The sequence below is a fragment of the Nocardia salmonicida NBRC 13393 genome (assembly GCF_001613085.1).
GTDB lineage: Bacteria > Actinomycetota > Actinomycetes > Mycobacteriales > Mycobacteriaceae > Nocardia > Nocardia salmonicida.
This window is the reverse complement of record NZ_BDBR01000016.1, coordinates 1-54,339: the sequence shown is the minus strand read 5'-3', so window position 1 is coordinate 54,339 and position 54,339 is coordinate 1. Positions and strand designations below refer to the sequence as shown.

Here is a 54,339-nt window from a genome sequence, read left to right as displayed (position 1 = left end):
ACGAGACCGGGCCGTTGGGTCGCAGCACCCAAACGCTGCTGCTGGCACCGCGCTAGCGGCAGCCGGATCTCGCGGGGTCGCGGGACTCAGTGACGCGGCTTCACCAGGTCGGTGTTGCCATGCTTGAGTAGTTCGGAATCGAAGGTGCTGTCGGTACGGAACGGGTCACCGGTGCCGGTGGTGATCAGCTCGTACAGGCTCTTGGTGATATAGCCGCCCCAGGCATTGGCGCACACTTCGTAGCATTCGTCGGCGGGCCGCAAACCCACATGGGTGAAGCGGATCTCGGTGGCACCGTCACGGTCGATGAGGTCGAAAACCACGTCGGTGCCCTCCCATTCGGCGGTGTCCGCGATGAAAGACATGTGGGCGTCGGTGACGTGCCAGACCAGGCGCTCGCCGGGGATCGACTCGGTGGTGGTCATCGTGCAGCGGTGGGCGCCGGGGACCTCGAAGCGGTAGCTGTCGCCGACGGTGCCGGTGGCTCCTTCGATGGTTTCGTTCCACCAGCCGCGGACGTTGTTGATCGCCGCGAACGCTTCCTCGCGACTCGCGTGGACGGTGGTGGTCGCGGTGAAGTTGTTGTCGCTCATAGTTTTTCCTTCGGTTCAGCCGTCCAAGTACTTCCGGAGGGCGTCGAATGGCCTGTCCCAGTCGCGGGCCATGGCGGCCAGGAATTGTTGTGCCACTTGCATCGGGGCGGAATCGAGGCGGTAGCGCACGCGCCGCCGCTCCCCTGGTTCCGCGATCACCAGGCCCGCGTCCGCAAGCAGGGCAAGGTGTTTCGCGATCGCCTGCCGGGTGATGGGCAGCCGATCGGCGAGGTCGGTCGCGGTGGCCGGACCGTGCGCGGCGAGTGCGGCCAGTACCGACCGCCTGCTCGGATCGGCCAGCGCGACGAAGACCCGTTCGGCGGTGGCCTCCAGCTCAGGCCGCATCGAGGTACTCGACGAGCTCGCCCAGCTCGCTCTTCCAGCCCCCGACATTGCCCTCGAAGGCCTCCTTGTGCGCCTCGTCGGGCAGCTGGGCGAAGCCGGTCTCGGTGACGGTCAGCCGGGTGCCGTCGCCGACCGGCTCGAGGCTGAATTCGACATAGGTGCGTCGCGGGTCGTCGTCGGGCAGTCCGTTGATCGGCCAGGTGTAGCCGAACACCGAGGGCTCCTCGACCCGCTCCACCCGTATGTCGGCGGCGAACCCTTCCTTCCAGGTCATTCGCATGTCGCCACCCGGCCGCAGGTCGATCTCGGCGGTATTGCCGAACCAGCTCCCCAGCCCTTCCGCGGTGGTGATGGCCGCCCATACCTTGGCGGGCGGATGCGCGAGCTCGACGGTCCGGACGATCTGATCAGGGAATCCCATGATGCCTCCTCATATATTGCAACTGACTGGTTGCAACTCAGAGTATTGCAACCTTTGGGTTGCGTCAAGGGTGCGGCCTCAGTGGTCGCCGGTGACGCGGAAGCCTTTCGGGACCAGCCAGACCGTGCCGACAGCCACCACCGCGACGACGGCGGCCGAGATGTAGGACGTGGTGGTGAGGGCGACGTCGAAGGCATGGCCGGCGGCATGGGCGAGTTCGCTGCGGGCGGGTTCGGGGAGGTCGGTGGCCACCTCGGCCGCCCCGCCGATCGAACCGCTCGCCTGGTCCAGTTTGTCGGCGGTGACGGGAAGGCCCGTCATGTGCTGACTGAAGATCCTGGCGTGCAGACTGCCGAGCAGGGCGACGCCGAAACCGACGCCGACCTCGTAGTTGGTCTCCTCCACCGCACCCGCCTGGCCCGCCCGGTCCGCGGGCACGGCGCCGACCAGGACGGCGGCCGCCGCCGTCACGGCCATGCCGTCGCCGAGACCGAACGACACCAGCACCAGCGCCACCACCGGATAGGTGGTGGGTTCCGGACTCACCGCCAACAGCAGGAAGCCCAGCGCAACAGCGCCGAGACCGAAAGCGAGCACCGCGCGGACACCGAACTTCTCCATCAGAAACGGCGTGAGCAGGGACGCGGTGAGCAGCGTGAGCGCGGCGGGCAACATCCGGATGCCCGCCTGCGACGGGCTGTAGCCGTGGACGTATTGCAGCCACATCGAGATCAGGAACATGGCCGCGCCGATCGCCATCATGGCCAGCAGCGTCGCGACGGCCGCCGCGGTGAACGCGCCGTTGCGGAACAGCCGCACGTCGAGGAGCGGGTCGGTGGCGGTGAGCTGACGGCGGGTGAACCAGGCCAGCGCGGCGATGCCGATGACCAGGATCGTCCAGTCCACCTCACTCGCTTCACCTTTCGCGAGGTGCTTGATGCCCCACGCCAGACAGACGATGCCCGCCACCGACAGCGCCGCGGCGAACCAGTCCAGGCTGCCCGCCTGCGGCGCACGGTATTCCGGCAACACCCACAGCCCCACCACCACCGTCACGACCACCACCGGCACATTGAGCCAGAACGCCGACGCCCACCCGAAGTGCTCGACGAGGAACCCACCGACGATGGGCCCGACCGTGGCGCCGACACCGGCGACCGCCGCCCAGATCCCGATGGCCATGGTGCGTTCGCGCACGTCGGTGAAGATGTTGCGGATCAGCGACAGCGTCGACGGCATCACCATCGCACCGCCGATCCCGAGCAATACCCGCCCGCCGATCAACTGGGCCGAGCTCCCGGCGGTGGCCGCGACCACCGAAGCGATGCCGAACAGCACGAACCCGCTGATGAACAACAGCTTTCGCCCCACCCGGTCACCGAGCGCACCGGTGGTGATGAGCAGTCCGCCGAGCACGAGCCCGTAGATATCGATGATCCACAGCTGTTCCAGCGGCCCGACCTGCAAATCCTCGATCAGCGACGGCAACGCGACATTGAGAATCGTGGCATCCATCGCCACCAGCAACAGGCTGGCGCACAACACCCCGAGCATCACCCAGCGCACCGACCCGTAGGACTCGTCCCGCGCTTCGCTCACCCTGGCCACCTCACCGACCGCTCGGCCCTCGACTCCGTTGACGACAAGCTACCCACAACAGTGGTGCCCGCCCCGCAACGCTCGCGGCAGGTCCGGCCGCGATCCGAGCACGCGAAGGCCGACTCTGGCCGATCACCGACGGGTGCTCAGCCGGGCAGGACCGCCTCGATGAGGGTGCGCGCGGCGCGGCCCGTGCGTTCCCGGTCGCCCGTGATCACACGGTCCTGGATGATGCCGCGTAATCCCGAGACCAGCAGCGTGGACACCACCTCGGGATCCTCGGCCAGCCCGGTCCGGCGGAGCGCGGCGGCGAGTTCGGTGACAAAGGTGGCGATCGCGGCGTTGGCGTAGTCCTGGTACGGCGAGCCGGGGGCACACGCGGCACCGAGCACCTGCAGCAGCACCCGCACGCTGTCGGCTTCGGCACCATCGGAATTCAAGTCGAAGAAGCCGATCAGCCGCTCGAGTAGCTGCGCGGGCTCCACGATGTCGGCGAACAGCGCGGCAAGGTCGGGTCGCTGTGTCGCCAAAGCCTGGACCAGTAGTTCTTCCTTGGTTCCGAAGTAGTAGATCAGCATGCGCGAGCTGGTCCCGAGCGCCGCGGCCAGCGGTCGCAGCGAGAGCTCGGCCAAGCCGTGCGACGCGATATAGGCGACGACGCCGGCCAGCATCTCGGCGCGCTTGCGGTGGTCGAGAGGACGGGCCATGGGTTGACTGTAGCGAGTGCTACAGGTATTCATGACATCATGACTGTACCGATCGCTTCAGAAACTCGGGACGGCGTCGTGGTGACTGCGTACGCGGCGACCACAGCACTGGCCGACACCATGGACGAGACCTGGTCGCGGCTGCTGCGTGGCGAGAGCGGAATCCGCGCTCTACCCGCGGAATTCCTCGCGGAACACGATCTGCCGGTGCGCATCGGCGGGCCATTGGTCACCTCGCCCGATGCCGAGCTCACGCGGATCGAGCAGCGCAGGCACTCCTATGTCGAACGGATGGCCCTCACCCTCGGCAGACAGGTCTGGCAGGCGGCGGGCACGCCGGAAGTCGACCGTGAGCGGCTGGCCGTGGCCATCGGTACCGGCCTCGGCGGCGGGGACGCGCTGATCGATGCCGTCGACGCGATGCGGGCGGGCGGCTACCGCAAGGTCTCTCCACTGGCCGTGCCGATGGTGATGCCCAATGGACCCGCCGCCACGGTCGGACTCGAAATCGGCGCGCAGGGTGGGGTTTTCGCGCCGGTTTCGGCCTGCTCGTCGGGGTCGGAGGCGATCGCGCACGCGTGGCGGCTGATCAGCACCGGCGAGGCCGATGTGGTGGTCACCGGCGGGGTCGAGGGTCACATCGACCCCGTTCCCATCGCGGGCTTCGCGATGATGCGGGCGATGAGCACCCGCAACGACGAGCCCGAGCGCGCCTCCCGTCCGTTCGACCGCGACCGCGACGGATTCGTCTTCGGTGAGGCGGGCGCGCTGCTCGTGCTCGAATCCGAGCGGCATGCGACAGCGCGTGGTGCGCGGATCCACGCCAGAGTGCTCGGCGCGGGCATCACCTCCGACGCCTTCCACATCGTGGCCTCCGACCCGGCGGGCGCCGGCGCGGCGCGCGCGATGCGCAAGGCGATCCACACAGCGGGGCTGCGGATTTCCGATATCGACCACGTGAACGCGCACGCGACGTCGACCTCGGTCGGCGATGCCTCCGAGGCCGCGGCCATCACCGCGGTCACTCCCGACGCCTCGGTGTACGCGCCGAAATCAGCGCTCGGTCATTCGATCGGCGCGGTGGGCGCGCTGGAATCGGTACTCACGATCCTGAGCCTGCGCGAGCAGATAGTGCCGCCCACTCTGAATTTCGACAACGCCGACCCGGCGATAGACCTCGATATCGTCGCGGGCACGCCGCGACCGCAGCGGATCGACTACGCGCTCAACAACTCGTTCGGATTCGGCGGCCACAACGTCGCGCTCGCGTTCGGAAAAGCGTAGCGGCGGTATTTCGGTGAGGGTTACGCCTTGTCGAAGCGGGTGTCGACGAAGGACTTGAAGTCGACCTTGCCGGGGATGGCCTTGGCCTTGGTGAAGGCGTCGGCGATCTCCTGCTCGGAGGCGATGACCTGGTCGGTCAGTTTGATCGGCTCCTTGATCGAGCGGGTCCAGGTGGTGCGGGAGGCGTCCACGCTGATCTGGGTGAGTTCTGCGTACTCGGTCGACCAGACGTCGAGGTTGTCCGAGGACCACTTGGTGGCGGCGGCGTAGCGCTGGAAGAAGTCGGCGAGAGCGGCGGACTTGCCCGCGTCGGCGACGGTCTTGTTGCCGGCTACCCAGAAGTTGTAGCCGTTGGCGGCCTGGTCGGCGGTGGCGATCGACTTGGCGCCGATCTCCTTTTCCGCGATGGCGGTGTAGGGGTCCCAGGTTGCCCAGGCGTCGACGTCACCGCGGGTGAGCGCGGTGTAGCCGTCGCCGGGGGCGAGGTAGACCGGCTCGACATCGCTCAGCGACAGGCCAGCCTTCTGCAGTTGCAGCAGCAGGTTCGCGTTGGCCGAGCTGCCCTTGTAGACGGCGACCTTCTTGCCCTTCAGCGCCGCGACGGAGGCGATCGTCGAGTCCTTGCCGACCAGGATCGCGTCGCCCTTGCCGGTCGCCGAGAGCGCGCCGACGATCTTGATGTCGGCGTCGGCGGCCGCGCCGAAGATCACCGGGGTGTTGCCGGTTTGGGCGATGTCGATGCCGCCCGCGCTCGCCGCCTCGACCAGCGGCAGACCGGCGGTGAAGGTGGAGAATTCGATCTTGTAGGGCAGGTTCTCCAGCTGTCCCGATGCCTTCAGCAGCACCTCGATCGAAATCGCCTTCTGATCACCGACTTTCAGCGTGACGGTGCTGAGGTCGACCGGACCCGAGGGTGCGCTCCCGGTCGCCGCGTCGTCACCGCAGGCGCTCAGTGTGAGCGTTGCGGCAACGGCGAGCGCGAGGGCTGCCAGACAGGACATCGGATTGCGTTTCACTGGAACAACTTTCGTGCGTCGGTGGGGAGGGGTTCAGTGCGTGACGCCGAGCAGCGCGAGCAGTTGCGTCGCGTATTCGGCGACTTCCGGCGCGGCGGCGGTGCGTGGGCGTGGCAGCTCGATGGGGACGTCGGCGGCGATGTGGCCGTCGTCGAGAACCAGGACGCGGTCGGCCAGAGTGATCGCCTCGAGCACGTCGTGGGTCACCAGTAGGACGCCGAATTCGCGCTGGGCGTGCAGGCGAAGCAGTAGGTCGTGCATCGTCAACCGAGTCAGGGCGTCGAGGGCGCCGAATGGCTCGTCGAGCAGCAGCAGGGTCGGCTCGGCCACCAATGCCCTTGCCAGCGCGGCACGTTGGGCCTCACCGCCGGACAGGGTGAGCGGCCACGCGTCGGCGCGGCCCGCGAGGCCGACTTCGGCGAGCAGGTCGCGGGCGGCTTGCTCGTCGGCACGTCGATGGCGTGGCTTCGGCCTGCCGAGGGCGACATTGCGCACCACCGGCTGCCACGGGATCAACCGTGCTTCCTGGAAGACGATCGTCGGCCTGCCCTCGACGGAAACCTCACCGCGAGTGGCGGTATCGAGTGCGCCGAGGATGCGCAACAGGGTGGACTTGCCCGAGCCGCTGCGTCCGACCAGCGCGACGATCTCGCCCGCGCCGATCTCGAGATCGATCCCGTCGAGCACGCTTCGTTCACCGAATCGCTTGCTCAGCCCGCTGATTCGCGCGGCGGGCACCCGGGCCGACCGAGCGGAGATAGGGGTGACAGTCGTGGCGGCGGCAGCGGTCATAATGGGAACCTCGTGATCGAACGGCGGCGGGTGGCGGCGGACATCAGCGGTGCACCGCCGGGCGCCAGCGCAGGGCGCGGCGTTCGAGCAGGCGCACGATCGAGTCGGTGAGCAGGCCGAGCAGGCTGTAGACCACCAGGCCGAATACGACGATGTCGGTGCGCAGGAATTCGCGAGCGTTGTTGACGACGAAGCCGAGTCCCGCACTGGCATTGATCTGTTCGGCCACGATCAGCGAGAGCCAGGCGATGCCGAGACTCTGGCGCGCGCCGACCAGGATCTGCGGCAGGGCACCGGGCAGGACGAGCAGGCGCAGACGTTCGGCGAGTCCGAGGTGCAGGGCGCTGCCGAGCTCGAGCAGTTTCGGGTCCAGTTGGCGGATGCCCGAGAAGGTATTGAGGTACAGCGGGAAGAACACGCCGAGCGCGATCAGGTAGACCTTGGGTTCCTCGCCGATGCCGAACCAGATGATGAACAGCGGGATCAGACCGAACAGCGGGATGGTGCGGATCATCTGCAACGGCGGGTCGACCGCGTATTCACCGATCTTGCTCAGGCCCGCGAGCACGCCGAGCACCAGCGCGAGCACCGCGCCGAGCGCGAAGCCGTACAAGGCCCGCTGGCCGGAGACCAGCAGAGCCTCGGTGAGCTGGCCGGAGCGGTAGGTTTCCAGACCCGCGTCGAGCACCGCGGACGGAGCGGGCAGCTTCTTGGCGGGGATCGCGCCGCTGGTACTGGCGAGCTGCCAGATGATCAACAGCGCGATCGGCGAGAGCGCGCGCAGGAACCCCGGGCGGCGGTACAGCGGGATCCGTCGCTCGTCGGTTTCGGTGGGCCTCTCCAACAGCATGCGAGCATGGTGCCCGCCGGAAGCGATATACCGACAGGGTTCGAATCAGCTCGAGGATTTATCGGCTCTGCTGGAGATCTGCTGCACTGCCCAGCCATTGCCGTCGGGGTCGCTGAAGAAGACGAAGCCGACATTGTCGAGCGGGTGTTGGACCGGCCGCGGATTCTTGCCGAGCTCCTGCACCTCGCTGACCTCGACTCCGCGCGCCACCAGCTCCGCGTGCGCCTGCTCGATATCGGGGACCACGAGCTGCAGGCCCTTGAGCGAGCCAGGCGGCATCTCCGGCACCGCGCCCTTGCCGATGACGATCGAACAGCCGGAGCCGGGCGGGGTGAGTTGCACGATGCGCGCGTCGTCGGAGATCACCGAGTCGTGGTCGACGGTGAAGCCGAGTCGGTCGGCGTAGAAATCCTTGGCCCGGTCGATATCGGAGACCGGGACGATCACAACTTCCAGAGTCCAGTTCACTACGCGCCTCCGCGTTGTAGTCCGGGGTGACGCGCCAAGTCTGCCAGCTCCGAGCCGATCAGGACTTGCGTTCCCATCGCCACGCGAATTCTCCGGGGGCGGGGGGCGGCCCGGGCAGATCACCCTCGGCGGTGAGCCCGTCCACTATCACCGCCAGTACCCGTTGACGCAGTTCGGCGGTGCGGACCGGGTCGGGCATCGTGATCGCGGCGCAGGCCTCGAGGATCAGGCCGAGATCGAGTGCGTCGATGTCGGGGCGCAGACGTCCGCTCGCGTGGGCGCGGCGAACCAGCTCCTCGCCGACCTCGCCCGAGTGCATGACGTCGGGAAGCATCGATTCGTCGGGGGTGAAGGTGCCCGCGAGGCGCGCGGTGAGCGAGTGCACGTCGGCCTCGACCACCCGTTCCAGGAATCCGACGAATCCGCGCCAACCGTCCGAATCCGCCAGTGCCGCATCGGCTTCGGCGTTGAAACGCCGCAACCCTTCGTGGCAGAGCGTGCGCAGCAGCACCTCCTTGCTCGGATACCGCCGGTAGAGCGCGCTGATCCCGACCCCCGCTCGTTCGGCGACGGCGGCGATCGGCGCGTTCGGATCGTCGAGGAACACCGCGCGGGCGGCGTCGAGGATCAGTCCGTCGTTGCGCGCGGCCTGCGCCTTGCGGCCGGGCAAGCGGGGCTGATCTGCGGTTTCGGTCTGCTTCGGCATGAATATCAGGCTACCACTTGAAACGGAACGATCCGTTCTGCTATGTTTGAAACAGAACGAAACATTCCGTTTCAATAAGAGGAGTCGACATGGCCGCCATCACCCCGTTCCGGATCGAAGTTCCGCAGGCCCAGCTCGACGATCTCGCCGGCCGCCTGCGCGGCGCGCTGTTCCCGGACGAGCTGCCCGGCGTCGGCGATGCCTACGGCGTCCCGGCCGGTCGCGTCCGCGGCCTCGCCGAGTACTGGCTCGAAGAGTTCGATTGGCGCGCGCTGGAATCCGAGCTCAACGCCTACCCGCAGTTCACCACCGAGATCGACGGGGAGGACATCCACTTCCTGCACATCCGCTCCTCGCGCCCCGATGCGACGCCGGTGGTCCTCACCCACGGCTGGCCCGGTTCGATCCTCGAATACCTCGACGTGATCGCGCCGCTCACCGAGCCGGAATCGGCCGATCAGCCCGCCTTCCACCTGGTCATCCCCTCGCTGCCCGGTTTCGGCTTCTCCGGCCCCACCCGCAGCACCGGCTGGAACCGCTACCGCACCGCTCGCGCCTGGGTCGAGCTGATGGCCCGCCTCGGCTACGAGCGCTTCGGCGCCATCGGCAACGACGGCGGCTCGATGGTCTCCCCCGAAATCGGCCGGATCGCGCCCGACAACGTGATCGGCGTGCACGTCACCCAGCTGTTCTCGTTCCCGTCCGGCGACCCGGCCGAATTCGAGGGCCTCTCCGAGGCGGATATGGCCGCGCTGCAACATCTTCAGTGGTTCCACGAGAACAAGATGGCCTTCAACACCCTGCACAGCCAGCAGCCGCAGACCCTGGCCTACGCGCTGGCCGATTCCCCGGTGGGCCTGCTCGGCTGGAACGCGCAGCTGTTCGGCGAAACGCTCGACGCGCGGTTCGTGATCGCGAACGTGGCGCTGTACTGGCTCACCGGGACTGCCGGTTCGTCGCTGCGCTTCTACTATGAGGACGCGCACGCCGCCGAGCAGCCGACCGAACCGACCACGGTCCCCACCGGGCTGGCGATGTTCGCCGGCGATTTCCAGTCGATTCGCCGGTTCGCCGAGCGTGACCACAGCAAGATCGTCAGCTGGAACTCCTACGACACCAGCGCGGGCAAGGGCGGCGCCAACGACGCAGCCGGGCACTACGCCGCGCACGAGGCGCCCGAGGTGCTGGTCAGCGACATCCGCGAGTTCTTCAACGGGCTCGCCTGATTCGATCAGGTGCCGCGGCCCACGCTCCCCTCATCGGTGCGTGGGTCGCGACCCATTCGAATCATGCACCAGCGCAGTGTGATACGCGCACCAAAGATGCCAATCAGTAATGCACGTGCAAGTCGGCCCAGGCCGGGAACGGATCCGCGTAGCCGGTCCACGCGTTCGCGCCCGCCGCGAACTCCGCCTCGGTGAGCAGCGCGGCGTCGAGTCGGCGCCGCACGTCGGGCGCGTCGAGACGCACCCCGATGAAGACGAGTTCCTGTCCCGCGGGCACTTCCAGCTCCGACCACCACGCGCCGGGCTCGAAGGTGATATTCGGTCCGGCCTGCGACCAGATCGCCGCCAGCTCCGGACGGCTCGCGATCCAGCAGAATCCCTTGCTGCGCAACATCCCCCGCATGTGCGCCAAGACGTCGGCGAGGCGCTGCGGATGGAAGGGACGATCGGCGACGAAGGTGATGCTGCTGATCCCGTATTCCTCGGTCTCCGGGGTATGTCCGCCCGCCAGTTCCGCCGCCCAGCCGTCCGATTCGGCGGCGACCTCCGGGTTGTAGCGGCCGGTGGCGAGCACCTCGGACAGGTCGACGATGCTCTTCTCGGTGCGCAGCACGTGGGCGCGAGGGTTGAGCTTGCGCACGGTCGCCTCGACGGTGGCCGCCGCGTTCGCGCTGACCAGGTCGGTTTTGTTGATCAGCAGCACATCGGCGAACTCCACCTGGTCGACCAGCAGATCCGCGATCGAGCGCCCGTCGCCCTCACCCGCCGCGAGATCGCGGTCGGCCAGCGCCTGGCCGCGAACCAGTTCGGCCAGGAAGGTGGAGGCGTCGACGACGGTGACCATGGTGTCGAGGCGGGCTATGTCACCGAGGCGGAACCCGTCGTCGAACTCCCAGTCGAAGGTGGCCGCCACCGGCATGGGCTCGGAGATACCGGTCGACTCGATCACCAGTTGGTCGAACCGACCCGCGCGCGCCAGGCGGGCGACGGCCTCGATCAGGTCCTCGCGCAGGGTGCAGCAGATGCAGCCGTTGGTGAGCTCGACCAGCTTCTCCTCGGTGCGGTCGAGGTGCCCCTGGCCCGCGACCAGCGCCGCGTCGATATTGACCTCGCTCATGTCGTTGACGATGACCGCGACCCGGCGGCCGTCGCGGTTGGCGAGGATGTGATTGAGCAGCGTGGTCTTGCCCGCGCCGAGGAAGCCGGACAGGACGGTGACGGGCAGAGGTGTCAGGGTGTTGGTCACGAGAGTTAATGATAATGGTTTTCATTTGCAGTGCGCGGGCGGGGTCTCGCGGCGGTGTGCGCGGCCGTAGGGTTGGGGCGTGAAGATGTTGCCGCTGACCCCCGATGGTCAGACCCCCGTTCGCGCGCTCACCATCGCGGGCACCGACTCCGGCGGCGGCGCCGGTATCCAGGCCGATTCGCGCACCATGGCGCTGTGCGGGGTGCACGCGTGCGTGGCGGTGGCGGCCGTGACCGTGCAGAACACGGTGGGCGTCAGCGGTTTTCACGAGATCCCGGCGCAGGTGGTGGCCGATCAGGTGCGGGTGGTCGTTCGCGATATCGGCATCGGCGCGGCCAAGACCGGCATGCTCGCCTCCACCGCGATCATCGAAGCGGTCGCCGAGGTATGTCGCGAGCTGGGAATCGGCCGTGACGGCACCATTCCGCTGGTGGTCGATCCGGTCGCGGCCTCCATGCACGGGGATCCGCTGCTGCACGCCGAAGCCCTCGAGGCAGTGCGTAATACGTTGATTCCACTCGCGACCGTCGTCACCCCGAACCTCGACGAGGTGCGCCTGATCACCGGCATCGAAGTGATCGACGACGCCACCGCGCGCAAAGCCGCCGAGGCGTTGCACGCGCTCGGCGCGCAGTGGGCGATCGTGAAGGGCGGGCACCTGCGCGCGTCGGAGTTCAGCACCGATCTGCTCTACGACGGCGACACCTTCCGCGAGTTCACCGCGCCGCGCATCGCCACCGGCAACGATCACGGCGGCGGCGATACCCTCGCCGCGGCGATCGCCAGCGCGCTGGCCAACGGCTACTCGGTGCCCGACGCGGTGGAGTTCGCCAAGGAGTGGACCTACCGCTGCCTGGCCGCCTCGTACGACCTCGGCGCAGGTCACGGGCCCGTCTCACCACTCTGGAGACTCCACACCAACGCCTAGCGTGGCGTCGCGAACTTGTCGGTGCCCAGGTTCATACTGAACCCATCGCACCCCCCGCCGACCCCAAAGGCGTGATCGGCGAGAACAACGGAGTTCGTGTCGGGCGCGATGGATCGACGCAGACAACCAACCCACAGATCTCGCAAGAACATGGGTAACTCACCGACTCGAGCTAACCCATTCCGCACGCCCCGCCGGCCGCCGACGCAAGTCCGACACTGCCTGAGTCTGGCTAGAAGTCACGGAGAGGCGGAACAGAACGCGTCGCGCAGGGGTTTCGACGGGTCGATCTTGACTCCATTGAAGCGGGCGTGCGCCTGTGCCAGCGCCGAGATGCTCTCGGCCAGATAGTCGACGAAGCGCTCGACCGGCATCGCCGATACTTCGCGTTGATTCGCCCCGAGCCACCAGTCCGTAGCCGAGGCGACCGCACCGAAAATCGAATAGTTCACCAATTCGATCCCGGTCACATCGATCGATTCCGTCGGCAGCAGGCCCGCGAAGAATTCCGCTGCCCGCCTCGCCGATTGACGGGCCGCGACCAATGCGCGTTCGGTTTCCTTGGCCTGCTGGCTGAAATGACTGTGCAGCATGAACCGGAAGACATTCGGGTGTGCCGACACCACCGCCACATACTCGGCGGCCGCGGTGTGGACGAGTTCGGCGATCGAGTCGTCGGTGAGATTCACGCTGGTGAGCACGCGCTCCCAGAGCATGTCGCGCAGGCGGTCGACGATCGCGTTGTAGAGGTCGGTCTTGTCCTCGAAATGGCGATACAGCTTCGGCTTGGCCGCACCGGCCTCCTTGGCGATATCGCCCATACTCACATCGGGCCCGACCTGATCGAGCGCCCGGAAAGCCGCGTCGACGAACTCGATGCGCACCTGCACGCGATGTTCGCGCCAACGTTCGGTCCGCGCGTCGACACGACGACGCGGCGCCTCGTCCGTCTTGGGGTAACCGCGCGTCACGTTAGTAATACTAGGGCGGGCCGTACCGCGGGTTACGCACCCCACCGAGAGCGGGAACACATTTGCTGAAACAGCAAAGTTTCTGGCGGCAATCAGGAGTGCCGATGCACTATCGGATGATCCGTTCACCCTGACTGACCAGGAGCATCGATGACCGAGACCGTGGCCGACGCCGAAGAGTTCTGGGAAGACTTCTACCGCGACCGTGAGCAGATCTGGACCGGTAACCCGAACCCCCTTCTGGTCCGTGAGGTCGCCGAGCTGACCCCCGGGACCGCCCTCGACCTGGGTTGCGGCGAAGGTGCCGACGCGATCTGGTTGGCCGAGCGCGGCTGGCAGGTCACCGCGGTCGACATCTCCGCGACCGCGATGGAGCGCGGTGCGCGGCGGGCCACCGAGGCCGGGGTGACGATCGTGTGGGATCGCCACGACCTCCAAGCGAGCTTCCCGGCGGGCACCTTCGACCTGGTGTCCGCGCAGTTCCTGCACTCGCCGGTGGAGCGCCCGGACGAGCGGGCCGGGATTCTGCGCAGTGCGGCGGCTGCCGTCACGCCGGGTGGGGTGCTGGTGATCGGCGCCCACGCGGCCGCGCCGAGCTGGGCCTCCAGCGAGATGCACGCCCATGTGTTCCCGACCATCGAGCAGGTGCTCGAGCAGCTCGAGCTCGGACCCGAGTGGCAGGTCGAGACCGCCGAGCTGGTCCACACCCCGTCGACCAGCCCCGACGGTGTGGTCGGGCAGCGCGTCGACAGCGTGCTGCGCCTGCGTCGCGGCTGATCACGATCCCCAGCAACCTCCCAGCTCGGTCCCAGCTCGATGGCAGCGCGGCCATCGAGTCTGGGTGTCATGACTCAGACCGAGGCCGAGCAGAAGGCCATGCAGAGCAGCCGCGCGCCGGTGCTCGACGTAGTGATACCCGTCTACAACGAAGAGGTCGACCTCGGCCTGTGCGTGCGCAGATTACATAGCTATCTGCGCGCCGGATTCCCCTTCACGGCTCGCATCACCATCGCCGACAATGCCAGCACCGACGCCACCCTCGCGGTGGCCGAGCTGCTGGCGGCGGAGCTCGACGGCGTCCAGGTATTGCACCTGGACGCCAAAGGGCGTGGGCGGGCGTTGCGGACCGCGTGGGAGGGGTCGGACGCGGCGGTGGTGGCGTACATGGACGTCGACCTGTCGACCGACCTGAACGCGCTGTTGCCGCTGATCGCGCCGCTGGTGTCCGGGCATTCCGACCTCGCGATCGGCACCCGGCTCGACTCGTCTTCCCGGGTGGTGCGCGGACCCAAGCGCGAAATCATCTCCCGCTGCTACAACCTGCTGCTGAAAACAACGCTGCGGGCGGGCTTTTCCGATGCGCAATGCGGATTCAAAGCCGTGCGAACCGAGGTGGCGCGCGAGCTGCTGCCGCTGGTGCGCGATGGCGAATGGTTCTTCGATACCGAACTGCTGGTGTTGGCCGAGCGCGCGGGTCTGCGGATTCACGAGGTGCCCGTCGACTGGATCGACGATCCGGACAGCCGGGTCGACCTCATCGATACGGCGCGCAAGGATCTGCGCGGGATCTGGCGGTTGACCAGGGCCCTGACCACCGGCGCGCTTCCCGTGGACGAGTTGCGGGCCGCAGTCGGGCGTGAGCCGCTGGTGGCCGGGGTGCCGCTCGGCATGGTCGGCCAGCTGGTGCGGTTCGCGATCGTCGGAGTGACCTCGACGCTCGCCTACATCGCCCTGTATCTGCTGTTGCAGCCGTTGGTCGGCAGCCAGGGCGCCAATCTGGTGTCGCTGCTGATCGCCGCGGTGGGCAATACCGCCGCCAATCGGGCGTTCACCTTCGGTGTGCGCGGACGCGGCAACGCGGTGTCGCACCAGTTCCAGGGCTTGGCCATCTTCGCGTTCGGGCTGGCGATCACCAGCGGGTCGCTGTTCGCCCTGCACCGTTGGGCTCCCGACGCGCCCGTCGCGGTGGAGCTCACCGTGCTGATCACCGCCAATCTCGTTGCGACGCTTGCTCGTTTCGTGGGTCTGCGCTGGGTGTTCCGGCACGCGGGCGTCGGCGATGCCACTGTCACCCCGGTCGTCGGGTCGGCAGAGCGCATGAGCGCGCTGGGGGTGCGCCGATGACCACGACCATCGCCCCGTCGTCACCCATCGGCATCGTGAACGACGAGCCGAACCGAAAGCGTTGGGAACGACCCGCGTTGGCGGCGCTCCTGCTCGGCACGCTGATCGCCTATCTCATCAATCTGAGCGCCAACGGGTGGGCCAACGACTTCTATGCCGCTGCGATACAGGCGGGTTCGCAATCGTGGGAGGCGTTCTTCTTCGGTTCCTCCGACGCCGCCAACTCGATCACCGTGGACAAACCGCCCGCTTCGCTGTGGGTGATGGAACTTTCGGTACGGCTGTTCGGGCTCAACAGCTGGAGCATGCTGGTACCGCAGGTCCTGCTCGGCGTGGCGAGCGTCGCGCTGTTGTGGGCGACGGTGCGCAGGTCGTTCGGACCGGCGGCGGGGTTGATCGCGGGCACTGCTCTCGCGGTGACCCCCGTTGCGGTGCTGATGTTCCGGTTCAACAACCCTGACGCGCTGCTCGTGTTTCTGATGATCGGCGCCGCGTGGGCGATGACACGTGCGGTCGCGGATGGGCGCTGGCGCTGGTTGCTGCTCACCGGCGGATTGATCGGATTCGGGTTCCTCGCCAAGCAGTTGCAGGTGCTGCTGGTGGTGCCGCCCTTGGCACTGACGTATCTGATCGCCGGGCCGCCGAAGCTGGGTAAGCGGATCGCGCAGCTGTTCGCCGCCGGTGCGGCGATGGTTGTCGCGGCGGGCTGGTGGTTGCTCGCGGTTGAGCTGTGGCCCGCGAGTTCCCGGCCGTGGATCGGTGGGTCGCAGCACAATTCGATCATCGAACTCACCCTCGGCTACAACGGGCTCGGGCGGTTGAACGGCAACGAGACCGGCAGCGTCGGGCCGGGCGGTGAACTACCCGCCGGCGGGAACGGGATGTGGGGCAGCACCGGGATCACCCGGATGTTCGAACCCGCGCAGGGCGGTCAGATCGCGTGGTTGATTCCGGCCGCTTTGCTCGCGCTGGTGGTGGGGCTCGTGTTGCGTGGTCGCGCGCCTCGTGCCGATCAACGTCGGGCCGCGCTGATCCTCTGGGGCGGTTGGCTTCTCGTCACCGGGTTGGTGTTCAGCTTCATGGCGGGGATCTTCCACCAGTACTACACGGTGGCGCTCGCGCCTGCTGTCGCGGCGCTGGTGGGGATCGGGGCCGTGCAGATCTGGGGTGCGCGTGATCGGCTGTGGGTGCGGTGCGCGGGCGCGCTTGCCATCGGGCTCAGCACGGCGACCGCGTGGATGTTGTTGTCGCGCAGCGCTTCCTTCCTACCCTGGTTGCGATGGGCGATTCTGGTCGTCGGTGTTGTCGCCACCGTTGCCTTCGTGTTCCCGCTGACGCGCAAGCAGTCGGTGATCGCCGCGCTCGCCGCCGCCTGCATCGGGCTCGCCGGGCCGATCGCCTACTCCGTCGACACCCTCGCGTCCGCGCATTCCGGCGCGATTCCGTCCGCAGGGCCGAGCGCCGGTGGGATGCACGGAATGGGTGGACCCGGTATGCGGCCCGGCGGCGACGGCCGGATGGGGATGGCGCCCGGCGCGGACGGAGGCACACGTCCCGACGGCAACGCTCCAGGTCAGATCGACGGGTCCGCTACCCCGGGCGCCATACCCGACGGAGCCCGAGGCCCTACGACCGTTCCGGACGGCGCTGTGAATGGAGGTGACCAGCAGATGGGTGGCGCCGGTGGGCTGCTCGGCGGATCACGGCCGAGCGACCAGATCGTCACCCTGCTCGAGACGAACGGGACGGACTACACCTGGGTGGCCGCCGCGGTCGGGTCGAACAGCGCCGCCGGGTACCAGCTCGCCACCGAGCTGCCCGTGATGCCGATCGGCGGATTCAACGGCAGCGACCCGTCCCCCACCCTCGAACAGTTCCAGCAGTACGTGGCCGACGGAAAGATCCACTACTTCGTCGCCGGAGGCCGCAGTGGTCCCGGCGGGAACAGTGCGTCGACCAGCTCGGCGATCACCGCCTGGGTGACGGCGAACTACACCGCCACCACGGTCGACGGGGTAACCCTCTACGACCTCACCCAACCGAAGTCGTAGCTCCCGAACACACGCCGGCCCGGCGGATCATCTCGATCCGCCGGGCCGGCGTTCGTATCTGTGTCGACCGCGCTCGGTCACGGCTGTGTCAGCGAGCGAGGGCCACCGTGGCGGCGATCCACTCGGCGAAGGACGGCCCGGCCAGGGTGGCGTGCGGGGAAGGCAGAAGGGTGCCGTTTTCGAACTGCTCGCGGTCCGGGTTGGCGGAGTCGGAGGTCTCGATGATCTGGAGGTCATCACCACGAGCCGCCACCAGCGCGGTGGCGGCACCGGCCATCGTCTCCGGCTGGGGACCCGCGATCTCGGGGAACGGAACATCCTCGGCGGCAATCGGATTCACGGCGAGGTCGACCAGCGCCTCGGCGACGGTTCGAGCGGCGACCAACTGGGTGCGCATGCCCTCGATGTAGGCGACGCCATCCTGGGTGCCCCACCCCACCATGACCTCGACGAGCTCGTGGAACTGCGCGGCACGCAGAATCTGCACCGGCAGAGCGCCTTTGAGCAGCTCCTGCTCATGGGCGAGCTTGGCGGCGTTGTACCCCGCGAGCGAACCGTCGATCCCGATGATCGACACGACGACGAGCCGCTCCACCCCCGCCCGCTCCCCCGCCGCATGCAGATTACGCGCGGAGGAGGTGAAGAACTCGGTCGCCACCTGCTGGTCCGCCGAGGACGTACTGGAGGCGTCGATGACGATATCCACCCCGTTCAGCGCCTCGTCCAGCCCCACACCGGTCTCGATATCCACCCCGTCGGCCCGCGAGAAGGCCACCACCTCGTGCCCGCGCTCGACCAGCACATCCACCACATGCTTGCCCAGCCGCCCGGTCGCCCCAGCCACCGCGATCTTCTTCTGCTCCGCCATGATCCACTCCTCCGTCGCTTCTTTCGCGTTCACAGAGTCGACGAAGTAGGCGACCGGAGTGTGACATCACCTGGTCACGATGTCTCGAGACTCCCTCGAGGGGCGACCCAGCGGTGATTGAGATCCACCACCGATGCCACAGTTTCGAAATCGGAATCGTAGTGGAACAGGACAAGGCGGTGTTCTATCGCAAGCGCCGAAGCGAGCAGGTCATGGATGCCGACCGCGCGGTGGCGGCCCGACCGCGCAAGTTCGCGTTGGATCGTGAAAGCGCTTTGCCAGTGTTCGTCGTTGGTAGGCAGGTACTCATAGGCAGCGCGGCGCCGAAAACGAATCTGTTCGTATTCAGCGGGGCTTCGGGCGCTATAGAGCGCCTCGGAATCGAGCGGTGCGCAGGTGGCGATCAATCCGGCCTCGAGCAGCGGCCCGAGTGCGGCCCCCACGTCCGGATGACGCATTCGAGCGGCCGCGCTGGTGTCGATGAGATAGCGCGCCGTTATCGCCATACGTCGTCGCGCCGATCCTTGTCGGCCATTTCGGCCATGCCACCGTTGACCAACCATTCGACTTCGCTCGCGCGCGCATGCGCCACCACGGCCGAGTTCAGCGCGGCGCGAACGGTATCGGAGACGCCAGCGGTCCCGAGCGCGTCCTGCGCGGACGCGAGTAGCTCGTCGTCGATCTCGATCAGACGTTTGGTCATCACACAGTCCCTCGATATATATTCCCCCATGCTCGAACTATATACTCCGAAACGACCAGGCCACAAGGGCTCAGTGGGTGATGTTGAGGGCGGTGTGGAGGGTAGCGGCCCACTGGTCGACGATCAGTTTGCGGCGGGCGGAGTCGTCGGTGAGGACGTCGGCGAGGCCGAGGCCGCGGGCGAGGTCGAGGGTGGCCTGAACCAGGTGGTGGGCGACCGGGTCGGAGTCGTCGACGCCGAGCGCCTCGACGGCGCGGCGGTGGGAGGTCCGGCCGAAGCGGGCCTCGAGGGGGAGGATGCGTTCGCGCAGGGCCGGATCGGCGGCGGCGTGGGTCCAGACCTGGAGGGCGGCTTTGAAGAACGGGGTGGTGTAGGACTCGACCAGCGCGGAAACGACCGCGCGCGTTCGGCCTTCGCCCTGGGCGACCGCGTTCACCGTCTCGGCTTCGGCCTTGGCCATGTCCATCCGGAACTCGAACATGAACTCGAGCGCGGCGGTGATCAGTTCCTCACGAGTGGGGAAATGGTGTTGAGCGGCGCCACGCGACACCCCGGCCCGCTCGGCGACCACCGACACGGTGGCAGCTGCCCAGCCGGTTTCGGCCAGGCAGTCGATGGTCGCCTCCAGCAGCCGCTGCCGGGTGGCCCGGCTGCGGTCCTGCTTGGGTTCGTGGGGTGTCGCCATCGGACTATTGTGCCCAGTTGGGTGGGCGCTTCTGGAAGAAGGCCGTCATGCCCTCGATCACCTCGGGGGTGCCGAAGAAGCTCGCCGACCGCTTGGCGAGTGCTTCCGCCTCGGCGTCGAAGGTCGCCAGCAGGGCCGCGTTGACCAGTTTCTTGGACTCGGCCAGTCCCTGCGGTGAACCCTTGCGCAGCTCCCCTGACAGGCGTTTCACCTCGGCGGCGGCGTCCTCGGCGGCCACGGTGACCAGGCCGATCTCCTGCGCGGTCGCGGCGTCGAACTTCTCGCCGGTCAGGAAGTAGCGGCTCGCGGCCCGCTGGTCCAGCCGCGGCACCAGGGTGAGCGAGATCATGAACGGCGCCATCCCGATGCGCACCTCGGTGAGCGCGAAACTGCTGCCAGGCCCCGCGACGACGAGGTCGCAGGCCCCGATGATGCCCATGCCACCGGCGCGGACATTGCCGTCGATCTGCGCGATCACCGGCTTGGGCGAGGCGAGGATGCCACGCAGCACGTCGATCATCACGCGGGTGCGCTCGTCGGCGGCCACCGCGGGATCGGCGGTGCTCGCCTCCTTGAGGTCGGCGCCCGCGCAGAAGGTATCGCCGGTGTGGGCCAGGACGATGCCGCGCACCGCGGGATCGGTTGCGGCGGCGTCGAATCCGGCGAGCAGCTCGCGAACGAGCTTGGACGAGAGCGCGTTCCGGTTGTGCGGCGAATCGAAGGTCAGCGTGGCGAACCCGTCGACGACCTCGTAGCGGACGAACGGTGTTTCCGTCGCGTCACTCATCGGGACTCCTGTTCATCCGGTAGAGGGTGGTCGCCTCGCCGTCGAGGCGACCACCGAGTGTCCTAGTACGAGCGCGGCAGACCGAGCGAGTGCTGGGAGACGAAGTTGAGGATCATCTCGCGGCTCACCGGGGCGATGCGCATGATGCGCGCCGCCTGGAGCATGGCCGCCAGGCCGACCTCACGGGTCAGACCCGAACCGCCGTGGGTCTGGATCGACTGATCGAGAGCCTTGATGCTGGCCTCGGCCGCCGCGTACTTGGCCATATTGGCGGCCTCGGCGGCGCCGAACTCGTCGCCCGTGTCGTAGAGGGTCGCGGCCTTCTGCATCATCAGCTTGGCCAGTTCCAGCTCGATCTTGATCTGTGCGAGGGGATGCGAAATACCCTGGTGCGCACCGATCGGGGTCTTCCAGACCGTGCGCTCCTTGGCGTATTCCACCGCACGGTCGATGGCGTAGCGGCCCAGGCCGATCGCCATGGCCGAGCCCATGATGCGCTCGGGGTTCAGCCCGGCGAACAGCTGCGCCAGCGCCGCGTCCTCGGAGCCGACCAGGGCGTCGCCGGGCAGGCGCACGTCATCGAAGAACAGCGTGTACTGGTGGTCGGGTTCGATGACGTCCATCTCCTGGACGTTCTTCACCAGGCCGGGCGCGTCGACCGGCACGATGAACAGCGCGGGCTTGAGCTTGCCGGTCTTGTGATCCTCGGTGCGCGAGACCACCAGGATGGCCTCGGCCTGATCGACACCGGAGATGAAGATCTTGCGGCCGTTGAGGATCCAGTCGTCACCGTCGCGGCGGGCCGTGGTGGTGATCTGATGCGAGTTGGAGCCCGCGTCGGGCTCGGTGATCGCGAAGACCATCTTCGAGGTGCCGTCGGCGAGCTTGGGCAGCCAGGTCTGCTTCTGCGCGTCGGTGCCGTACTTGGTGATGATGGTGCCGCAGATGGCCGGGGACACGACCATCAGCAGCAGGCCCGCACCCTGGGCCGAGAGCTCTTCCTGCACGAGCGCCAGCTCGTACATGCCCGCGCCACCGCCGCCGTACTCCTCCGGCAGGTTCACGCCGAGGAAGCCGAGCTTGCCCGCCTCGTCCCACAGTTCGGTGAGCGGCTCGTTCTTGCGCGAGAGCGGCAGCACGTAATCGCGGTAGTTGTACTTCGACGCGAGCGACGCGACCGCCGCCCGCAGCGCCTTCTGCTCTTCGGTTTCGATGAAACTCATGCCTGCTCCTGCTCTTCTTCCTCGACGACGGCGAGGACGGTTCCGACCTCGACCTGCTGGCCGACGGTCACATTGAGTGCACTGAGAATGCCGGTGGCGGGCGCGGCGATGGTGTGCTCCATCTTCATCGCCTCCAGCCACAGGATCGGCTGCCCCTGCTTGACCTGGTCACCTTCGGCGGCGCCGAGGCGGATCACGCTGCCCGGCATCGGCGCGAGCAGCGAACCGGCCGCGACCTGCTCGGACGGGTCGGTGAAGCGCGGCAGCCTGCGCACGGCCACCGGGCCGAGCGGGGAGTCGATCGCGACGAGGTCGTCGTAGCGGGCGACCTCGAATTGCCTACGCACCGAGCCACGTTCGCCGGGAACACCGAGAACAACGCGGTCGGCGGCCACCGAGATCAGCTCGAGGCCCTCGAAACCCTCGACCGCGACACCGGTGCGGGTGAAGCGGTAGCGCACCTCGTGCGTACCGGTGGTGCGGCTCTCGTAGGACTTGGTCTGCGGCTGCGAAGGCAGGTTGCGCCAGCCACTCGGGGTGAGTCCGGCCAGGCGCGAGGTGCTGCGGTTGGCAGCTGAATCAGCCAGTGCCGCGGCCACGATCGAGAGCGCCTCGTCGGCCTCCGACGCCAGCGGCGCCGAGAGCACGGCCAGATCGTGGGTGGCGAAGAAGGCGGTGTCGGTGTCACCGGCGAGGAACGCCGGGTGGCGCAGCACCCGCACGAGCAGATCACGGTTGGTGACCAGGCCGTGGAGCTTGGCGCGCTGGAGCGCGGTGGCGAGCAGATGTGCTGCCTCCGCACGGGTTTCGGCGTAGGAGATCACCTTGGCCAGCATCGGGTCGTAGTGCACGCCGACCAGCGAGTTGTCCACGACGCCGGTGTCGAGTCGCACGCCGGGCTGCTCGAGGACGGTGAATTCACCGGCGGTGAAGGGAATCTCGATCTTGTGCACCGGGCCGCTCTGTGGCTGCCAGTCGTTGGCGGGGTCCTCGGCGTAGAGGCGGACCTCGATCGAGTGACCGCGCTGCGCGGGCTGGTTCGCGGGCAGCGGCAGACCAGCGGCCACCTGCAACTGCAGGCGGACCAGGTCGAGGCCGGTGGTCTGCTCGGTGACCGGATGTTCCACCTGCAGGCGGGTATTCATCTCCAGGAAGAAGAAGTCGCCCTTCTCGTCGGCCAGGAACTCGACGGTGCCCGCACCCTCGTAACCGATCGCCTCGGCCGCCAGACGCGCCGCCTCGAACAGCCGGTCACGCATGCCGTCGATCTTCTCGACCAGCGGCGACGGGGCTTCCTCGACGACCTTCTGATGACGACGCTGGATCGAGCACTCACGCTCGCCCACCGCCCAGGTCTTGCCGAAAATGTCCGACATGATCTGGACTTCGATGTGACGGCCGGTCTCGAGGTAGCGCTCGCAGAACACCGTCGGATCGCCGAAGGCCGACTCGGCCTCACGCTGGGCGCCGGCGATCTGATCCCGCAGTTCGGCCAGGTCGCGCACGACACGCATACCGCGACCACCACCACCGGCGGACGCCTTGATCAGCACGGGCAGGTGCGCGTCGGTGACCTCGGCCGGGTCGAGCTCGGCGAGCACGGGAACACCGGCGGCGTCCATCATCTTCTTCGACTCGACCTTGGAGCCCATCTGCTCGATGGCCGCGACCGGCGGACCGATCCACACCAGACCCGCGTCGAGCACCGCCCGCGCGAATTCGGCGTTCTCGGAAAGGAATCCGTAGCCGGGGTGGATCGCGTCGGCACCGGCCGACAAGGCGGCCTCGATGATCAGCTCGCCGCGCAGGTAGGTCTCGGCGGGCGTGTTGCCGGGCAGCCGGATGGCGGCGTCGGCCTCGGACACGTGCGGCGACGCGGCATCAGCATCGGAATAGACCGCGGTGGTGCCGATGCCCATCCGCCTGCACGTGGCGAAGACACGGCGCGCGATCTCACCACGATTGGCAACGAGAACGTTAGTAATAGGCCCGCCCGTCGCCCGACCGCCGCCCCTCACCGAATCGCTTCGCGATGCAGTCATTGTTTGCCTCACATTCGGAAGACGCCGAAGCCATCGGCGCCCTTGATCGGGGCTGTGTGAATGGCCGACAGGGCCATTCCCAGCACGGTGCGGGTGTCGCGGGGGTCGATGATGCCGTCGTCGAAAAGCCTGCCCGACAAGAACATCGGCATGGCCTCGGCCTCGATCTGCGCCTCGACCATCGCGGCGAGACCGGCGGCGGCCTCCTCGTCGAACGGCAGACCCTTGGACTCGGCCGCGCCGCGCTGCACGATGGTGAGCACGCCGCCCAGCTGCGCGCCGCCCATGACAGCGGACTTCGCACTCGGCCAGGCGAACAGGAAGCGCGGGTTGAACGCGCGCCCGCACATGCCGTAGTGCCCGGCCCCGTAGGAGGCGCCGACCAGCAGCGAGATGTGCGGCACCGTCGAGTTGGCGACGGCGTTGATCATCATCGCGCCGTGCTTGATGATGCCGCCGTGCTCGTACTCCTTGCCGACCATGTAGCCGGTGGTGTTGTGCAGGAACAACAGTGGCGTATTCTTCTTGTTCGCCAGCTGGATGAACTGGGTGGCCTTCTGCGATTCCTCGGAGAACAGCACGCCGCGCGCATTGGCGAGGATGCCGATCGGGTAGCCGTTGATCTCGGCCGAGCCGGTGACCAGCGAGGAACCGTAGAGCGGCTTGAACTCGTCGAAATCGGAGCCGTCCACGACGCGGGCGATGATCTCGCGGGGGTCGAACGGGATCTTCAGGTCCGAGGGCACGATGCCGAGCAGTTCCTCGGGATCGTAGAGCGGCGAGATGACCTCGGCACGCGGCTCGGGGCCCTGCTTCTTCCAGTTCAGGCGGCGAACGATATTGCGGCCCAACCGAATCGCGTCCTGCTCGTCGGCGGCCAGATAGTCGGCCAGACCGGACGTGCGGGCGTGCATCTCGGCGCCGCCGAGGGTCTCGTCGTCGGAGTCCTCACCGGTGGCCATCTTCACCAGCGGCGGGCCCGCGAGGAAGACCTTCGCGCCCTCCTTGACCATCACGACGTAGTCGGACATGCCGGGGATGTAGGCGCCACCGGCGGTCGAGTTGCCGAAAACCAGGGAGATGGTGGGGATTCCGGCCGCCGAGGCCTGGGTGAGGTCGCGGAACATCGCGCCGCCGGGGATGAAGACTTCCTTCTGCGTCGGCAGATCCGCACCGGCGGACTCGACCAGCGAGATCACCGGCAGCCGGTTCTCCCTGATGATCTCGTTGATCCGGAACTGCTTGCGCAGCGTCCACGGATTCGAGGCGCCGCCACGCACGGTCGGGTCGGGCGCGACGATCATGCACTCGACGCCCTCGACGAGGCCGATTCCGGCGATCGTCGAGGCGCCGACCTGGAAGTCGCTGCCCCAGGCCGCGAGTGGGCACAGTTCGAGGAACGGCGAGTCCTCGTCGAGCAGCAGTTCGATGCGCTCACGCGCCGTCAGCTTGCCGCGCTTGTGGTGGCGGGCCACCTTGTCGGCGCCGCCACCGGCGATGGCCTTGGCGAACTCCGCCTCGACCTCGGTGAGCTTGACCGACATCGCCTCGGCGGCCGCGGTGTACTCGGGCGAGGTGTTGTCGAGGATGGAACGGAAGGTCGTCATGCCTGGTACCCCAATACTTTCGACGCCAGCATGGTCAGGATCTCGTTGGTGCCGCCGCCGATGCCGATGATGCGCACATCGCGGTAGATGCGCTCGACCTCGGCCTCGCGCATGTAGCCCATCCCGCCGTGCAGCTGCACGGCCTGGTTGGCCACCCATTCGGCAGTCTCGACGGCGTTGTTCTTGGCGAAGCACACCTGGGCGATCAGGTTCTCGTCACCGGCGACGTAGCGCTCCACCAGCGCCCGGGTATAGGTGCGCGAAATGTCCACGCGCTGGGCCATATCGGTGAGCGTCATCTGCACCTTCTGGCGGCTGATCAGCGGACGACCGAAGGTCTCGCGATCACGGCACCACTGCACGGTGAGATCGAGCGCGCGCTGGGCCAGCGAATACGCCTGCACCGCGAGGCCGACCCGCTCGCTGACGAACGCGGCGGCGATCTGCGCGAAGCCGCTGTTCTCGGCGCCGACCAGGTTCGACGCGGGCACCCGCACGTCCACATACGACAGCTCGGCGGTATCGGAGGCCAGCCAGCCCATCTTCTCCAGCTTGCGGCTGACGGTGAAGCCGGGCGTGTCCTTCGGCACGAGGATCAGCGAAACACCCGCCGCGCCAGGGCCTCCCGTGCGCACCGCGGTGACGACGAAGTCGGCGCGACAACCCGAGGTGATGAACGTCTTGGCGCCGTTGATGATGAAGTCCTCACCGTCGCGCACGGCGGTGGTGGTGAGGTGGCCGACATCGGAACCGCCGCCGGGCTCGGTGATGGCCAGCGAGCCGATCAGGTCACCGGTCAGCGTCGGCTTCGCCCACTGATCGATCTGCGCCTGGTTGCCCGAGGCGATCATGTGCGGCAACGCGATTCCGCAGGTCAGCAGCGAAGCCCACAGTCCACCGGACGCACCGGCGACATGGATCTCCTCGCCCACGATCAGCGAGTCGATGGCAGTGCCGCCCTCGCCACCCGCCGATTCCGGGTACTCGATGCCGAGCAGGCCCAGTTCGCCCGCCTTCTTGTGCAGTTCGCGCGGGAGCTCGCCCGCGCGCTCCCAGGCGTCGAGGTCGGGCAGGATGTCCCGCTCCACGAACCCGCGCACGGTGGCGCGCAGCTCTTTTCGCTCCGGCGTTTCCCAAACTGAAGTCATGCGAGCAGCTCCGTCGGCATATCGATGTGGCGGGAGCGCAGCCATTCGCCGAGCCCCTTGGCCTGCGGGTCGAAACGCGCCTGATAGGCGACGCCCTTGCCGAGCAGGCCGGAAATGATGAAGTTGACCGCGCGCAGATTGGGCAGCACGTGGCGGGTGACGGTCAGTTCGGCCGTCTCGGGGAGCAGTTCCCGCAGCTTTTCGACGGTGAGGGTGTGCACCAGCCAGCGCCACTGATCGTCGGTGCGCACCCACACGCCGATATTGGCGTCACCGCCCTTGTCGCCGCTGCGGGCGAGAGCGATCGTGCCGAGCGGCACGCGACGGGTCTCGGCGGCGGGCAGCGGCGCGGGTAGCTCGGGTTCGGAAACAGGTTCGAGGACCAGGGTTTCCGTGGCGGGGGCGATATCGACTCGGCTGCCGTCGGCCAGCACCGCCACGTGCGGCACCTCGTGCGCGTCGACGAAGCCGGGGGTGAAGACGCCGTAGGGGGAACCGTTTCCGGGCAGCGCGGTGAAGCTGGCGCCCGGGTAGCTGGCAAGTGCCAATTCCACCGCGACACTGGAGAACCCGCGGCCGACCTTGTTCGGATCGGAATCGCGCACCACACAGCGCAGCATCGCGCTGGCCTGCTCTTCGGTCTCGGCATCGGGGCGATCGAGGCGGGCCAGCGTCCAGGTGAGCTCGGCGGGCTTGTCCGGCAGCCAGGATTCCAGCTGCCGTTGCGCCAGTTCGGCTTTGGCTTCGATGTCGAGGCCGGTGAGAATGAACGACATCTCGTTGCGGAAACCGCCCAGGGTGTTGAGCGAGACCTTGAGCCGCGGCGGCGGCGCCTCACCGGTGACGCCGCTGATCAGTACGCGGTCCTTGCCCTCCTGGCTCAGCGCGATGCTGTCCAGGCGGGTGGTGACGTCGGGTCCGGCGTAGCGCGCGCTCTGGATTTCGTACATGAGCTGGGCTTCGACGGTGTCGACGGTGACCGCGCCGCCGGTGCCGTCGTGCTTGGTGATCACGCAAGATCCGTCGCGACGGATCTCGGCGATCGGGAAGCCGGGGCGGCCGATGTCACCGAGTTCGGTGAAGAAGGCGAAGTTGCCGCCGGTGGCCTGGGTGCTGCATTCGATCACGTGCCCGGCCACCACGGCGCCGGCCAGCGCGTCGTAATCGGTTCGGCCCCAGCCGAAGTGGGCCGCCGCCGGACCGACGATCACCGAGGCGTCGGTGACCCGGCCGGTGACGACGATGTCGGCGCCGGAATTCAGGCATTCGACGATGCCCCACGCGCCGAGGTAGGCGTTGGCCGTGAGCGGCTGACCCAAGTCGAGCTCGGCGGCGCGGGCGACCAGGTCGTCGCCCTCGACGTAGGCGATCTTGGCGTCCAGCCCGAGGTCGGCGGCGACCTTGCGCAGCCGCTCGGCCAGCCCGGCCGGATTGAGCCCGCCCGCGTTGGTGACGATCTGCACGTTCTTCTCGAGCGCGAGGGCAAGGCAGTCCTCGATCTGGCGCACGAAGGTCTTGGCGTAGCCGAGGCTGGGGTCCTTCATCCGGTCGCGGCCCAGGATCAGCATGGTGAGCTCGGCGAGGTAGTCGCCGGTCAGCACGTCGAGTTGCCCGCCCTCCAGCATCTCGCGCATGGCGCTGAGCCGGTCACCGTAGAACCCGGAACAATTCCCGATCCGGATCAGGTCCGGATCAGCGGAGAGAGCACTCATGGCACCCAGGATCGCAGCGGTTCAGAAAAAAAGCAAGCACGCGTGCTTGTTAATCTCGGGGAATCGACCAGGCAAGATGGAGCCCATGCTGTCCGTCCTCCTCTTCGCCCTCGCCGGATTCCTGCTCGGCGGTGCGTACACGACCTGGAAGAACAATCGCGCGATGTCGATCGGTTTGATCGTCGCCGCCGTCCTCGCGAGCCTCGGCGCCGTGCTCTGGCTCGAGTAGCAAGACTTTCGCAAGATCAGGGCAAGGCGAGCGCTGTTGGCTTGCCTCCATGTTCACCTGGTATGTCGGCCTGCTCGCAGTCAGCGGCCTCGCGATGATCATCATGGCCAACATCGACAACGGCCGCAGCGCGCTCTCCCGCGGCCTCAACGCCGCGTTCGGCATCGCGTTCCTCGGCTACGCGGGGTATCTGGCGTTCGTGTTCGAAGGCGGCGACTACCTGATCTTCTTCCACGCGTTCATCCTGCCGGTGCTGCTGACGATCGACTTCGTGCGCTCGACGAACTGGCAGGCGCTGACCACCAGGCCGACCCCGACCCAGCAGGCGTTCCGGGCCTACTGGAAGGAACAGGATCGGCTGGCGAAGCGCTCAGCCCGTCGTGTGTAGCTTGAAGATCCTGACATCTTCCGGCACACCGTTCAGTGGCGCGGCCCAGAAATTCCGCTTGTACGGTTTGGCGACAACGCCCAGCTCATCCAGCGTTTCCGGGCGCAGGGCGGCCAGTGTGACGCTGGATATCATCGTGTTTCCGTTGCCGCCCGCCTCCATCATGCGGGCGGCGATATTGACGTCGACGCCGAGCCAGTCGCCACCGATCTCCCGGGGAGAACCGGTGTGCAGGCCGACCCGCATGCGCGGGCGGTACCCGGCGATCTCGACCTCGGCGAGATTGCGGCGAGCCGCCAGCGCGGCGCGCACGGCCCGATCGGGCGAGGAGAACACGGCCATCAGACCGTCGCCCATCCGCTTGACCACCTGACCGCCGCGCTCGACGATCGGCGGCTCGATGGCCCTGGCGACCTTGCGCAGCAGTTCCAGAGTGAGCTCGTCGCCCACCGACAGCGACCAACTCGAGAACCCGACCAGGTCGGTGAACACGATGGTCACCTCCTCGGTGCCACGCCCACGACCGATCCGCTCCAGCCCGGCCTGCCACACCTGCAGGGCGCCGAAACCGATCTCCCTGGCAGCGGTCGGCGCGCCGCCGACGATCTTGTCCGCGGCTCTCGCCACCGCGCGCGCACCACCGGGGCCCGTCACCGACAGCGGATCGCCGAACGAGGGATCACCGGGCAGCTGTTGGCGCGCCTTGCGCAGCGCACCGATCACGTCGGCCCGACGGTTGGCGGCCTGTAATTTCGACGAGAGCTGGGGGCGCTTCCTCCCCGCGCGCACGCCGGGGTCGGATTCGGCGGATCCGCTGACGATCGGCTCCAACGGGATGGATACGTCCGCAGCGGCGTCGCGCCGCGGATTCACCCCGCCAGAAGGCGTTTCACTCACGCTCAAAAGGTTATATCACCCGACGACGACCGCCGGTCCGCTGCTTGTGTGCAGCGGACCGGCGGTCCTACCTTCGAGCTACCGGGCAGCGGAAGCCCGAAGGTCGGGTCACGCGACCTCCCGACAAGGTCGCGGCCCTCGCGGCCCGGGCGATTACGAGGGCGGCCCGGGCTGGATTATCAGGCGTCGCGGCGGTTGACCAGCACGAGCGCCCCGGCGAAAACGATCGCCACGAAGACGGCGAAGTAGATCAGACTGCCCCATACGCCCCAGTGCCAGTCGCCCGCGTACTCCTCGACGCTCAGGAAACGGTTCGCGTTCTGGAACGGCAGGAACGGCTTCACGGTGCGGCCGAAGCTGCCGAACGCGCCGAGCAGGTTCTCCACCAGCAGCGACCACAGCACGATCAGCGAGATGGCCGCGGCGGACTGCCGGACCAGCACACCGACGCCGATGGCGAGCATGACGCACAGGAAGGCATAGATCGGAACGCTGTAGAGGGCTCGCCAGTTGCCGTCGAGCACGAGACCGGGAGCGTCGTCACCGACGATCACCTTGGCCACGATGAAGGCGATGAGCGAGAGGACACCGGTGAGCACCGCCGCGTACACGCCGACCAGGGCGGTCTTGGACAGCACGACCTTGGACCGGTTCGGGACGGCGAGGAAGCTCGAGCGGATGACGCCGAAGCGATATTCGCTGGTCACCGTCAACGCGGCCATGATCATCAGCACCATCACGCCGAAGCTGGAGACACCCGATACCGCGACAGTCGGGGTGAGCAACGGCGGGCCCTCCTCCGAGGTGCCCGCGGTGTCGGCATTCGTGACCAGCGCGATCAGCAAAGCGAGGCCGATGCCGAGGACCACTACGACCGCCGAGCACCACCAGGGCGAGCGGGTCGAGGTGAGTTTGATTCGTTCCGCTGCGAGCACGCCCATCAGAGCGCACCTCCCATCGCCTGGTCGAAGCTTTCACCGTGGTACTCCACGGCGCCGCCGGTCATCCGCATGAACGCTTCCTCGAGCGAGGCCTGCTGCGGCGCCAGCTCGTAGAGCGTGACGTTGTTCGTGCCCGCCACCTTGCCGACCTCGTCGGAGGTGACGCCCGCGACGATCAGCGCGGCGTCGCCGTCTTCCTTCACGGTCATGCCGTGCGAGGTGAGCAGGCTGCGCAGCTGATCCAGCTGCGGGCTGCGCACGCGCACCGACTGTTCGGAGGCGCGGTCGATGAACTCCTGGGTGGTGCCGTCGAACATCAGCTGACCACGACCGATGACGATGAGCTGCTCGGCGGTCTGCGACATCTCCGAGAGCAGGTGGCTCGACACGAGCACCGTGCGACCCTCGGCGGCCAGGCGCTGCATGAACCGGCGGATCCACAGGATGCCCTCCGGGTCGAGGCCGTTGACCGGCTCGTCGAACAGCAGCACCTTCGGGTCGCCGAGCAGCGCGCCCGCCAGGCCGAGGCGCTGGGACATACCGAGCGAGAATCCGCCCGCGTTCTTGTTCGCCACCTCGGACAGGCCGACCAGGCGCAGGACCTCTTCGACCCGCGACTTCGGGATGTCGTTGGAGGCGGCCAGCCACTCCAGGTGAGCGCGCGCCGAGCGGTTCGGATGCACCCACTTGGCATCCAGCAACGCGCCGACCTGTGTGAGCGGGCGTTCCAGCTGCTGGTACTTCTTGCCGTCGATGAGCGCACTGCCCGCCGTCGGCTTGTCCAATCCGAGGATCATCCGCATGGTCGTCGATTTACCGGCGCCGTTGGGTCCGAGGAACCCGGTCACCAGTCCTGGTCGGACGGTGAACGTGAGGTCCTGCACCGCGACGGTCTGGCCGAATTGCTTCGTCAGGCCCTTCAGCTCGATCATGAGCCCTAGCTTGCCTGACAACCCGCGCAACGCGCGTCGCCGAGAAGTAGCGAGTCGGGTCATCCTCGAGGATGACCTTCGACCCTTAGACGGCTGGGGAAGAAGCCTGAGCCCAGAAACGCTTGGGGATACGGCCCGCCTGCCTGGCCAGATAGCCCGCGCGCACCGCCGCCGACATGGCCGATGCCATGAGTTCGGGCTCTTTCGCCCTGGTCACGGCGGTAGCGAGCAGGACTGCCGAACAGCCGAGTTCCATGGCGAGAGCGGCGTCGCTGGCGGTGCCGATGCCCGCGTCGAGGATCACGGGGACCGCTGCGGCAGCGACGATCATCTCGATGTTGTGGGGGTTGGCGATGCCCAAGCCGGTGCCGATCGGGGAGCCGAGGGGCATCACGGCGGCACAGCCGGCTTCTTCGAGGCGGCGGGCGAGGATGGGGTCGTCGGTGGTGTACGGCAGGACCACGAAACCGTCGTCGACGAGCTTCTCGGCGGCGTCGAGGAGTTCGAAGGGGTCGGGCAGGAGGGTGCGGTCGTCGGCGACCACCTCGAGCTTGACCCAGTTGGTGTCGAGGGCCTCGCGGGCCAGCTGGGCGGTGAGCACGGCCTCGGCGGCGGTGCGACAGCCCGCGGTGTTGGGCAGCAGAGTGATGTCGAGGCGCTTGAGCAGATCGAGCACGCCGGTGCCGCCCGCGGCGTCGACGCGGCGCATGGCGACAGTGGTGAGCTCGGTGCCCGACGCGATCAGGGCCTGTTCCAGGACGGCGAGGTTCTCGGCGCCGCCGGTGCCCATGATCAGGCGCGAACCGAACTCCTTGTCCGCGATACGCAACGGCGCGACGGCCTCAGCCACCCTGCACCGCCGTGAGCACCTCGATGGTCCAGCCGCGGCCGACCGGTTCGTCCCAGCGGGACTTCGAGAAGACAGCGCCGTCGACCGCCAATGCCACACCCCGGCAGGGCAATTCGAGCTTTGCCAGCAGTTCGCGGACGCTGAGCGGCTCGGGGAACTCGTGGTCGACACCGTTGACGGTGACGCCGATCGGGATGGTCGAGGTCATCGAACTCCTCCTTGCGACAGAGATGGCATCTGCGATGCCGGAAAACGTTGGGGTGAAGCGGCTTCGACCACCGCGGGGGTGGCGCCGTCGAGCAGTGCTGGCACGACCGCGGCGGTGAGCGCCAGGGTGAGCATGCCGTTGCGGCCGTGTCCGGTGGCGGCGACGACCCGGTCGTCGAGGTGGCCGAGCAGCGGGAGGTTGTCGGGCGTTCCCGGCCTCGAACCCGCATTCGCTTCGGCCAGTTCGTATTCGGCGATGCCGGGCAGGATGGTCTCGGCGTCGGCGATCAGGTCACGGACGCCACCGACGGTGACGGTGGTGTCGAAGCCCGCTTCGTATTGTGTTGCACCGACGACGATTCCGTCTTCGCGGGGGACCAAGTAGACCTGTCGGCCGTGGACCCGGGCACGGATCACCCTGGTCGGCGGCGGGCTGACGCCGGGCCTGCGACGCAACCGGAGGATTTCACCCTTCACCGGGCGCACCGGCAGACCTGGCCAGAGCTCGGCGGAGCGGGCGCCCGCCGCGAGGACGACCCGGTCGTGCGGTAGATCATCCAGGGCGACAACAGCTTCGGCGCGGATCTCGACACCTGCCGCGGCGCAGGCGGACTGGAGAGCACGCAGCACCCGCCGGTTGTCGATGGCGGGTTCGGCCTTCGCGTGCAGGCCCGCGCGGACGGTGCGCGCGAGCGCGGGTTCCAGCGCGCGGATCCCCGCCCGGTCGAGCACTCGCAGGTCGTGGCCGAACCCGGCCAGCCACTCCGAGACGGTGCGCAGGTCGGTGGCATCGGCGCCGTCGAGAGCGACGGTCAGCGTCTCATCGGCCACGAACATCGACTCGCCGGCGATCGCGCGCAGGCTCTCCCCGAAGGCGGACCACTCGGCCAGCGCGGCCGCGCCGAAAGCGAGCACGCGATCCTCACCGGGCCAGCCTTCCGACAGCGGCGCGAGCATTCCACCGGCCACGAAGGAAGCGCCGCGCGCCGGTTCGGGGTCGTACACGGTGACCGTCCAGCCCGCCTCGGCGGACCGCCATGCGACGGCGAGTCCGACGGCGCCGCCGCCAACGACCGCCAGAGTCCGCATCACGTTCCACCTGTCTTTTTTCGCCTATCGCCAGCCACGGCGTTCGCACTCCAACGGTAGCGCGACTACCGTCGTGGACGTGCAGCCCTCCCATCCGAACCGTTCCGTCCCGCCCAGGGAGCGTCTGTCGAGTGCGCTGCTGTATCTGTGCACCGACGCGCGCCGGGAGAAGGGCGATCTGGCCAGATTCGTCGACGCCGCGCTAGCCGGTGGCGTCGACATCGTGCAGCTCAGAGACAAAGGGTCGCCGGGCGAGGCCGAATTCGGGGCGCTGGAGGCCAAGGCCGAGCTGGGCGCGCTGGCCGAGATCAAGGCCGCGACGCGACGCCACGGCGCCTTGCTCGCGGTGAACGACCGCGCCGATATCGCACTGGCCGCGGGCGCGGACGTGCTGCACCTCGGCCAGGGTGACCTGCCGCCCACCTACGCGCGACGCGTCGTCGGCCCCGATGTGGTGATCGGCCGCTCCACCCACAACCGCAATCAGGCGGGCCTGGCCGCCATCGACGGCCACCTCGACTACTTCTGCACCGGCCCGATCTGGACCACGCCCACCAAGCCCGGCCGCCAAGCCGCGGGCGTGGACTTCGTGCGCTCGACCGCCGAGTCCCATCCCACGCTCCCCTGGTTCGCCATCGGCGGCGTCGACGCGCAGCGACTGCCGGAGGTATTGGCCGCCGGCGCCCGCCGCGTCGTCGTGGTCAGGGCGATCACCGAAGCCGCCGATCCGGAAGCCGCGGCCCGCGAACTCAAACAAGCACTCCTCGACGCGAACTGAGCTCGTCGAACAGCGCCGCTGCCCGCCACTCAGGCGAGGACGTCGGCCCTGGTGAGGATCGGGCCCTCGGTCAGCTCGGCGTCGAGAACCACTTCGATGCCGGGGCCGTCGGCCCGCGCGTGCAGCCAGAAGAAGCCCTGGTCGGGAAGTTCGACTGTGCGGGGAAGCGCCTGCGCGAGTTCGGTATCGGCCTCGAGCCGCACCCGCAACGGCACCGCGCGCAGGTCGATCCAGGCGATGGCGAAGCCGGGGTGCAACGGGAGGTCGGCGACCTCGTCCTCGGGAACCCAGGCCAGTTCGGCGGATTCCTTGTTGGCGACGGTGGGGAGTTGGCTGTCGGCATCGGCGATGACGGTGATATATGTCCAGCCGCTCGCGGCGGTCATCGTCAAGCGTTCGGCGCGTACGCGGAGCAGGTCGGCGGTGATGCCCGCTTCCTCCTCTGCCTCCCGGACGGCCGCGTGCTCGGGTGACTCGTGCGAATCGCGTGCACCGCCGGGCAGCGCCCAGGTACCGCCTTGATGACTCCACGGCGCCCGGTGCTGCAACAGCACCGCCGACCCGCCACCGGGCAACGGCGCGCGCAGCAGTAGCCCCGCCGCACCGAACTTGCCCCAGTGCTTGACCCCGTCAGGGCTCTTGTACCAGCCGTCTCCGTCGCCGCGCATCCCATACTCTTTCCTCCGAGCAGCCGAACAGCAACCGCTTCGGGGGTATGTGAGGGGCTGCGCTACCCGTAGGACAACAATAAACTCCGCACCAGTGGTGGTGCACAGACCGCGCCGGGAGGTGAACGATGGACGAACCGGGGAATCGCAATGCCTCGACCGAGGTGGCGGCCGTCCGTGTTCGCCCGTCGTCGCAGGCCAAGGCGGGTGCGGCGCCTTCCGACACCGCGGGAGCCGCGCCGGTAGCACCGCGCTGGGCGCCGTTGCGCCGACCGACTGCGCCCGTGGACCGGCCGCCCGCGCCCGATGTCAGGGCGTTGCGCGCGCAGTTCCAACCCGCCCGCTTGCGCAGCTTCGCGCACTCCTCGCCGGGCCGGCTGGTTGCCGCCGGACTGGTCCTGATGGTGCTGTGCGTGACCGCGGGCGCGGTGACTTCGACGACCGTGAGTGAGCGTCAGCAAGCTCTCGGCGTCCTGCTCGACGACACCGAACCCGACGCGCATTCGGCCAACCACCTCTACACCTCGCTTTCGATCGCCGACGCCGCCGCGGGCACTGCCTTCATCGCGGGCGGACTCGACCCCAAGGCAGTGCGCGACCGCTACACCCAGGCCATCGGCGAAGCAGCCGCGGAGTTGGTGACGCAGGCCGGACACGTCTCCGACGAAGAAGCGGCCGACCCATCGGGCACCGATCGCAGGTTGCGCACCGGCATCGCGACCGGGCTGCCCGTCTACAGCGGGCTGATCGAGACCGCACGGGTGAACAACCGCAACGGCTATCCCGTGGGCGCGGCGTATCTGAGCGAGGCATCACATCAGATGCAGACCGGGCTGCTGCCGATGGCCGAGGAGCTGGAAGACCACCGGTTCGACGCGGTCACCGCCGCGCAGCACCGGCACGTGCAACCGCCGTGGACGGCGATCGCGCTGCTGGTGGTGGCGCTCGGCGCGCTGATCTGGGTGCAGGTCGAGCTGGCGCGGCGCTCGCGCCGGTTCTTCAATATGGGCCTGCTGATCGGCACCGGCGCGCTGGCACTGACGCTGATCTGGACGGTGGCGGCCGGATCGTTGTCCGCGGTGGCGATGATTCGCTGCCGGGACGAAGGAGCGGTGCCGTCGGCGCGGCTGGCCGAGAGTCGAATCCTGGTGCAGCAAGCCAGATCAGCGGAAATGGTGAAGCTGGTTCGCCGCGACGCGACCGGCGACTACGACCGCACATTCGATACCAATGCCGCCCGGCTCAACGAGTTGCTCGCCGGCTATCCCGATGACGCCCCCGCGCGCGACGAAGTGGCGTACGCACGAGCCGCGCTGACCCGCTGGCAGTCGGCCCATCAGCGGATGAACGACACCCTCGAGCGTGGCGATTTCATGGGCGCGGCCACCGTGGCCACCGGTCCGAGCGCCGCCGATTCGGCCGCCCAGGTCGACGCACTCGACAGGGCACTGGACAAAGCGGGCGCGGTGACACGAGACACCCTGCGCGCGAAGGTCTCTCAGGCGATCGACGTGCTGTCTTTCCTCGCCCCCGGCGCATTCGCGCTCGGGATCGCGGCGGCGGCCTGCGTCGCGCTCGGGTTGTGGCCGCGGCTGCGGGAGTACCGGTGAGGCGCGGGCGCGTCCTCGCGACGCTGGTGCTGGTCGGGCTGCTCGCCGGCTGCTCCGACAGCACAACCACGCCCGCTGAGCGAGGCGTCTATTCGGAACCGCCGTTGCCCGCCAAGGCGATTCCGATCGGCACCGATACCCCCGTGCCCGCTACCGGTGGCGAACAGTGCGGCGATCCGACCGCGAGCCTGCGGCCCAGCACCGCGTCCGGCCCGACGATCGATGCCATCCGCGCGCGCGGCAGGCTCATCGTCGGACTCGACGCGGGCAGCAATCTGTTCAGCTTCCGCGATCCGCTGAGTGGTCGCATCGTCGGCTTCGACGCCGACATCGCCCGCGAGATCGCCCGTGACCTGCTCGGCAATCCTGATCTGATCGAATACCGCAGTCTCGCTTCGGAAGAGCGCGAGCGAGCACTGCAGGATCACACCGTCGACCTGATCGCGAAGACGATGACCATCACCTGCGAGCGACGTCAGCGAGTGGCGTTCTCGACGGTGTATCTGCGGGCCGACCAGCGGGTGCTCGCGGTGAAGGATTCCGGTATCGGCGGCCTCGCCGATCTGGCGGGCAAGCGCGTGTGCGTGGTGCGCGGCACCACCTCGCTCGATCACATCCGCCGCGACCAACCCGCCGCCACGATTCTGACGGTGCCGACCTGGGCCGACTGCCTGGTGGTGCTGCAACAACGCCAGGTCGACGCGGTGAGCACCGACGACTCGATCCTGGCCGGTCTTGCCGCCCAGGACCCCTACACCGAGGTGGTCGGCGGCAGCATCAGCGCCGAGCCGTACGGCATCGGTATCCCCAAGGGCGACGACGACCTGGTGCGTTTCGTCAACGCCACCCTGGAGCGCATCCGCAACGACGGCACCTGGACCCGGATCCACCGCCGCTGGCTCGCGACCCTCGGCGAGACACCGAGCCCACCCGCACCGAAGTACCAGGACTGACGGCCATGAGCACCGATCCCACCAATGGCGAACTGGGACAAGCCGATCCGGACCCGAAGCTCGGCGCCGAGTCGACGCCGCACGATCCGGCACCCGACCCGGAGCGGCGCGAGCCGACACAGCTGACCCAGCGTCAGCGTCCGGGCACGCTGCCGGGTGGGTGGACGCTGCCCGGCGACGACGAGACGCGACCGTTGCCCAAACTCACCGCCGAGGCGGCCGCGGAGTTCGCCCGACAGCAGGCGAGCAGCCGCGACCACACCCCGGCAACCGATGCCACCCCGCGAGACGAAGTGTCCGGCGCCATCGAGCGATCGGGCGAGATTCCCCCGGCCGCAACGGCACAGCAGGCGGACGAGCAGCTCGCCACACAGCGGGCAAGTCGTCCCCCGGCAACCGAGTCAGCGGCGTACGCACCGACCGAAGCCGCACCGCGAACCGCACCGTACGCGCCGACCGAAGCCGCGCAGCGGGACCCCATGACCGCACCGTACGCGGCGACCGAGGCCGCTCAGCGCACCGAACAGCCCGGCACGCAGGCGACTCCGGCCGATCCCGAATCCTGGCCGTCCACGCCGCAGACCAGTGGGGGTACCGCACGGTCGGGGCGCAGCGTGCGAACGGCGCGGTCGCGGCCCACCCGACGGCTCGGGGCCGGGCTGGTGCCGATTCCGACGGTGGCCCCGGCCGACCCGCGTGATGCCGTGCTGGCGGATCCGATGGTGTCGGAAGGTCGGCGGTTCTGCTGGCGCTGTAGCAATCCGGTCGGGCGTTCGACGCCGGCGCGGGCGGCCTCGACCAGTGGCGAATGCGAAACCTGTGGGGCCGCTTACGATTTTCGACCGTCGCTGCACGAAGGCGATATGGTCGCCGGGCAGTACGAGATCCAGGGTTGCATCGCGCACGGCGGGCTCGGCTGGATCTATCTGGCCATCGACCGCAATGTGAGCGATCGTTGGGTAGTGCTCAAGGGGCTGTTGCACGCGGGTGACGCCGAAGCGCAGGCCGTGGCGGTAGCCGAGCGGCAGTTCCTGGCCGAGGTGGCGCACCCGAGCATCGTCAAGATCCACAACTTCGTCGAACACACCGCGGGTGACGGGTCCATCGGCTACATCGTGATGGAGTACGTGGGCGGCCATTCGCTGCGCGACATTCTCGACGCCAGACCGCGTGGCGAGCAGATGCCGCTGGCCGAGGCCATCGCGTATGTGCTGGAGATCCTGCCCGCGCTGGAATATCTGCACTCGATCGGTCTCACCTACAACGACCTCAAGCCCGACAATGTGATGGTCACCGAGGACCAGGTGAAGCTGATCGACCTCGGCGCGGTCGCCACCATCGACGCCTACGGAAACCTGTACGGCACCAAGGGTTTCCAGGCGCCGGAGATCGCCAGAACCGGGCCGACGCCGGCCTCCGACGTCTACACCGTCGGCCGCACGATCGCCGCGCTCACGCTGGCACTGCCCAGCGAAAACGGTCGCTACCTAGACGGCATCCCCGACCCCGCCGACGAACCGCTGCTCGCCCGCTACGAGTTCTTCCATCGATTCCTGCTCACCGCCACCGATCTCGACCCGGCACTTCGTTTTCCGTCGGCGCGGGCGATGTCGGCGCAGCTGGCTGGTGTGCTGCGCGAGATCCTCGCCTACGACACCGGCACCGAACATCCACAGCTGTCCACAGTGTTCAGTCCACAGCGCACCAGCTTCGGAACCGAGGAGCTGATCAGCCAGACCGACGCCTACCTCGACGGTGTCGGTCGCTCACCGCTACTGGATTCCCGCGATGTGGTCGCCGCGCTCCCGATTCCGCTGATCGACCCCGCCGACCCGTCGGCTCCGCTGCTGGCCGCGACCGCCAACCCGGAACCCGAGCGGGTGCTGGAGGCGCTGCACGACTCCCGCGAGCGGGCCGAAGCCGACCCCGACAACGCGCCCGAAACGCTGGCGGGCGAGCTGCTCTTCGCCGAGGCGCGTGCGCGGCTGGAACTGGGCGAGTCGGCGGCGGTGCTGCACCTGCTCGACCGGGTTCGGAACGAAACCGATTGGCGCACTGACTGGTTCACCGGTCAGGCGTATCTGCTCGAACTCGACTACGAGGCCGCCTTCGCGTCGTTCGAGGCAGTGCTGCGGGTGCTGCCGGGTGAGATCGCGCCCAAGCTGGCGCTGGCCGCCACCGCGGAACTCATCCTGCAACACTGGGATTCCGCGGCGCCCGAACAGTGGCGCAGCTTCGCCGAACGCTATTACGACACCGTATGGCGCACCGACCGGGCCGTGGTGAGCGCGGCATTCGGCCTCGCCAGGCAGCTGGCGGTGGCGGGACGAGTCGGCGAAGCGGTACACGCGCTCGATGACGTGCCCGCCGCGTCCCGCCACTTCACCACCGCCCAGACCACGGCGATCCTGTTGCTGCTCATCAGCTCCCCCGTCGCCGAACTCGACGAACAGATCCTGCGGCTGGCCGCCTCGCGCGCCCAGTCCATCGCCCCCGGCGAGCACCGGGCCACCCTCATGCGCACGCTGGTCCAGGGCACCGCGTTGGCCTGGCTACAGGCCGGGAACACACCGAAACGTAAGGACGCCAAGCTGTTCGGGCGCGGCTTCACCGAACGCGACCTGCGCGACGGCACCGAATCCGGCCTGCGTTCCCTCGCCCGCAACGCACCGGACCGGGACCACCGCTACGCTCTCGTCGACCTCGCCAACTCCCTGCGTCCCAAATCCTGGTTCTGAGCCGGAGCTCAGCGCGCGCCGACCAGTTCGTAAGCCGCGCGCGCGATGGCCAGCTCCTCGTTGGTGGGCACCACCAGCACCGTCACCGGGGCGGAGTCCGGCGAAATGCGACGGATGCCAGGGGCTCTCGTCTCGTTGCGGACGGGATCGATCTCGATACCGAGGGCTTGTAGCCCCGCCAAGGCATCGGCGCGCACCGCCGGACTGTTCTCGCCCACACCGGCGGTGAAGACGATGTCGTCGACGGTGCCGAGTTCTACGAGATAGGCGCCGAGGTAGCGGCGCAGGCGGTGGATGTAGACGTCGTAGGCGAGTTTCGCCTGGGTGTCGCCGCCGTCGATCAGCTTCTGCAGCTCGCGGAAGTCGTTCACCCCGGACAGGCCCTTGATGCCCGAGTTGCGATTGAGTAGTTGTTCCACCTCGCTCACGTCGAGGTCGGCCGCGCGCATGAGGAACGGCAGCACGCCGGGGTCGAGGTCGCCCGGCCTGGTTCCCATCACCAGACCTTCGAGCGGGGTCATGCCCATGGTGGTGTCGATCGCGACGCCGCCCTGGATCGACGAGGCGGACGCGCCGTTGCCCAGGTGGAAGACGATCTGGTTCAGCTCTTCGGTCGATCGGCCCAGGTATTGCGCGGCCTTCTCCGACACGTACTGGTGCGAGGTGCCGTGGAAGCCGTACTTGCGAATCCCGTGGGCGGCGGTGAGTTTCGCGTCGATCGCGTAGGTCTTGGCGGCGTCGGGCATGGCGTGGAAGAAGGCGGTGTCGAAGACCGCGACCTCGGGAATGCCGGGCAGCAACTCTCGCGTCGACTCGATGCCGACCACATTGGCGGGATTGTGCAGCGGCGCGAGCACCGACAGCTCGTCGATCGTGTGCAGCACGTCATCGGTGATCAGGGTCGGCTCCCAGAACACCTCGCCGCCGTGGACCACCCGGTGCCCGACCGCGCCGATTCCGATCGTGGTCAGGTCGAGGCCGGTCTCACGGAACATCTCGAACGCCCGCAGCAGACCGGCCTTGTGGTCCTGGATCGTGCCGTCGTACTCGCGCTTGGCGGGGCCCGCCTCGTGCACGATCCGTCCGCCGTGCGACTCGCCGATCTTCTCGACCAGCCCGGACGCCAATACCTCTGCCGAGACGGCGTGCAGCAGTTGATATTTGATCGACGAAGAGCCGCTGTTCAGCACCAGGACGAGATCGCTCACTTGCCATCTCCCTGTGCCTGGATGGCGGTGATCGCCACGGTGTTGACGATGTCGGCGACCAGCGCGCCGCGCGAGAGATCGTTCACCGGTTTACGCAGCCCCTGCAGCACCGGCCCGATCGCGACCGCACCCGCACTGCGCTGCACCGCCTTGTAGGTGTTGTTGCCGGTATTGAGGTCGGGGAAGACGAAAACCGTGGCCTTGCCCGCCACTTCGGAATCGGGCAGCTTGGCGCTGGCGACGACGGGCTCGATCGCGGCGTCGTACTGGATCGGGCCTTCCACCGGCAGTTCCGGCGCCCGCTCGCGCACGAGTTCGGTTGCCGCGCGGACTTTGTCGACGTCGGCGCCGGTTCCGGACGCGCCGGTCGAGTACGACAGCATCGCCACCCGCGGGTCGATCCCGAACCGGGCGGCCGTGCCCGCCGAAGACACCGCGATATCGGCCAGCTGCTCCGAGGTCGGGTCGGGCACCACGGCGCAATCGCCATAGGCGAGAACACGATCGGCCAAGCACATCAGGAACACGCTCGACACCGTGGAGACGCCGGGCACCGTCTTGATGATCTCGAACGAGGGCCGAATCGTGTGCGCGGTGGTGTGCGCGGCGCCGGAGACCATGCCGTCGGCGATCCCCTTGTAGACCATCATGGTGCCGAAATACGAGATGTCGGCCATGGTTTCACGCGCACGCTCGAGCGTCATGCCCTTGTGCTTGCGCAGTTCGGTGTATTCGGCCGCGAATTCGTCGAGGTAGCCGGAGGTGCGCGGCGCCAGCACCTCGGCGTCGGCGATGTCGACACCGAGTTCGGCGGCACGGGCTCGCACCGAGGCCTCGTCGCCGAGGATGGTGAGGTCGGCGATCTTGCGCTGTAGTACTCGTCCGGCGGCGCGGATGATGCGGTCGTCGTCGCCCTCGGGCAGCACGATGCGTTTGCGATCGGCGCGGGCGCGTTCGATCAGCCGGTACTCGAACATCTGCGGTGTCACAACCGTCGAGGTCGGAACCTGGATGCGCCGCAACAGTTCCGGCGCGTCGACCCGCTGCTCCATCAGCGCGAGCGCGGTGTCCACCTTTCCCGGGCTGCCCGCCCACATCCGGCCACGGGTGCCGTGCACGGCACTCGCGGTGTCGTAGGTGCCGAGTTCGGTGGCGAGGATGGGCAGCTTGGGTTGCAGTCCCTCCATCAGCCGCGCGATCGCCGGATGCGGGCGAAGGCCGCCGTTCATGATGACCCCGGCCAGCGACGGAAAGCCCGCTGCCTCATGGGCATTCACCAGGCTGAGCAGCACGTCGGACCGGTCGCCGGGCGCGATCACCACCACACCGTCGGAGAGTCGTTCCAAGATGTGTTCGGCGGTCATGCCGCCGACCATGATGCGCAGCGCTTCACGCTGCAGCAATTCCGGGTCGCCACTGTAGATTTCGCCCTCGATGGACTCACACAGCTCGGCCATCGTCGGCGCCATCAGCAGCGGCACCTCGGGCAGGGTCCACGACGGAACATCGAAACTCGCCAATGTGGTGGCGATTTCGTCCAGCTCGTCAGGGGCGCAGCGATTGGCCACGATCGCGACGAGGTGAGCGTGCTCGGTGGTGAGCTCGCTGGTACACAGTTCGACCAGTTGCTTGACCTCGCCGGGCGTGCGATCCGCGCCGCGAACGACCAGCAGTACCGGCGCGCCCAGGTTCACCGCGATGCGGGCATTGAAGCGCAGCTCGCTCGGGCTGGCGACGTCGGTGTAGTCGCTGCCGACGATCACCACCGCGTCGCAGGCCTTCGCGACGTCGTGGAACCGCATCACGATGTCGCTGATCGCGGCGGTGGGGTCGCGGTGCACGTCCTCGTAGGTGACGCCGACGGCCTGTTCGTAGCTGATATCGGCGGTGCTGTGCTCGAGCAGCAGTTCGAGGATGTAGTCGGGTTCGTCGGCCGAGCGGGTGATCGGACGGAATACGCCGACGCGTGCGGTGGTCGCGCACAGCATGCCGAGGACACCCAGTGCGACCGTAGATTTTCCGGTGTCACCCTCGGGTGAGGCGATGTACACGGTGGACGGCGCTTGTTCGACCATGCTCGCGAGCTTAGTGAATCGTCGGCGATTCAGGGGTGCGGTGTGGTCTGATCGGTCGCGTTATAGTCCGCCCTATGACATCGCAGTTCCCGGATCGGCAGTGGGGTTCGCGCACCAATCCCCTGTCCCGCGCAGCCAACCGTTTCGCCGCGACCAAGCCGGGGTCCTGGCTGGTCCGCACGATCACCCCGCTCGACCGTGCCCTGCTGGAACGCACCGACGCCAAATACACCGTGCTCGGCCCGATCGGCGCCCCGGTGATCCTGCTCACCACCACCGGCCGCAAGTCCGGCGTCGCCCGCACCCAGCCGCTGCTCTACGTCCACGACGGCGACACCCTGTACGTGATCGGCTCCAACTTCGGCCAGCAGCACCACCCCGCGTGGACCGCCAACCTGCTCGCCGACCCGTCGGCCACCGTCGCCATCGCGGGCGAGCGCATCCCGGTCACCGCCACCCCGGTCCCCGACGCGGAGCAGGACGCGATCTTCGCCCGCTTCGTCGAGATCACCGGCGCCTACGCCGCCTACCGCGACCGCACCACCCGCGATCTACGCATGTTCGCCCTGCGCCGGACTACCTGACCGGGTCATAGACCGCGGCAGCCCCCGCGACGCCCCGGGCTGGTCAGGCCCGGGACGCCCTCGCTCATCAGACCTTGTCGACTTCGCCGTTCGACAGTGCCTTCTGCAGCGAGTTGAACACCGTCAGCCCCTGACCGACCATGCCGTTGAGCAGCTCGCCGACGCCGTCGGGGCCGTTGAGGACGGTGAGGTTGGCGCCCGCCAGGCCGTGTGATGCCTGCTTGACGATTTCGGGGAGCTGCTCGATGAGCATCTGGTCCAGCGCGATTCGGTTGTTGGACGCTGCCGCTTCGGCCTGAATGCGGGTGCGGTCGGCTTCGGCCACCGCGAGGATGCGGACGCGTTCCGCCTCCGCCTCAGCGGGTTTCACCACTTCGGCCTGGAGTTGCTGTTCGCGGAGTTCGGCGTTCTTGCGCGCCTGCTCGGCCTGGGCGTGCAGGACGGCCTGCCTGGCGATGGCGTCGGCGAGCGGGCCCGCTTGCGCCGCTTCGGCATTGGCTTTGTCGATGTCGCGCTGGTACTCGGCCTTGAGGATGGAGGTTTCGCGCTCGTATTCGGCGCGACGACGCAACGACTCCTGTTCGGCTTCGGCGGAGCGCTGGGCGGCCTGGGCCTGGGCGATCTGGGCATCGCGCTGGACCGCCGCGTTGTGTGGAGCCGCGAGCGCGTTGATGTAGCCGAGATTGCCGTCGTCGATGCTCTGGATCTGGAACGAGTCGACCCACAGGCCGATATTGCTCATCTCCACCTTGGAGGCGATGAGGACCTCGTCGGCCAGCTTCTGGCGTTCGCGGATGATCTCCTCGACGGTCATCGAGCCGACGATCGAGCGCAGGTGACCGGAGAAGATCCGGCCGGTGAGCACCGACATCTCCTGTTCCTGTTCGGACAGGAAGCGTTGTGCCGCATTGACGATCGACTGGGTGTCGTTGGCGACCTTGAACGCGATCACCGCGCGCACATCGAGTTGGATGGCCTGCTTGGTGACGCAGCGCTCGCGGATCTCGGACTCGAACATGGCCAGCGACAGGTAGCGGACCTTACGGAACAGCGGCACCACCCAGGTGCCGCGGCCGATGACCACCTTGAACGGGGTGTCGTCCTTGGTCTTGGCACCACTGACCAGCATGGCTTCGTCGGGATCGGGTACGTGATAGCCCAGCATCGCGGGCCCCTTTCATTCTGAGGGAAGCGGAATCCAAGTGACCACATCGACCAGCCGCCCCGGATGGACCGCGACGATCAACACGGTGGTCCAGGCGGCGATCGGCTCATCGGCACGGGCGAGGTAGAGCTCCGTACCCCCGCGAATCGAGATCAGCACCTCACCCAGTGCGCCCGCCTCCCGAATCGGTGACGTGATGGTGCCCGTCATGCCGTGCACGGAATCGGTCATCGCGGGTGAACCTCTCTGTCTCGCACCGGATGCCGTCAGAGTACGGAGCGGCGGCTATAAGCCGGTAGTAAAATTCTTATTGACAGCATTCTGTCAAATATGACAGCATGTTGTCATGTTGATCACAACAGTTCACGTAGCCGTTTACGACACCCTCGCCGACTGGGAAGTGGGGGCCGCCACGGCGCACATCGCCAACGGAAACTGGCACCGGGAGCCCGGAACGTTCGAAGTCGCGACGGTCGGCCTCACCACCGAACCGATCACCACCATGGGGCGCCTGCGAGTAACGCCCGACCTCGCCCTCGCCGATCTCGATCCGGCCGACAGCGCGATGCTGATCCTGCCGGGCGCGGACCTGTGGATGAGTGGGGAGCTGAACGCGTTCGCGCACAAGGCGAAGGAGTTCGTCGACGCCGGGGTGCCGGTGGCCGCGATCTGCGGCGCCACCTTCGGGCTGGCCACGGTGGGCTTGCTCGATGACCGCGCACACGCCAGCAATGCGGCGGAACTCCTTGTCTACAGCGGATATTCAGGGGCCGAGCACTACGTCGAGACGGCGGCGATCACCGACCGTGACGTGATCACCGCGGACGGCATGTCACCGTTCGAATTCGCGAGAGAGATCTTCGCGCGTCTGGACCTGTACGAACCGCACGTACTCGAGGCCTGGTACAAGCTGTATGCGCAGAAGGACCCGGCCGGGTACGCCGCGCTGGCCGAATACGAGGGGACCCACGCAGCTTGAACTCCGAACAGGACCTACTCGACGGCGCCGCGCTCACCGTCTTCCGGCTCAACGGTCAGTTCCTGACCATCGGCGACGGACTGTCCGCACCGGCCGGGATCTCCGTGGCTTGGTGGCAGGTGATGGCCGCCGTGCAGGAGCAGCCGCAGCCGGTGGCCGGCATCGCCCGCGCGATGGGCATCACCCGGCAGAGCGTGCAGCGGATCGCGGACCTGCTGGTCGGCAAGGGCATGTGCGAGTACCGACCCAACCCGGCGCACAAGCGAGCCAAGCTGGTCGCGATGACCGAGGAAGGCCACGCCGCCATTCGGCGCATCAACCCGCAGCACGCGGCCATGGCGCACCGGCTGGCGCAGGCGCTCGGTCCGGCGGAGTTCGCCGCGACGGTCGCGACCCTCACCCACCTCGCGGCGACCCTCGACAGGATCATCGCCGACGAGGACTAGCCGCAACGCGTCGACGCCCCCACCACCGGACGGGTGGTGGGGGCGTCGACTCGGCGCGGGGCTCAGCTCTGCAGGCCGGCCTCGATCTCGAGGGTGAGGGTGATCTTGTCGCCGATCACGGCGCCGCCGTCGGGCAGCGGCATGTCGATGTCGAGGCCGAAGTCGCGGCGCGAGACCACGGTCTTGGCTTCGAAGCCGGCGACCGGGCCGTTGCCCATGCCCGGGCTGACACCGAGGAACTCGACCTCGAGGGTGACCGGCTTGGTGTTGCCGCGCACGGTGAACTCGCCGTCGACGACGAAATCGCTACCCTCGCCGCGGAATCCGGTGGACTTGAAGGTCATCAGCGGGAACTGCTCGGCGTGGAAGAAGTCGGCGGTGCGCAGGTGACCGTCGCGCTGGGCGTTGTCGGTGGTGAGGGAGTCGACGCGGATCTCGGCGTGTGCGGTGGCGGTGCCGTCCTCGGCGATCACGAGGGCGCCGTCGAAGTCGGTGAAGCGACCGCGGACCTTGCTCACCATCAGGTGGCGTACGGAGAAGCCGACGGTGGAGTGGGTGGGGTCGATGGCCCAGGTGCCTGCGGTGAGTCCCTTGGCGATGGCGGTGGTCATGAGTGTGCTCCTTCTTGAGGGGTGTGGATCAGTGGGGAAGATTTGCCGCGAGTAGGTCTTCGAACGGGGTCGTGTCAAGGTAGGGATCGGTCGGTCGGGTGGCCGCCCTGCCGAGTAGCAAGGCGCTGAATTCAGTTGCGGCGCGGTCTATGCGGTTGTTCAGCGCCTGGTCGGCGCCGTTGGCGCCCCAATCGGTCGAGGCCGCGTAGACCGCGGTGGGCACGACGATCGAGCGCAGGTAGGCGAACAGCGGACGCACCGCGTGCTCGAGAGCGAGGGAGTGCCGTTCGGTGCCGCCGGTGGCGCCGGCCAGCACCGGCATCGCGGCCAGCGAATCCGGTTCCAGCACATCGAAGAACGTCTTGAACAGACCGCTGTACGAGGCGCTGAAAATCGGCGTGACGGCGATCAGACCGTCGGCGGTGACGACCTTGTCGATCGCCGCCCGCAGCGACGGGGCGGGGAACCCGGTGAGCAGGTTGTCGGCCAGCTCACGGGCGTGATCACGCAGGTCGACGAAGTCCAGCTCCACCTCGCCGCCCAGTTCCCGTGCCGTCGCGGCGGCCAGCCGGTCGGCCAGCAGTCGTGTGGACGAGGGTTGCGACAGCCCGGCCGACACCACGGCGATGCGGGTGGTCATACGGTCAACTCCTTCGTTCGTGCGGCGGCCAACAGCGATGCATGGGTGGGCGCGTCCGGTACCTGCGCGGGACGTCGGGCCGCGAATTCCTTGCGCAGCACCGGAATCACCTCCTCGCCGAGCAGGTCGAGCTGCTCGAGCACCGTCTTCAACGGCAGTCCGGCATGGTCGACCAGGAACAGCTGGCGCTGGTAGTCGCCGAAGTGCTCGCGGAAGGTGAGCGTCTTCTCGATGACCTGCTCCGGGCTGCCCACGGTGAGCGGGGTCTGCTCGGTGAACTCCTCCAGCGACGGTCCGTGTCCGTAGACGGGCGCGTTGTCGAAGTAGGGGCGGAACTCGCGGACCGCGTCCTGAGAGTTCTTGCGCAGGAACACTTGTCCGCCGAGTCCGACGATGGCCTGGTCGGCGCTGCCGTGGCCGTAGTGCTCGTAGCGACGGCGGTACAGGTCGATCAGCCGCTTGAAATGGTCGGTGGGCCAGAAGATGTGGTTGGCGAAGAAGCCGTCGCCGTAGTAGGCGGCCTGTTCGGCGATCTCCGGGCTACGAATCGACCCGTGCCAGACGAACGGCGGCACGTCGTCGAGCGGACGCGGGGTCGAGGTGAACGATTGCAGCGGCGTACGGAACTTGCCTTCCCAGTTCACGACGTCTTCGCGCCACAGCCGGTGCAGCAGTGCGTAGTTCTCGATGGCCAGGGGGATACCGTCGCGGATGTCCTTGCCGAACCACGGATAGACCGGGCCGGTGTTGCCGCGGCCGAGCATCAGGTCCACCCTGCCGTCGGCCAGGTGCTGCAGCATCGCGAAGTCCTCGGCGATCTTGACCGGATCGTTCGTGGTGATCAGCGTGGTGGAGGTGGACAGCAAGATGTTGTCGGTGCGCCCGGCGATATAGCCGAGCATCGTGGTCGGCGAGGACGGCACGAAGGGTCGATTGTGGTGCTCGCCCATCGCGAACACATCGAGACCCACTTCCTCGGCCTTCTGCGCGATCGCGACCATTGCCTTGATCCGCTCGGCCTCGGTGGGGGTGCGGCCGGTGGTGGGATCGGTGGTCACATCGCCGACGCTGAAGATTCCGAACTGCACGGGCCCTCCTTTGGTTGCCATGGCAACTATAACCAGCGAAGGGGGAACCTTATTCCGATGAGGCGCAGGTCACATGATCAGGCGGAGAACGGGCGGCGGGTCCGGCCGATCAGGTCGGCCACCGAGTCGACCACCATGGTCGGCCGGAACGGGTAGGCCTCCACCGAGGCCTTGGTCGAGATGCCGGAGGTCACCAGCACCGTGCGCATACCCGCCTCCAGCCCCGCGATCACGTCGGTGTCCATCCGGTCGCCGATCATCACCGTCGACTGCGAATGCGCGCCGATCTGGCGCAGCGCCGAGCGCATCATCAGCGGGTTCGGCTTGCCGACGTAGTACGGCTCCTTACCGGTGGCCCTGGTGATCAGGGCCGCGACCGAGCCGGTGGCGGGCAGCACGCCGTCGCGGGAGGGGCCCGTGGCGTCGGGGTTGGTGGCGATGAACTTGGCGCCCCGATCGACCAGGCGGATCGCGGTGGTGATGGCCTCGAAGGAGTAGGTGCGGGTCTCGCCGAGCACCACGTAGTCGGGATCGCTGTCGGTGAGCACGTAGCCGATCTCGTGCAGCGCGGTGGTGAGGCCGGATTCGCCGACCACATACGCGGTGCCGTTGGGGCGCTGGTCGGCGAGGAAGGTCGCCGTGGCCAGCGCCGAGGTCCAGATCGACTCCTCGGGAATGTCGAGGCCGGTGTGGCGCAGGCGGGCCTGCAGGTCGCGCGGGGTGCGGATCGAGTTATTGGTGAGTACGAGGAACGGGATCTCGTTGGCACGCAGTTCGGCGAGGAACTCGTCGGCGCCGGGGATCAGCTGATCCTCGTGCACCAGCACGCCGTCCATGTCGGTGAGGTACGACAAGATCTGCTCATCCTTGGTGGTCACCAGTTAATTGTCCGCTAAAACTCGGCGTGGTGGGTGACCGAACAGCGTGGGCGCGGATGACCGACCGCGCGCTAGTGTCGTGATGGCAGGGGTCAACGGACGACAGGAGTGGCTGGAATGGTTGAGCTCAAGCTCGGGTACAAGGCATCGGCAGAGCAGTTCGGGCCGCGAGAGCTGGTCGAACTCGGCGTCGCCGCCGAGCAGCACGGCCTCGACAGTGCGACCGTGAGTGACCACTTCCAGCCGTGGCGCCACGACGGCGGCCACGCCCCGTTCTCGCTGGCCTGGCTGGCGGCCGTCGGCGAGCGCACCGAACGCATCCAGCTCGGCACCTCGGTACTCACCCCGACCTTCCGCTACAACCCGGCCGTGATCGCGCAGGCCTTCGCCACCATGGGCTGCCTGTACCCGGGGCGCGTGATGCTCGGTGTCGGCACCGGCGAGGCGCTCAACGAGATCGCCACCGGTTACAAGGGCGAATGGCCCGACTTCAAGGAGCGTTTCGCCCGCCTGCGTGAAGCGGTGAAGATGATGCGCGAACTGTGGACCGGCGATCGCGTCGATTTCGAGGGCGAGTACTACCACACCGTCGGCGCGTCCATCTACGACGTTCCCAAGGGGGGAATCCCCGTCTACATCGCCGCAGGCGGCCCGGTGGTGGCCAGGTACGCCGGTCGCGCGGGCGACGGCTTCATCTGCACCTCGGGCAAGGGCATGGACCTCTACACCGAGAAGCTGCTGCCCGCCGTCGCCGAGGGCGCCGCCAAGGTCGAACGCGATGTCGCCGAGATCGACAAGATGATCGAGATCAAGATCTCCTACGACACCGATCCCGAACTGGCCCTTCAGAACACCCGCTTCTGGGCCCCGCTCTCACTGACCCCCGAGCAGAAGCACGACATCACCGACCCCATCGAAATGGAAAAGGCCGCCGACGCCCTCCCGATCGAACAGGTCGCCAAGCGCTGGATCGTCGCCAGCGACCCCGACGAAGCCGTCGCCAAGATCAAGCCCTACCTCGACGCCGGCCTCAACCACCTGGTCTTCCACGCCCCCGGCCAGGATCAGCTCCGCTTCCTCGACCTCTTCAAGCGAGACCTGGCCCCGCGTTTGCGCGCCCTGGGCTGAGACCGGTCTGCTCAGATCCCTGGCCGGGCGCCATTAACGGCGCCCGGCCAGATATCGATCCATGGTGACGAACACCGGAACGACACAAGGAAATGAACCATGGGATTGTGGATCGGTAGCCCCGCGCTGAACGCCTCCGAGAACGTCGTCTGGCAGAAACTCGCCAATCGAACACAAGGCGGCAGGGCCGTCGGCGGACGCCTCCACCTGACCGAAACCCGACTGCTCTTCGTACCCAATCACCTCGATGCGATCACCGGCGGCAAGCGCTGGGAAGCGAGCCTGACCCAACTGCGCGCCGTCGGGCGGCAAAGCCCGGATGGCGGCCTGTTCAGCGGCGGCCTCCGCACTCGTCTGCGCGTCGACACCGATGCCGGAACCGAACTTTTCGTCATCGATCCGATCGACGAGGCGATCGCGATTCTTGACGCCGCAAGGACAGACACCCGGAGCTAGCTCAGGGCGTGGTCCAGGTCGCCGAGGAGATCTTCGAGGTCTTCCAGGCCGACCGAGATACGAACTACCCCGTCGGACAAGCCGATCGACGCGCGTCCCTCCGGGCCCATGGCTCGGTGGGTGGTGGTGGCGGGGTGGGTGATCATCGTTTTGGCGTCGCCGAGGTTGTTGGAGATGTCGATGATGCGGAGGCGGTTGAGGACCTCGAAGGCTCGCTTCTTGCCGTCGTCGCCGGTGAGGGCGAAGGTGACGACGGTGCCGCCGCCGGTCATCTGCTCCTTGGCGAGGGCATGTTGCGGATGTGATTCCAGGAAGGGGTATTTCACCCAGTCGACCGAATTCTTGGTCTCCAGGAACTTCGCCACCTGCAAGGCCGACTCGGTGGAGTGGCGTACGCGCAGCGGCATGGTTTCCAGGCCCTTGAGCAAGGTCCAGGCGTTGAAGGGGCTCAGGGCCGGGCCCGTGTGGCGCATCAGGGTTTTGACGGGGCCGTCGATGTAGTCCTTGGCGCCGAGGATGGCGCCGCCGAGGACGCGGCCCTGGCCGTCGATGTGTTTGGTGCCGGAGTAGACGACCACGTCGGCGCCGAGTTCGAAGCCGCGCTGGAGCAGGGGGGTGGCGAAGACGTTGTCCAGCACCACCTTCGCGCCCGCGGCGTGGGCGAGCTCGGTGACCTTGCGAACGTCGACGAGGGTCTGCATCGGGTTGGCCGGGGTCTCGAAGAAGACGGCCTGGGTGGGGACCGAGAGGGCCTGTTCCCACTGGTCGAGGTCGTCACCGTCGACGAAGACGGTTTCGATGCCCCAGCGTGGGAGGATCTCGTTGCAGACCACGAAACAGGAACCGAACAGGCTGCGGGCGGCGACGAGGCGGTCGCCCGCCTTCAGCAGCGCGCCGAGCGCGGTGAACACCGCCGACATGCCGGACGCGGTCGCGAAGGCCGCTTCGGCGCCGTCGAGCAGGCGGATGCGCTCCTCGAACATCGCCACGGTCGGGTTGCCGAAGCGGGAGTAGACGAAGTGCTCGACGTCGCCGGTGAACGCGGCCTCGGCGGCTTCGGCGTTCTCGTAGACGAAACCGGAGGTCAGATACAGCGCCTCGGACGTCTCGTCGAAACCGGAACGGCGCAGGCCGCCGCGCACGCCGAGCGTGCCCGGACCGACGCCCTCGGGCAGTGGCTTGTCGAACGAACCACCGGTGATCATGCTTTTCTCCTTATGCCTGACGCCACGGCAGGCCGACAGCGCGCCAACCGGTGCTGCCGCGCTGACCGAACGCGTCGGGACCACCTTCGAAACCGTCGAGCACGTTGTAGGACGGTGCCACGCCCGCCGCCGTCGCCAGGTTCGCCGCGTGCGCGGAACGCTGACCGGAGCGACACAGGAACACCACCGGTGCGTCGTCGGGGCGATCGGCGAGCGCCTTCTCGAGCTGCACGCCGAACTCCGGGTTGCGCGTGCCGGTGCCGTCGACCCATTCGATGAAATGGGCCGGGCGTTCGATGGAGCTGGTGTCGGGGATACCGATGTGTGCCCACTCGCCTTCGGTGCGCACGTCGACCAGTACGGCGCCGGGGTGCTCGGTGAGCAGCTCCCACGCCTTCTCAGGGGTGATGTCGCCGGCGTAAGTCATGTCGATCCTCCTGCGTGAATCCGCTCTTGCCGTGCCGGAAGTCCCCGAACACACGGCCAGGTCGTCACCCGGAGCACCCCACCGCGGAGGAGGGTTGCCGACCAGCGAGCCGGGGCTTGACGCTGGCACTCATGACCTTGCGATCTGAGATTGCCTCGGCACAGGTCACCGTGTCAAACGATTCAGAAGGTGCACACCAGCCACGCGCCGTCGACGCTGGTCAGTTTCCAGGTGCTCGTCGACGGGGTGCCGTTCACGACGACCGCCGCATCGATTTTCGCGCGGTCGCCGTTCACGGTCGCGTTCTCGAAGCCCTTGCCGTCGATCGTGACAACCGATTTCGGGCCACCCAGCCGTTCGCCGAGGCCGGAGGACTCTTCGTCGAAGCCGGGACAGGCCACACCGGTCGGCGGACGCAGGTCGCTGCGCGAGCGGGCGTCGATATAGTTGGTGACGGCGGCCGCGAGACGGTCGGCCTCTGTGACATTTTTCTCAGCGGGTGAGAGCAGTCCGCCCACCACGATGCCGATGAGCACGAGGATCGCGACCACCGCGGCCGCGACGAACGGGACGATGGAACGCTTGTCGGTCTGATCCACCACTACGGGCTGGTCATCCGAGCCTGTTTGCTCCTCGTTCATGCTGTAATCCTGACAGACCCGCGCGGGCAGCCACACCGCGCGCCGGGTAGCTGCAACGCCGCAGCTAGAATCGCCTTGATTGCGGTCGGCTGCCGCGTGGGATGGCAGCTGCCAGTAAGCCGGTATATCGACTTAGCCTAAGCTAAGTTGACGCCGTCAAATCAGTTCTCGACCAAAGGGTGCGCGTAGAAATGACCGAACAGAGTGCAGCGACTCGCCCACTTCGCATTGCGATCGTGGGTGCGGGACCGGCCGGTATCTACGCCGCCGACGCCTTGATGAAGTCCGATGCCGACGTGAGCATCGACCTCTACGAGCGTATGCCCGCGCCCTTCGGTCTGATCCGCTACGGCGTCGCGCCCGACCACCCGCGCATCAAGGGCATCATCACCGCCCTGCACAAGGTCCTCGACAAAGACCAGGTTC

Annotated in this window: 59 protein-coding genes and 1 riboswitch (1 of these 60 only partly in view); of the genes, 19 read left to right on the top strand and 40 right to left on the bottom strand. The window is 67.8% G+C overall.

The annotated features are described in order from the left end of the window. On the top strand, positions 1 to 56 hold the 3' end of the coding sequence (locus NS1_RS18160) for a thioesterase family protein (protein WP_062986195.1). It extends 736 nt beyond the left edge of the window; only the last 56 of its 792 coding nucleotides appear in the window; the start codon falls outside the window, past its left edge; it ends in the stop codon at positions 54 to 56. 30 nt (positions 57 to 86) lie between these two features. Here NS1_RS18160 and NS1_RS18155 read toward each other — a convergent pair whose 3' ends face one another. From NS1_RS18155 to NS1_RS18135, 5 genes are all read right to left on the bottom strand, one after another. Further along, positions 87 to 593, bottom strand: coding sequence for an SRPBCC family protein (locus NS1_RS18155; RefSeq protein WP_062986193.1), 507 nt, complete (start codon positions 591 to 593; stop codon positions 87 to 89). A gap of 15 nt (positions 594 to 608) precedes the next feature. After that, a complete protein-coding gene (locus tag NS1_RS18150) occupies positions 609 to 938 on the bottom strand; it encodes an ArsR/SmtB family transcription factor (RefSeq protein WP_062986191.1) in 330 nt (109 codons plus the stop codon). After that, entirely contained in the window at positions 928 to 1,359 is a 432-nt protein-coding gene (locus NS1_RS18145; protein ID WP_056814881.1) for an SRPBCC domain-containing protein, read from the bottom strand. The genes NS1_RS18150 and NS1_RS18145 overlap by 11 nt, the downstream gene beginning before the upstream one ends. A gap of 78 nt (positions 1,360 to 1,437) precedes the next feature. After that, complete coding sequence (locus tag NS1_RS18140; protein ID WP_255284582.1) at positions 1,438 to 2,958, bottom strand: MFS transporter; 1,521 nt, start codon at positions 2,956 to 2,958, stop codon at positions 1,438 to 1,440. Positions 2,959 to 3,104: 146 nt separating this feature from the next. Then, complete coding sequence (locus NS1_RS18135) at positions 3,105 to 3,665, bottom strand: TetR/AcrR family transcriptional regulator (protein WP_062986189.1); 561 nt, start codon at positions 3,663 to 3,665, stop codon at positions 3,105 to 3,107. Positions 3,666 to 3,704: 39 nt separating this feature from the next. Here NS1_RS18135 and NS1_RS18130 point away from each other — a divergent pair, with 39 nt between their 5' ends. Then, positions 3,705 to 4,949: a KasA/KasB family beta-ketoacyl-ACP synthase gene (locus NS1_RS18130; RefSeq protein WP_062986187.1), complete on the top strand. Its 1,245-nt coding sequence runs from the start codon at positions 3,705 to 3,707 to the stop codon at positions 4,947 to 4,949. 20 nt (positions 4,950 to 4,969) lie between these two features. On the opposite strand, the gene NS1_RS18125 is transcribed toward NS1_RS18130, so the two are convergent. Genes NS1_RS18125 through NS1_RS18105 form a run of 5 tightly spaced genes read right to left on the bottom strand, consistent with a single transcriptional unit; the run spans position 4,970 to position 8,781 of the window. Continuing rightward, a complete protein-coding gene (locus NS1_RS18125; protein WP_084503826.1) occupies positions 4,970 to 5,950 on the bottom strand; it encodes an ABC transporter substrate-binding protein in 981 nt (326 codons plus the stop codon). A 48-nt stretch (positions 5,951 to 5,998) separates the two neighbouring features. Then, positions 5,999 to 6,757: an ABC transporter ATP-binding protein gene (locus NS1_RS18120; RefSeq protein ID WP_084503812.1), complete on the bottom strand. Its 759-nt coding sequence runs from the start codon at positions 6,755 to 6,757 to the stop codon at positions 5,999 to 6,001. Between the two features lie 43 nt (positions 6,758 to 6,800). Then, positions 6,801 to 7,607: an ABC transporter permease gene (locus NS1_RS18115; protein WP_062986183.1), complete on the bottom strand. Its 807-nt coding sequence runs from the start codon at positions 7,605 to 7,607 to the stop codon at positions 6,801 to 6,803. 45 nt (positions 7,608 to 7,652) lie between these two features. Next, positions 7,653 to 8,075, bottom strand: a complete 423-nt coding sequence (locus NS1_RS18110; RefSeq protein ID WP_062986181.1) for a VOC family protein — start codon at positions 8,073 to 8,075, stop codon at positions 7,653 to 7,655. Between the two features lie 58 nt (positions 8,076 to 8,133). Next, positions 8,134 to 8,781: a TetR/AcrR family transcriptional regulator gene (locus NS1_RS18105; RefSeq protein ID WP_062986179.1), complete on the bottom strand. Its 648-nt coding sequence runs from the start codon at positions 8,779 to 8,781 to the stop codon at positions 8,134 to 8,136. 89 nt (positions 8,782 to 8,870) lie between these two features. Here NS1_RS18105 and NS1_RS18100 point away from each other — a divergent pair, with 89 nt between their 5' ends. Beyond that, positions 8,871 to 10,007, top strand: coding sequence for an epoxide hydrolase family protein (locus NS1_RS18100; RefSeq protein ID WP_062986178.1), 1,137 nt, complete (start codon positions 8,871 to 8,873; stop codon positions 10,005 to 10,007). Between the two features lie 103 nt (positions 10,008 to 10,110). On the opposite strand, the gene NS1_RS18095 is transcribed toward NS1_RS18100, so the two are convergent. Next, positions 10,111 to 11,253 carry a GTP-binding protein gene (locus tag NS1_RS18095; protein WP_062986176.1) on the bottom strand — a complete coding sequence of 381 codons (1,143 nt, stop codon included), beginning with the start codon at positions 11,251 to 11,253 and terminating at the stop codon, positions 10,111 to 10,113. Positions 11,254 to 11,332: 79 nt separating this feature from the next. On the opposite strand from NS1_RS18095, the gene thiD reads away from it, so the two are divergent. After that, a complete protein-coding gene (gene thiD, locus NS1_RS18090; protein ID WP_056814915.1) occupies positions 11,333 to 12,181 on the top strand; it encodes a bifunctional hydroxymethylpyrimidine kinase/phosphomethylpyrimidine kinase in 849 nt (282 codons plus the stop codon). A 239-nt stretch (positions 12,182 to 12,420) separates the two neighbouring features. On the opposite strand, the gene NS1_RS18085 is transcribed toward thiD, so the two are convergent. Then, complete coding sequence (locus tag NS1_RS18085; protein WP_056814918.1) at positions 12,421 to 13,152, bottom strand: TetR/AcrR family transcriptional regulator; 732 nt, start codon at positions 13,150 to 13,152, stop codon at positions 12,421 to 12,423. A gap of 150 nt (positions 13,153 to 13,302) precedes the next feature. On the opposite strand from NS1_RS18085, the gene NS1_RS18080 reads away from it, so the two are divergent. The 3 genes from NS1_RS18080 to NS1_RS18070 all read left to right on the top strand — a co-directional run bounded on the left by NS1_RS18080 (position 13,303) and on the right by NS1_RS18070 (position 17,327). Further along, the gene (locus NS1_RS18080) at positions 13,303 to 13,929 is read left to right on the top strand and encodes a class I SAM-dependent methyltransferase (protein WP_062986174.1); all 627 of its coding nucleotides are present in this window, start codon (positions 13,303 to 13,305) and stop codon (positions 13,927 to 13,929) included. Positions 13,930 to 13,998: 69 nt separating this feature from the next. After that, a complete protein-coding gene (locus tag NS1_RS18075) occupies positions 13,999 to 15,276 on the top strand; it encodes a bifunctional glycosyltransferase family 2/GtrA family protein (RefSeq protein WP_062986171.1) in 1,278 nt (425 codons plus the stop codon). After that, entirely contained in the window at positions 15,273 to 17,327 is a 2,055-nt protein-coding gene (locus NS1_RS18070) for a glycosyltransferase family 39 protein (RefSeq protein WP_062986169.1), read from the top strand. Before NS1_RS18075 ends, NS1_RS18070 begins: the two co-directional genes overlap by 4 nt. Positions 17,328 to 17,415: 88 nt before the next feature. On the opposite strand, the gene NS1_RS18065 is transcribed toward NS1_RS18070, so the two are convergent. From NS1_RS18065 to NS1_RS18020, 10 genes are all read right to left on the bottom strand, one after another. After that, positions 17,416 to 18,195 carry an SDR family oxidoreductase gene (locus NS1_RS18065; protein WP_062986414.1) on the bottom strand — a complete coding sequence of 260 codons (780 nt, stop codon included), beginning with the start codon at positions 18,193 to 18,195 and terminating at the stop codon, positions 17,416 to 17,418. A gap of 74 nt (positions 18,196 to 18,269) precedes the next feature. Then, positions 18,270 to 18,701 (bottom strand): PIN domain-containing protein, encoded by a 432-nt coding sequence (locus NS1_RS18060; protein WP_062986167.1) that lies wholly within the window; start codon positions 18,699 to 18,701, stop codon positions 18,270 to 18,272. Further along, positions 18,692 to 18,898, bottom strand: a complete 207-nt coding sequence (locus tag NS1_RS18055) for a hypothetical protein (RefSeq protein ID WP_062986165.1) — start codon at positions 18,896 to 18,898, stop codon at positions 18,692 to 18,694. Before NS1_RS18055 ends, NS1_RS18060 begins: the two co-directional genes overlap by 10 nt. Before the next feature lie 70 nt (positions 18,899 to 18,968). Continuing rightward, a complete protein-coding gene (locus NS1_RS18050) occupies positions 18,969 to 19,583 on the bottom strand; it encodes a TetR/AcrR family transcriptional regulator (protein WP_056814935.1) in 615 nt (204 codons plus the stop codon). A 4-nt stretch (positions 19,584 to 19,587) separates the two neighbouring features. Beyond that, on the bottom strand, positions 19,588 to 20,370 hold the full coding sequence (locus tag NS1_RS18045; protein WP_062986163.1) for an enoyl-CoA hydratase family protein: 783 nt from the start codon (positions 20,368 to 20,370) through the stop codon (positions 19,588 to 19,590). Between the two features lie 62 nt (positions 20,371 to 20,432). After that, positions 20,433 to 21,593, bottom strand: coding sequence for an acyl-CoA dehydrogenase family protein (locus NS1_RS18040; protein ID WP_062986161.1), 1,161 nt, complete (start codon positions 21,591 to 21,593; stop codon positions 20,433 to 20,435). Continuing rightward, on the bottom strand, positions 21,590 to 23,635 hold the full coding sequence (locus tag NS1_RS18035; RefSeq protein WP_062986159.1) for an acetyl/propionyl/methylcrotonyl-CoA carboxylase subunit alpha: 2,046 nt from the start codon (positions 23,633 to 23,635) through the stop codon (positions 21,590 to 21,592). Before NS1_RS18035 ends, NS1_RS18040 begins: the two co-directional genes overlap by 4 nt. 8 nt (positions 23,636 to 23,643) lie before the next feature. Continuing rightward, the gene (locus NS1_RS18030) at positions 23,644 to 25,242 is read right to left on the bottom strand and encodes an acyl-CoA carboxylase subunit beta (RefSeq protein ID WP_062986156.1); all 1,599 of its coding nucleotides are present in this window, start codon (positions 25,240 to 25,242) and stop codon (positions 23,644 to 23,646) included. Next, complete coding sequence (locus NS1_RS18025) at positions 25,239 to 26,390, bottom strand: acyl-CoA dehydrogenase family protein (RefSeq protein WP_062986154.1); 1,152 nt, start codon at positions 26,388 to 26,390, stop codon at positions 25,239 to 25,241. Before NS1_RS18025 ends, NS1_RS18030 begins: the two co-directional genes overlap by 4 nt. Next, positions 26,387 to 28,102, bottom strand: coding sequence for an acyclic terpene utilization AtuA family protein (locus NS1_RS18020; RefSeq protein WP_062986152.1), 1,716 nt, complete (start codon positions 28,100 to 28,102; stop codon positions 26,387 to 26,389). Before NS1_RS18020 ends, NS1_RS18025 begins: the two co-directional genes overlap by 4 nt. An 85-nt stretch (positions 28,103 to 28,187) precedes the next feature. Between NS1_RS18020 and NS1_RS40855 the strand changes: the two genes are divergently transcribed. Both NS1_RS40855 and NS1_RS18015 read left to right on the top strand, forming a co-directional pair. Further along, positions 28,188 to 28,331, top strand: a complete 144-nt coding sequence (locus NS1_RS40855; protein ID WP_162256181.1) for a CG2302 family histidine operon protein — start codon at positions 28,188 to 28,190, stop codon at positions 28,329 to 28,331. A gap of 49 nt (positions 28,332 to 28,380) precedes the next feature. Further along, the gene (locus NS1_RS18015) at positions 28,381 to 28,719 is read left to right on the top strand and encodes a hypothetical protein (RefSeq protein WP_062986150.1); all 339 of its coding nucleotides are present in this window, start codon (positions 28,381 to 28,383) and stop codon (positions 28,717 to 28,719) included. Here NS1_RS18015 and NS1_RS18010 read toward each other — a convergent pair. From NS1_RS18010 to thiO, 6 genes are all read right to left on the bottom strand, one after another. Continuing rightward, positions 28,702 to 29,508 carry an adenylate/guanylate cyclase domain-containing protein gene (locus NS1_RS18010; RefSeq protein WP_056816288.1) on the bottom strand — a complete coding sequence of 269 codons (807 nt, stop codon included), beginning with the start codon at positions 29,506 to 29,508 and terminating at the stop codon, positions 28,702 to 28,704. The genes NS1_RS18015 and NS1_RS18010 overlap by 18 nt on opposite strands. Before the next feature lie 287 nt (positions 29,509 to 29,795). Beyond that, positions 29,796 to 30,557 (bottom strand): ABC-2 transporter permease family protein, encoded by a 762-nt coding sequence (locus NS1_RS18005; RefSeq protein ID WP_056814959.1) that lies wholly within the window; start codon positions 30,555 to 30,557, stop codon positions 29,796 to 29,798. After that, positions 30,557 to 31,489, bottom strand: coding sequence for an ABC transporter ATP-binding protein (locus NS1_RS18000; RefSeq protein WP_056814962.1), 933 nt, complete (start codon positions 31,487 to 31,489; stop codon positions 30,557 to 30,559). The genes NS1_RS18005 and NS1_RS18000 overlap by 1 nt, the downstream gene beginning before the upstream one ends. 85 nt (positions 31,490 to 31,574) lie before the next feature. Continuing rightward, complete coding sequence (locus tag NS1_RS17995; RefSeq protein ID WP_082843589.1) at positions 31,575 to 32,339, bottom strand: thiazole synthase; 765 nt, start codon at positions 32,337 to 32,339, stop codon at positions 31,575 to 31,577. Beyond that, positions 32,332 to 32,547, bottom strand: a complete 216-nt coding sequence (thiS, locus tag NS1_RS17990; protein WP_056814965.1) for a sulfur carrier protein ThiS — start codon at positions 32,545 to 32,547, stop codon at positions 32,332 to 32,334. The genes NS1_RS17995 and thiS overlap by 8 nt, the downstream gene beginning before the upstream one ends. Next, positions 32,544 to 33,635, bottom strand: coding sequence for a glycine oxidase ThiO (thiO, locus tag NS1_RS17985; protein ID WP_062986148.1), 1,092 nt, complete (start codon positions 33,633 to 33,635; stop codon positions 32,544 to 32,546). Before thiO ends, thiS begins: the two co-directional genes overlap by 4 nt. A 79-nt stretch (positions 33,636 to 33,714) precedes the next feature. On the opposite strand from thiO, the gene thiE reads away from it, so the two are divergent. After that, positions 33,715 to 34,413, top strand: coding sequence for a thiamine phosphate synthase (gene thiE / locus NS1_RS17980; RefSeq protein ID WP_062986412.1), 699 nt, complete (start codon positions 33,715 to 33,717; stop codon positions 34,411 to 34,413). Between the two features lie 29 nt (positions 34,414 to 34,442). Here the strand turns inward: thiE and NS1_RS17975 are convergent, their stop codons facing one another. Then, positions 34,443 to 35,081 carry an NUDIX domain-containing protein gene (locus tag NS1_RS17975; protein WP_084503811.1) on the bottom strand — a complete coding sequence of 213 codons (639 nt, stop codon included), beginning with the start codon at positions 35,079 to 35,081 and terminating at the stop codon, positions 34,443 to 34,445. A gap of 128 nt (positions 35,082 to 35,209) precedes the next feature. Here NS1_RS17975 and NS1_RS17970 point away from each other — a divergent pair, with 128 nt between their 5' ends. Genes NS1_RS17970 through NS1_RS17960 form a run of 3 tightly spaced genes read left to right on the top strand, consistent with a single transcriptional unit; the run spans position 35,210 to position 40,382 of the window. Then, positions 35,210 to 36,691 (top strand): GlnX family signal transduction membrane protein, encoded by a 1,482-nt coding sequence (locus NS1_RS17970; RefSeq protein WP_255284581.1) that lies wholly within the window; start codon positions 35,210 to 35,212, stop codon positions 36,689 to 36,691. After that, positions 36,688 to 37,644: a glutamate ABC transporter substrate-binding protein gene (locus NS1_RS17965; RefSeq protein ID WP_062986408.1), complete on the top strand. Its 957-nt coding sequence runs from the start codon at positions 36,688 to 36,690 to the stop codon at positions 37,642 to 37,644. The genes NS1_RS17970 and NS1_RS17965 overlap by 4 nt, the downstream gene beginning before the upstream one ends. Positions 37,645 to 37,649: 5 nt before the next feature. Continuing rightward, positions 37,650 to 40,382 carry a tetratricopeptide repeat protein gene (locus NS1_RS17960; protein ID WP_255284580.1) on the top strand — a complete coding sequence of 911 codons (2,733 nt, stop codon included), beginning with the start codon at positions 37,650 to 37,652 and terminating at the stop codon, positions 40,380 to 40,382. Between the two features lie 8 nt (positions 40,383 to 40,390). Here NS1_RS17960 and NS1_RS17955 read toward each other — a convergent pair whose 3' ends face one another. Both NS1_RS17955 and pta read right to left on the bottom strand, forming a co-directional pair. Continuing rightward, positions 40,391 to 41,590: an acetate kinase gene (locus NS1_RS17955; RefSeq protein ID WP_062986146.1), complete on the bottom strand. Its 1,200-nt coding sequence runs from the start codon at positions 41,588 to 41,590 to the stop codon at positions 40,391 to 40,393. Next, complete coding sequence (gene pta / locus NS1_RS17950) at positions 41,587 to 43,665, bottom strand: phosphate acetyltransferase (protein ID WP_062986144.1); 2,079 nt, start codon at positions 43,663 to 43,665, stop codon at positions 41,587 to 41,589. The genes NS1_RS17955 and pta overlap by 4 nt, the downstream gene beginning before the upstream one ends. A gap of 74 nt (positions 43,666 to 43,739) precedes the next feature. Between pta and NS1_RS17945 the strand changes: the two genes are divergently transcribed. Continuing rightward, positions 43,740 to 44,249 (top strand): nitroreductase family deazaflavin-dependent oxidoreductase, encoded by a 510-nt coding sequence (locus NS1_RS17945; RefSeq protein ID WP_062986142.1) that lies wholly within the window; start codon positions 43,740 to 43,742, stop codon positions 44,247 to 44,249. Positions 44,250 to 44,316: 67 nt separating this feature from the next. Here NS1_RS17945 and NS1_RS17940 read toward each other — a convergent pair whose 3' ends face one another. Together NS1_RS17940 and NS1_RS17935 are read right to left on the bottom strand one after the other, a co-directional pair. Beyond that, complete coding sequence (locus NS1_RS17940) at positions 44,317 to 45,414, bottom strand: SPFH domain-containing protein (RefSeq protein ID WP_062986140.1); 1,098 nt, start codon at positions 45,412 to 45,414, stop codon at positions 44,317 to 44,319. Between the two features lie 12 nt (positions 45,415 to 45,426). Beyond that, positions 45,427 to 45,645: an NfeD C-terminal domain-containing protein gene (locus tag NS1_RS17935; RefSeq protein WP_056814983.1), complete on the bottom strand. Its 219-nt coding sequence runs from the start codon at positions 45,643 to 45,645 to the stop codon at positions 45,427 to 45,429. A gap of 115 nt (positions 45,646 to 45,760) precedes the next feature. On the opposite strand from NS1_RS17935, the gene NS1_RS17930 reads away from it, so the two are divergent. Together NS1_RS17930 and NS1_RS17925 are read left to right on the top strand one after the other, a co-directional pair. Next, entirely contained in the window at positions 45,761 to 46,393 is a 633-nt protein-coding gene (locus tag NS1_RS17930) for a DJ-1/PfpI family protein (RefSeq protein WP_062986138.1), read from the top strand. Continuing rightward, positions 46,390 to 46,839: a MarR family winged helix-turn-helix transcriptional regulator gene (locus tag NS1_RS17925; RefSeq protein WP_062986137.1), complete on the top strand. Its 450-nt coding sequence runs from the start codon at positions 46,390 to 46,392 to the stop codon at positions 46,837 to 46,839. Before NS1_RS17930 ends, NS1_RS17925 begins: the two co-directional genes overlap by 4 nt. Positions 46,840 to 46,901: 62 nt before the next feature. Here NS1_RS17925 and NS1_RS17920 read toward each other — a convergent pair whose 3' ends face one another. The 4 genes from NS1_RS17920 to NS1_RS17905 form a co-directional block, all read right to left on the bottom strand. Further along, the gene (locus tag NS1_RS17920) at positions 46,902 to 47,450 is read right to left on the bottom strand and encodes a YceI family protein (RefSeq protein WP_056814989.1); all 549 of its coding nucleotides are present in this window, start codon (positions 47,448 to 47,450) and stop codon (positions 46,902 to 46,904) included. Between the two features lie 28 nt (positions 47,451 to 47,478). Next, positions 47,479 to 48,090, bottom strand: a complete 612-nt coding sequence (locus NS1_RS17915; RefSeq protein WP_062986136.1) for an FMN reductase — start codon at positions 48,088 to 48,090, stop codon at positions 47,479 to 47,481. Then, positions 48,087 to 49,178, bottom strand: coding sequence for an LLM class flavin-dependent oxidoreductase (locus NS1_RS17910; protein ID WP_062986135.1), 1,092 nt, complete (start codon positions 49,176 to 49,178; stop codon positions 48,087 to 48,089). The genes NS1_RS17915 and NS1_RS17910 overlap by 4 nt, the downstream gene beginning before the upstream one ends. A 77-nt stretch (positions 49,179 to 49,255) precedes the next feature. Continuing rightward, positions 49,256 to 50,014 carry an HAD-IIA family hydrolase gene (locus NS1_RS17905; protein ID WP_373864344.1) on the bottom strand — a complete coding sequence of 253 codons (759 nt, stop codon included), beginning with the start codon at positions 50,012 to 50,014 and terminating at the stop codon, positions 49,256 to 49,258. A gap of 159 nt (positions 50,015 to 50,173) precedes the next feature. On the opposite strand from NS1_RS17905, the gene fgd reads away from it, so the two are divergent. Beyond that, positions 50,174 to 51,184, top strand: a complete 1,011-nt coding sequence (gene fgd, locus NS1_RS17900) for a glucose-6-phosphate dehydrogenase (coenzyme-F420) (protein WP_056814999.1) — start codon at positions 50,174 to 50,176, stop codon at positions 51,182 to 51,184. A gap of 99 nt (positions 51,185 to 51,283) precedes the next feature. Next, positions 51,284 to 51,640: a hypothetical protein gene (locus NS1_RS17895; RefSeq protein ID WP_062986133.1), complete on the top strand. Its 357-nt coding sequence runs from the start codon at positions 51,284 to 51,286 to the stop codon at positions 51,638 to 51,640. Here the strand turns inward: NS1_RS17895 and NS1_RS17890 are convergent. From NS1_RS17890 to NS1_RS17880, 3 genes are all read right to left on the bottom strand, one after another. Further along, entirely contained in the window at positions 51,637 to 52,845 is a 1,209-nt protein-coding gene (locus tag NS1_RS17890) for an O-succinylhomoserine sulfhydrylase (protein WP_062986131.1), read from the bottom strand. The genes NS1_RS17895 and NS1_RS17890 overlap by 4 nt on opposite strands. A gap of 10 nt (positions 52,846 to 52,855) precedes the next feature. Then, positions 52,856 to 53,272 carry a rhodanese-like domain-containing protein gene (locus tag NS1_RS17885; RefSeq protein ID WP_062986129.1) on the bottom strand — a complete coding sequence of 139 codons (417 nt, stop codon included), beginning with the start codon at positions 53,270 to 53,272 and terminating at the stop codon, positions 52,856 to 52,858. Positions 53,273 to 53,289: 17 nt separating this feature from the next. Next, positions 53,290 to 53,409, bottom strand: a riboswitch (SAM riboswitch). A 45-nt stretch (positions 53,410 to 53,454) separates the two neighbouring features. Further along, positions 53,455 to 53,913, bottom strand: a complete 459-nt coding sequence (locus tag NS1_RS17880) for an Rv0361 family membrane protein (protein WP_157125291.1) — start codon at positions 53,911 to 53,913, stop codon at positions 53,455 to 53,457. A 191-nt stretch (positions 53,914 to 54,104) separates the two neighbouring features. On the opposite strand from NS1_RS17880, the gene NS1_RS17875 reads away from it, so the two are divergent. Then, positions 54,105 to 54,339 (top strand): NAD(P)-binding protein (locus NS1_RS17875; RefSeq protein ID WP_157125290.1); only part of this gene is annotated, 235 nt, incomplete at its 3' end.

What these genes read in the sequence shown, in the direction of transcription:
- NS1_RS17920 (WP_056814989.1), bottom strand. Translation starts at nt 47,450, where the DNA reads ATGACCACCGCCATCGCCAAGGGACTCACCGCAGGCACCTGGGCCATC.
- NS1_RS17895 (WP_062986133.1), top strand. Translation starts at nt 51,284, where the DNA reads ATGGGATTGTGGATCGGTAGCCCCGCGCTGAACGCCTCCGAGAACGTC.
- NS1_RS18155 (WP_062986193.1), bottom strand. Translation starts at nt 593, where the DNA reads ATGAGCGACAACAACTTCACCGCGACCACCACCGTCCACGCGAGTCGC.
- NS1_RS18065 (WP_062986414.1), bottom strand. Translation starts at nt 18,195, where the DNA reads ATGGCGGAGCAGAAGAAGATCGCGGTGGCTGGGGCGACCGGGCGGCTG.
- NS1_RS18120 (WP_084503812.1), bottom strand. Translation starts at nt 6,757, where the DNA reads ATGACCGCTGCCGCCGCCACGACTGTCACCCCTATCTCCGCTCGGTCG.
- NS1_RS18060 (WP_062986167.1), bottom strand. Translation starts at nt 18,701, where the DNA reads ATGGCGATAACGGCGCGCTATCTCATCGACACCAGCGCGGCCGCTCGA.
- NS1_RS18105 (WP_062986179.1), bottom strand. Translation starts at nt 8,781, where the DNA reads ATGCCGAAGCAGACCGAAACCGCAGATCAGCCCCGCTTGCCCGGCCGC.
- NS1_RS17890 (WP_062986131.1), bottom strand. Translation starts at nt 52,845, where the DNA reads ATGATCACCGGTGGTTCGTTCGACAAGCCACTGCCCGAGGGCGTCGGT.
- NS1_RS18015 (WP_062986150.1), top strand. Translation starts at nt 28,381, where the DNA reads ATGTTCACCTGGTATGTCGGCCTGCTCGCAGTCAGCGGCCTCGCGATG.
- NS1_RS18040 (WP_062986161.1), bottom strand. Translation starts at nt 21,593, where the DNA reads ATGAGTTTCATCGAAACCGAAGAGCAGAAGGCGCTGCGGGCGGCGGTC.
- NS1_RS17940 (WP_062986140.1), bottom strand. Translation starts at nt 45,414, where the DNA reads ATGCTGGGCTATCACGTACCCGATCCCGACGAAGCCATGCTGGTCAGT.
- NS1_RS18080 (WP_062986174.1), top strand. Translation starts at nt 13,303, where the DNA reads ATGACCGAGACCGTGGCCGACGCCGAAGAGTTCTGGGAAGACTTCTAC.
- NS1_RS18115 (WP_062986183.1), bottom strand. Translation starts at nt 7,607, where the DNA reads ATGCTGTTGGAGAGGCCCACCGAAACCGACGAGCGACGGATCCCGCTG.
- NS1_RS18030 (WP_062986156.1), bottom strand. Translation starts at nt 25,242, where the DNA reads ATGACGACCTTCCGTTCCATCCTCGACAACACCTCGCCCGAGTACACC.
- NS1_RS17930 (WP_062986138.1), top strand. Translation starts at nt 45,761, where the DNA reads ATGTTGATCACAACAGTTCACGTAGCCGTTTACGACACCCTCGCCGAC.
- NS1_RS17960 (WP_255284580.1), top strand. Translation starts at nt 37,650, where the DNA reads ATGAGCACCGATCCCACCAATGGCGAACTGGGACAAGCCGATCCGGAC.
- NS1_RS40855 (WP_162256181.1), top strand. Translation starts at nt 28,188, where the DNA reads ATGCTGTCCGTCCTCCTCTTCGCCCTCGCCGGATTCCTGCTCGGCGGT.
- NS1_RS18050 (WP_056814935.1), bottom strand. Translation starts at nt 19,583, where the DNA reads ATGGCGACACCCCACGAACCCAAGCAGGACCGCAGCCGGGCCACCCGG.
- NS1_RS18100 (WP_062986178.1), top strand. Translation starts at nt 8,871, where the DNA reads ATGGCCGCCATCACCCCGTTCCGGATCGAAGTTCCGCAGGCCCAGCTC.
- NS1_RS17945 (WP_062986142.1), top strand. Translation starts at nt 43,740, where the DNA reads ATGACATCGCAGTTCCCGGATCGGCAGTGGGGTTCGCGCACCAATCCC.
- NS1_RS18005 (WP_056814959.1), bottom strand. Translation starts at nt 30,557, where the DNA reads ATGGGCGTGCTCGCAGCGGAACGAATCAAACTCACCTCGACCCGCTCG.
- pta (WP_062986144.1), bottom strand. Translation starts at nt 43,665, where the DNA reads ATGGTCGAACAAGCGCCGTCCACCGTGTACATCGCCTCACCCGAGGGT.
- NS1_RS17915 (WP_062986136.1), bottom strand. Translation starts at nt 48,090, where the DNA reads ATGACCACCCGCATCGCCGTGGTGTCGGCCGGGCTGTCGCAACCCTCG.
- NS1_RS18130 (WP_062986187.1), top strand. Translation starts at nt 3,705, where the DNA reads ATGACTGTACCGATCGCTTCAGAAACTCGGGACGGCGTCGTGGTGACT.
- fgd (WP_056814999.1), top strand. Translation starts at nt 50,174, where the DNA reads ATGGTTGAGCTCAAGCTCGGGTACAAGGCATCGGCAGAGCAGTTCGGG.
- NS1_RS18055 (WP_062986165.1), bottom strand. Translation starts at nt 18,898, where the DNA reads ATGACCAAACGTCTGATCGAGATCGACGACGAGCTACTCGCGTCCGCG.
- thiO (WP_062986148.1), bottom strand. Translation starts at nt 33,635, where the DNA reads ATGCGGACTCTGGCGGTCGTTGGCGGCGGCGCCGTCGGACTCGCCGTC.
- NS1_RS17905 (WP_373864344.1), bottom strand. Translation starts at nt 50,014, where the DNA reads ATGGACGGCGTGCTGGTGCACGAGGATCAGCTGATCCCCGGCGCCGAC.
- NS1_RS18075 (WP_062986171.1), top strand. Translation starts at nt 13,999, where the DNA reads ATGACTCAGACCGAGGCCGAGCAGAAGGCCATGCAGAGCAGCCGCGCG.
- thiS (WP_056814965.1), bottom strand. Translation starts at nt 32,547, where the DNA reads ATGACCTCGACCATCCCGATCGGCGTCACCGTCAACGGTGTCGACCAC.
- NS1_RS17880 (WP_157125291.1), bottom strand. Translation starts at nt 53,913, where the DNA reads ATGAACGAGGAGCAAACAGGCTCGGATGACCAGCCCGTAGTGGTGGAT.
- NS1_RS18045 (WP_062986163.1), bottom strand. Translation starts at nt 20,370, where the DNA reads ATGAGTGACGCGACGGAAACACCGTTCGTCCGCTACGAGGTCGTCGAC.
- NS1_RS18000 (WP_056814962.1), bottom strand. Translation starts at nt 31,489, where the DNA reads ATGATCGAGCTGAAGGGCCTGACGAAGCAATTCGGCCAGACCGTCGCG.
- NS1_RS17885 (WP_062986129.1), bottom strand. Translation starts at nt 53,272, where the DNA reads ATGACTTACGCCGGCGACATCACCCCTGAGAAGGCGTGGGAGCTGCTC.
- NS1_RS17970 (WP_255284581.1), top strand. Translation starts at nt 35,210, where the DNA reads ATGGACGAACCGGGGAATCGCAATGCCTCGACCGAGGTGGCGGCCGTC.
- NS1_RS18025 (WP_062986154.1), bottom strand. Translation starts at nt 26,390, where the DNA reads ATGACTTCAGTTTGGGAAACGCCGGAGCGAAAAGAGCTGCGCGCCACC.
- NS1_RS18145 (WP_056814881.1), bottom strand. Translation starts at nt 1,359, where the DNA reads ATGGGATTCCCTGATCAGATCGTCCGGACCGTCGAGCTCGCGCATCCG.
- NS1_RS17935 (WP_056814983.1), bottom strand. Translation starts at nt 45,645, where the DNA reads ATGACCGATTCCGTGCACGGCATGACGGGCACCATCACGTCACCGATT.
- NS1_RS17975 (WP_084503811.1), bottom strand. Translation starts at nt 35,081, where the DNA reads ATGCGCGGCGACGGAGACGGCTGGTACAAGAGCCCTGACGGGGTCAAG.
- NS1_RS18020 (WP_062986152.1), bottom strand. Translation starts at nt 28,102, where the DNA reads ATGAGTGCTCTCTCCGCTGATCCGGACCTGATCCGGATCGGGAATTGT.
- NS1_RS18135 (WP_062986189.1), bottom strand. Translation starts at nt 3,665, where the DNA reads ATGGCCCGTCCTCTCGACCACCGCAAGCGCGCCGAGATGCTGGCCGGC.
- NS1_RS18035 (WP_062986159.1), bottom strand. Translation starts at nt 23,635, where the DNA reads ATGACTGCATCGCGAAGCGATTCGGTGAGGGGCGGCGGTCGGGCGACG.
- NS1_RS18125 (WP_084503826.1), bottom strand. Translation starts at nt 5,950, where the DNA reads ATGTCCTGTCTGGCAGCCCTCGCGCTCGCCGTTGCCGCAACGCTCACA.
- NS1_RS18150 (WP_062986191.1), bottom strand. Translation starts at nt 938, where the DNA reads ATGCGGCCTGAGCTGGAGGCCACCGCCGAACGGGTCTTCGTCGCGCTG.
- NS1_RS18070 (WP_062986169.1), top strand. Translation starts at nt 15,273, where the DNA reads ATGACCACGACCATCGCCCCGTCGTCACCCATCGGCATCGTGAACGAC.